Genomic DNA, 57671 nt, shown 5'->3' with positions numbered 1-57671 from the left:
AAGATGCATCGCGTCGAGTGCGCAGCCCTCAATGCCCTCGGCGAGACCGCTTTCGCGTCGGGGGACCTCGACCACGCGGAAAAGGTATTCGTGCGGGCCCGAGAACTGGCGGTGCAGTTCTCCTACATCTGGCACGAGGCCAGGGCTGTGGAGGGCTTCGCGCACGTCGCCCGCGCCCGAGGTCACGTCGCCGAGGCGGAACGGCTCTGGCGCGAAGCCGTAGCCCTGCACCCCGCCGAGTGGATCGAGTCCACCTACGCCCAACGCCACCTCGCCGCGCTCGCGGACCCGCGGACAACCTGCTTCCGTTGCGAGACGCGGGAAAGCCCGCCTGACCAGCGGAGTCGCTGAGTCAGGCGGGCCTGGGAGCAGCGCTAAACCGAGCGAGGCTCAGTCGCCGTGCGGGTTCTGGATCGAGACGTGCACGTGGTCGTAGTGACCACCGGTCACACCGGAGCCGGCGGTGTAGTTGCGCCAGCCCTCGGAAGCGCGGGCGACGCTCCAGATCTTGCCCTGCCAGATCACGTAGCGGACGTCGAGCTTGGCCGCGTGCTTCTGCAGCCAGCGGGCCAGCTTCCAGCCCTGCTCCTTCTGCGCCGCGGACGGGTACTGGCCGATCGCGTTCGAGATGGTGCAGTCGAGAGCGTTACCGGTGTTGTGGTTGCTCGTCGAGGACTCGTAGCTGCGGTAGTCGCCCACCCAGCAGTGCGTCTCACCGGTCAGGCGGCGGATCTCGTCGTCCACGAACTGCGTGCGCTTCGTCGCCTGCGGCGCGCGGGCCGTGGCCGACGGGTGCGGGTTGGTGTTCGGGGTGCCGTAGGAGCCACCGGACGGCGGCGGGCTGCCGGCGTCAGCGAGGCGGTGCGAGGCGTTCTCGTTCTTCAGGTCCGAGTTCAGGTTGACCTTGACGTCCTTGCCGATGGTCTGGCGAGGACCGGCGTAGCCGCTGTTGAAGTACACCGTGACGGAGCCGCTGGTGCGGTTCCAGACGGAGGCGGCCTCGTTCTTCACGCACAGGCCCTTGCCGTTGCCGGCGCCCTTGAAGTCGTAGCAGCTCGGCTGCTCGTCACCGTAGTCGGAAACCGACGAGTTGAAGTCGGAAACCGAACCGGCGTTGTCGCTGTTGTAGTACAGGCAGAATTCGCCGGACTCACAGACACCGTTGCGGGCCGTGGCCGCGTTGGCCGTGGCCGCGCCGAAGGAAACGCTGATCAGCGCACCCATCATCGCCACAAGCGTGATTCTCTTGAACACGATCAAACCCTCTCGTATTAACGGATCCGGCCCCCTGGAATTCACCGGAGCCGCTTTCTTGCAGGGAAGCTTTTGTTTTGCTGGGACGAGCATCTCGTCGCGCGCTGACATCTCGCTGACACGGGCAGTCACCGATCAGTCAGGGCACGCTGGAGGCATGAGCGACAAGTGGAAGTCCCTGCCCGACCGGCCGAAGCCCGAGGACTGGGTCACGGAGAAGGACACGAATCCGCTGCCGGGAGCGCTCGCCGAGGCCGAGGCCGGCCGCGAGTCGCAGGAGGCGCGGACCGTGTTCGAACGCGGCATGGGGGCCTGGCCGAAGAGCCAAAACGGGTGGCGCGGGTCGCGATGATTGATCCTGATGTCCATCCAACTGGCGTTTGGGGTTACAGCCGGACCTGGGGTGAGCTGCTGGCTGCCCCCGTCGGGCGGTTCTCCCGTGCCCGCGGACGAGCACGCGCACCCGCCGGGTTCCCCGGTCGCCGTCGGCCCGTCCGGCGCAGACCCGGAGGCGGCGACCAGGCAGCTCGCCTTGCTGGTGCGCCACGGGGTCGAGGCAGCCGGCGCCGGTGTCGACCTCGGTGGCGGCTTCACCTCGGCACGCCTGGCCGGCGCGCACGATGACCGGCGTGATGCCGTTCTCGCCGCACTTCGGGTCCTGGGCGCTGAGAACGCCCACCGCCTGGGCGACCGGACCGCGGTTCTGGTGGCGCTGTTCGGCCCCGCGGTCACCAAACGGGTCGGCGCGGCCGCACAGACCGCCGTCGCCGAAGAGCGTTGGGAGGCTTTGCTCCTGGCCTCGGCGGCGTCGGACCTCCTCGGCCCCGAGCAGCTGGAACAGGTGCTCGCCCTGCGCGCTCCGGACGGGATCTACCCGTTCCCGCGCGGCACGGCCTCCACGCTGGCCGACCACCTGTCCCGCGTGCTGGCGGGGTACCAACGACCGCGCCGGCTCACGTTGATCATCAGCCTGTGGGACCGCGTGTGCGAGCAGCTGATCGAGCAGCGACTCCGGGTGCGCCGAGCGAAGACGCAGACCCGCCTCGACCGCATCGACAAGCTCCGCGAGCGCCACCAGGTCCACCTCGACGAACCGCTCCTGGGTCGGCTGGGCCGGGAGTTCGCGGGAGGCGCGACACTCGCCGCCGCGGCGCGCTGGACACCACCGCCGACGTGGACCGCGCTGGAGGCCCGCTGGCTGCTGCACGACGCCATCGCGGCGACCGCGTTGCTGCGGTTCGCCGCGATGATGTCCGACGAGGACCTGGCGACCGCGGTGGAAGTGCACCTCGACGAACTGGTCGCGGCCGACGCCTGTCTGTCCGAAGAGGACCGCGCCAAGGCCGCCCGCCGCCCGGAAGGCGCCTACAGCCACCCGGCCCGACCGGGCAACTACGTCCACCAGCTCGTCCAGACGCTGAGCCAGGACCGGCCGATCACCCAGAAGACCGAGACGTACGTGCAGATCCGCGTCGCCATGGCCCGCAACTACGGCGTGGTCGTGTTCGACGCCGCGCAGGAGCTGCTCCGCGGCGTGTACGACGAGCCGCTGCGCAACTGCTGGGACACCTGCCAGCCGTGGCAGGTGCCCAACCTGCGGACCTGGCGCGACGCAATGGGTTTCTACCGCCCGCCGAGCACGTGGGAACAGCCACCGGTGCGGGACGCGAACTCCGGCGCCCCGACCAGGACGCTGGCCGAGCGGCTCGCCGCCGAGCCCACCGCGGACCCTGCCTCCGTCGAGACCCCGCACGACCTGCTGTGGTTCGCCGACCTGGCCGACGCGCTCGCGTGGTTCCACGGCCGCAACAACGCCAAGGTGCGGCACGAACTCCCGGTGCCGTCACTGGAGTACGACGCACCGCCACCGGCTGCCGCGGTGTCGGTGCCGCTCGCGGCCGCCGGCGTCGCGCAGCTCGTCATGTTCGGGGCCACCCCGCCACCGCGCTGCTCCAGCTGGCGAGAGCTGGCGAACGGCGTCAAGGCGGACGTCCTGATCTCCGAGGCCGGCACCGGTGTGTTCCCGATCCCGCCGGAACTGTCCGATGTGGACCAGATGACCGTGGCCGGCCTCACCGTGGAGCTGGGCCTGGAGCCCAGGCAGCTGGCCGGGTGGTCCGGCTACATGGGCAACTGCATCGGCGAGTCCTGGTACGCCGCCAAGGCGCGCAAGGGCAACTGCGTGCTGATGGCGTTGCGCGAAGGACCCGACGGCCGGATCGTCGCCAACCTCGACATCCGCCGCCACCTCGGCGGCTGGCAGATCTACGAGCTGCGCGGCAGGTTCAACGACGATCTCGAACCCGAGCTGGAAAAGCAGATCAAGCAGTGGGTGCACAGCCTCCCGGCGCCCATGCCTCCTGCGCCCGAACCCCTGCTGCCGGTACCTCCGGTGCGAGCACGGGGCGGCTCGGGGCGCCGTTCTGCCGCAGGACGTATACCCGCCGAGCTCACCGCCGAGCTCATCGTTGCGGTGGAACAGGAACTGGCCAGTGCTCCAGCCGTGTCCGCACGACGTGTGCACGCTCGCCTGGCGCGCGGCCTCGGGCGCCCTGGGCAACCGGCCGACTTCGAACCGGATGCCGCCGTCATCGCGTTGAAACGCCTGGATCCAGCCGACCACACCGAGCTGCTTCGCACGGCCCTCGATGCCGGGCTCAGCGCCAAAACCCTGTGGCAGGCAACGCGTGTTCGACCGCTCGCCGCCGCGGTGGGCCGGCTGGATCCGGAACTGCGCTCATACGACCGTCTCGACACCCTCACCGAGGGCTCACCCCTGCCGCGCACGCTGCGCGCCCTCGTCCGCCGTCCGGAGATCGCCCCGGCCCACGCCATGGACGTGGTGGCCAGGGCGGTCCGCACGGCCATCGGCGACCTGCTCGGCGATCTCGCTCTGGCGCGTTCGGTCGCACACCACCCCTCGACCGACCTGGTGTGCGCCCTGGCGATCGCGACCACCTGCTCGACGTCCACAAAGGACGGCTCGGTGCAGGTGACCGCGCCTCGTGCGACGACGGTCCCCGGCTTTCCGGCCAGTGACCTGTCGGACGAGAACGGCCCCTGGCAACGCGCCCTGCCCGCCACGGCCGAGCTGGGCGTACCGGTGGACCAGTTCTGGCACCGCATCGCCGAGCACGGCCTCCTCGTCCCGGAAGCGTTGCTGGACAAGGGCGGCTGGCCGGCCCTCTGGCGTCGCGCTCACCGATCGGCTACCTGATCGGGAAGTCGAAGTAGGTGTCCGGGAAGGGCTCGTCCTTCAGCGTGTAGTGCCACCACTCGCTGTCGTACCGGCTGAACCCGCAGGACTCCATGACGGAACAGAGGTGCTGCCGGTTCCTCTCCTCGGCCGGCGTGATCCCGGCTGCCCCGTGGTGGGAGATCGAGTCCATCAGGTCGTGGTCACCGCCCATGGCGGCGAGCTCACCGGTGGCCAGGTGGTACAGCGTCAGGTCGACGGTGCTGCCCCGGCTGTGCCCCGACCTGGCGGCCACATATCCCTGCTCGAACATGTCGGGCCGGTCGATGTTCGGGTAGTGACGCTGCTTGGTCCGGCCGTCCTCCGGCTGCTCCGACCACCGCAGGAAGCTGTCCACCGCCCGTTGTGGGCGATAGCCGTCCCACAGCACCAGGCCGAACCCGAGGGACGCGGCCTTCTGCTGCGCGTCCTCCAGCGCCGCACACAGATCCCGGGTGCCGACGATCCGGTTCGCCAGGTACCCGTCGACCGGCTTGCCGGTGAAGTTGTCCCACGTGGCGTACTTCGCGTCCCAGCGCATCCCGGGAACGAACTCGTCGACGTAGACGAAGCCGGTGTTCATCGAACCGGCCCCCTCACCGCCAGCGCCACGATCCGGTCGATCACCTCGCCGAGCGGCAGTCCGGCCGCCGCCATCATCCGCGGGTAGCGGCTGTAGGAGGTGAGCCCTGGCAACGTGTTGACCTCGTTGAGGACGACCGTGCCGTCGTCTTTGAGGAACAGGTCCACCCGCGCGAGCCCGCGGCATCCCAGGGCGCGGTAGATGACCTTCGCGGTGTCCTGCACCAACCGCCGCGACTCCGCCGGGATGTCGGCGGGGACGATGAACGTCGAGTTCTCCGAGCCGCTCTCCGGTTCGTCCTCCTGGTGGATCCGGAAGAAGCCGTGTGACAGCGCGACCCGGTCCACCTCACCGGTGACCAGGTCCGGCCCGTTCGCCAGGACGGCACAGCCGATCTCCTCGCCGGCCACGGCCTGCTCGATCAGCACCTTCGAGTCGTACTGGGCCGCCGCCCGCACCGCCCGCGGCAGGTCTTCCTCACGCTCCACCTCGCTGACGCCGAAGGACGACCCCGAACGGGCCGGCTTCACGAAGACGGGATACGTGAACCGGCCGGGATCGACGTCATCCGCCGTGACCGTCCAGAAGTTCGGCGTGGCGACCCCCGCGTCCCTGGCGACCGCGTACGTGAGCGACTTGTCCATGCACAGCGCGGAACTCTGGACGTCGCAGCCCGCGTAGGGAATCCCGGAGAGCTCCAGCAGGCCCTGGATCGCCCCGTCCTCACCGAGCTTGCCGTGCAGCACCGGCAACACGACGTCGAGGCTGACCGTCTCGTACTTGCCCTCGTCCAGCACCAGCAGGCCACGGGTGCCGCGGTCCGGTGACAACACCGCCGGGCTGCCGTCCTCGTCCCAGCCCTCGGCGGGGCCGTCGCAGAGCCTCCAGGAACCGCTTTCGGTGATGCCGAGGTAATGCGGTTCGTACTTCTCCAGGTCGAGGTGCTTCGCGACCTCGCGCGCCGATTTGACGGAAACAGGGTGCTCCTCGGAACAGCCCCCGAACAAGATCCCGATCTTCAGCCTGTCCACTGCTTCCCACTTTCGAATTTCAGGCAGTTGATGATGGAGTTTTCAACGGTGTCGCTCAGCGCGTGGTCCGTGTAGTACGCGGTGTGCGGAGTGATGAGCACATTCGAAAGTTCTTGCAACCGCAGCAACAAGTCGCTCTCGATGCGCTTGTTCCGGCAGTCGGCGTAGAAGATCCCCTCTTCCCCTTCGAGGACGTCCAACGCCGCCCCGCCCAACCGCCCGCTTTCCAGTGCGCGGGCCAGCGATTCCGTGTCGATGAGCGAGCCGCGTCCGGTGTTCACGATGAAAGCACCGTGTTTCATCTGCTCGATGCGCCGGCGATCAATGAGGTGATGTGTGTCCGCGTTGAGCGGCGTGTGCAGCGTGACGACGTCGCTCTGCTTCAGCAGCTCGTCGAGCGGAACGTGGTCCACGTCGACCTGCCGCCTGCGGTCGTGGGCGACCGTCCGGCAACCGAACCCCCGCAACCTGTCCACCACCGCGGACCCGATACGCCCTGTTCCCACCACGCCGACGGTGAGATCCCGCAGCTCCTTGCCCCGCACGTCGCTCAACCGGTAGTCGTGCACGTCCGCCCGCCGAATGACGGCCTTGGCGTTCCTGATGGCCATCAACATCAGCATCAGCGTGTAGTCGGCCACGCTGTCAGGCGAATAGGCGACAGTCCCCACTTCGATTCCGACGCTCTTCGCGTACTCCAGGTCGATGTGGTTGCACCCGACGCTCCTGGTCGAGATGTACTCCACCCCGGCCCGGCCGAGCGCACGAAGAACAGAATTGTCGATCCGGTTCTTGTGCCCCACACTGACACACCGGTCCCCCACCGCCAGCTCGGCGTTGAACTCGGACACCGGCGCGTTGACAATGGTCAGCTTCACCCCGAACCGCGGCGCCATGACCCGGAACAGAGCGGCCTCATCCCGCCCACATCCGTAGATCGTGATCCCCGTAGCCGGAACAACCGATTCCCCGTCGGACATGCCCCACATTCAAGGCGTCACGACGTTGCCGACCCGTATGCGAATCTCGATACTAAGACGATATGTACCGTTCGACGATCACGGCCGCGCGATTGTACAGAAATTCCCGCAACGACTGCGGCGCCAAAACCTCCGCATCCACCCCGAGCTGCCACAGCGCCCACCCGGCGTGCCGCGAGTCCTGAAAAGCCACCTCCAGCCGCAGCCACCCGTCCGCGTCAGGCTGCTCAGCCCGCACGGCCACCACAGCACCCAGCAACTCTTCCCGTCGCTCCGGACGCACCCTGACGAGCACCACGATGTGCCCGTCAGCCAAGAACCGCGCACACCGCTCCCGCCACACCCGCTCCAGGTCGACCTTCCCCGGCCGCTGCGCAGGCTCAGCCAGTTCCTGAGCGGCCAGCACCCGCGACAACCGGTAGGTCCGATCCGCCCCGCCGCGCGTGGCCAGCAGGTACCCCCGATCCCGCACGGTCACCAGCCCGATCGGATCCACCGTGCGCCACAACGGTTCCTGCCCCGTGGCCGCGTAGTGGATCCGCAACTTCCGCCCACCGAGCACCGCCCGCCGAACCTCGGCCACAGCCGCGCCGGACACCTCCTCGACCACCGCCCGCCGGGACAGCAGATCCGTCTCCGGCTCGACCAGAAACCGTTGCGCCGCATCACCAGCCGCAACCCGATGCCCCTCGGGCAACGCATCGACCACCTTGCGCAGCGCCGACGCGAGCTCACCCTTCCCGGCCCCCGCCACCAGCACGGCGATCGCCTCGTCCTGGTTCAGCCCGGTGAGCTCGGTCCGAAACCCAGGCAACAACGCAAACCCGCCATGCCGCCCACGTTCGGCATAAACCGGCACCCCAGCCGCAGACAACGCCTCGATGTCCCGCAGCACCGTCCGCGTGGACACTCCCAACTCACGCGCCAGTGCGGTCGCAGTCAGCTGCCCGCGCTGGCGCAACAACAACACCAGCGACACCAACCGGTCAGCGCGCATGCGAGAACTCTGCCAGAAAACATGACCAAGGATGTCGTGATTAACCGGCAGGCTCACCCCATGGAACGAACACCGATCAACCCGTGGCCGTGGTCGCTGAACCTGGGCTACAACCAGGGCGAACTGGTATCCGGCCAGGCCCGGACCCTCTACCTCTCCGGCCAGGCCGCGATGAGCGCAGACGGCGAACCCCAGCACGCCAACGACATGCCCGCCCAGCTGACCCTGAGCCTCGACAACATGGAAGCCGTCCTGGCCGAGGCCGGCATGACCCTGGCCAACCTGGTGCGCCTCAACGTCTACACAACCGACGTCGACCTGCTTTTCCAGCACTACGGCGTCCTGGCCGCCCGCCTGGGCGGCACCCCGACCACCACCATGCTCGGCGTGGCCCGCCTAGCGCTCCCCGACCTGCTGGTCGAACTGGAAGGAACAGCCGTAGCGTGACCCGTCCGAGCAGCAGGCAGGAGGTCCGATGCGCGAAATGGTGACAGTCGGCGTCTACGGCTTCACCGCCGAGTCGTTCGTGCAACGCCTGCACCAAGCAAACGTCCGCCTGCTGCTCGACGTACGCCAACGCCGAGGCGTCCGCGGCCCCGCGTACGCCTGGGCGAACTCTCTCCGTCTACAAGAGATCCTCGCCCAGGCCCAGATCGCCTACGAACACCACCCCGAGCTGGCCCCGACCACCGAACTGCGCCATCTCCAGTACGCGGAGGACGACCGCCAGGGCGTGGGCAAACGCTCACGCCACGAGCTGGCCCCGGCGTACATCCGCCGCTACACCACCGAGATCCTCGACCACGCCGACCTCGACCAGATCCTGCGCGGCACCGGAACCGCGGCCCTGCTGTGCGTCGAACGCGACCCCGAAGCCTGCCACCGCTCGCTGATCGCCGAACGCCTGACCTCGCAACACGGCACGAACCCGCAGAATGGGCAAGGCTTCTGTGGTGAAGAAGCAGCAGGATCGGTCCAGACCCTGTGCAGACACGACGAAGGCCGCACCGGATCCCGGTGCGGCCTTCGTCGTTCTCCCTGATCAGACCAGCCCGTGCGACTGCGCGTAGAGCGCAGCCTGGGTGCGGTCGCGCAGCCCGAGCCTGCCGAGGATGCGGGAGATGTGGTTCTTCACCGTGCCCTCCGACAGGTACAGCCGCTCGGCGATCTCCCGGTTGGTGGCACCGCCGGCAACCAACCGCAACACCTCGACCTCCCGCACGGTCAACGGTTCACGGTGGCCGTCCGACCGGTCCAGCACCGCCGCGAGCCGTGCCGCAGCAGCCGGGTCGAACTGGGCCACACCGGCCGCGGCGAGCTTCACCGCCGCCGCCAACTCCTGCGACGGCAAGTCCTTGAGCAGATACCCGGTCGCGCCCGCACGCAACGAGCGCACGACGTAATCCTCGTCGTCGAACGTCGTCAGCATGACCACCTTGCAGGCAGGCGCGCGCCGACGCAGCAACGCCACCGCCTCGACCCCGTCGATCCCCGGCATCCGCACGTCCATCAGCACCACGTCCGGCGCCAGCGTCACCGCCTGCTCCACGGCCTCGTGCCCGTCCGCAGCCGTACCGACAACCTCGATGCCGGGCTGCAGCCCCAACAACGACGCGATGCCCTCACGGATCAACCGCTGGTCGTCAACGACCAGCACGCGCGTCACAGCGCCCTCACCGCGGGAATCGTCACGGTCAGCTTCGTACCAGCCGGCGAACTCGCGAGCTCGACCCGCCCACCGGCCAGCGCGACCCGTTCCCGCATCCCGAGCAACCCGAACCCCTCCGTCGCCGCACCCATCCCACGGCCATCATCAGCCACGGTGAGCCGGGCCTGTTCAGCATCAAGCTCAACCGCAACGTCAATCGACGTGGCAGCAGCATGCCTCCGCGAGTTCGTGATGCCCTCCTGCGCGGCCCGGTACAGCGCGTGCAGGGCACCGGTGCCGTGCCCGTTGGGCGAACCGCTGACCGTGAGCGTCACATCTCCTTGCCCCGCAACAAGTTCGTCGAGCGCGGCCAACAGGTGGAACGAGCGCAACGACCGCACCGACTCCCGCACCTCCCCCAACGCCCGCCGCGCCGACCTCTCGGCATCGAGCACCGCAGCCTTCGCCGTGGCCGGTTCCCGATCATGAAACGCCGCAGCCTTCTCCAGCAACACCACGATCGCCGTCAGATGGTGCCCGAGGTCGTCGTGCAGATCCCGAGCCACCCTCGCCCGCTCAGCCGCCGCCGACAACTCCGCAACCGTCCGATGCGACTCCTGCAACCGAATCCGCCCGTCGCGCTCCCGCACCGCCACCGCCGCCATCGCAACGGCGAGCACCAGCCCAACGGTGAACATCACCAGATCCGAAACCCGCTCCACGTCGGCGTACCACCCCGGCGTGCTGACCACCGCGACCGCCAAACACACCGCAGCCAACCAGACCGCAGCGTTCCGCCCGAACGCGAAGTAAGCAGTGAACGGCAACAACACCAACAACAACCGCGCCAGCCCAGACCCGTCCACGTAAGCCACCGCCACGTACAAACCGGCCCGCAACACCAACAACCCAGCCGCCACCGACTTGGGCGTGCGCACCGGATAACGCCGGTACTCGACCAAGTCCACGACCACCAACACCACCAGCCCACCCACCAACAGCGGCAACCTGGTGACCCCAAGCCCGAAGACCGCGGCGCACACCCCCGCGACCAGCACCGCGGCACACATCAACGGCGAAACCCAAGGCGCCGGTCGCGAGGTGGACATGCCGCTCAGGCTAGTGCCGAACGAGCCGGCCACACCGCCACCGACAACCAGCCCAACACCACTGCGGCGGCAACGTGCATCAACGCCGACCACACCGTGTCCGGCAACGCCGCGAACACTGCCAGCAACGCAAAGCTGATCCCATATCCCCAAGCCGGCACAGCGGGAAACACCTTGGCCCGCACCATCGACACCCCGAACAACACCGAGCCGACCACGAACACCAACGAGGCCACCTTCAACACCACGTTCGTGAGCACCGGGGTCTGCTCCTGAAAGAAGATCACCAGGTTCAACGCGAACGCCACCCCGGTGAACAACCCGACCCCGAGCAGGTTCAACGCGAACGCGAACGCCCCGAACCGCCCCGACCGGTGCGCCTGATGGCCGTGAAACGCCACCACCGCAGGCGCCCCGAACGCCGCCCCCAGCCCGATCACCAGACTGGTCACCGCCGTCTCCCCGGTGAACGCCTCAACCGCTCCAGGCACCCCGATGGACAAGGCGAGCACAACCCCGCACACCGCACCGAACCTCGGCAAGAAAACCCTGTCATCCGTCACACCATCGACGCTATGAGCGCGGCACCGTGCGCCGAAGTCCCCACCGGCCACTTCGAACGCCGAAGGTCATGCGGCGAAGGGTGCCGATCGGCACGTGCCCAACGGCGAACAGCGCACCAACCTGCGCCACCCGAACAGCGTCAGCCCTCGTCGTGACGCCGAGCTCGGCCACGAGCTTGTACAGGGTAGTTGCGCACGGTCCCCGGAGCCAGGTGAGCCTCGCGCGGCAAGAACCGGATCCACGTACCTCACCCCTTTGCGGACACGGCGGATCAGCTCGGCAAGGGCGCTGCGGTCCACTTCTTTTGCACGAACGCCCTTGCACCACTCTCCAACGCCTTCTTGAGATGTCCGGGGCGGGCGAGCCGCGTTGATGACGCACCGCGCAGCAACGTTGGTAAGCGCTTTCCGGAATCCGGTCATCCGGCCTGTTCAGCACCGTCGCGCACGACCTGCTGCTCGTGCCGACCGACGCCGACAACTGGATGTGGGACGGCGGCTCGAACACCAACAACTTCACCAAGCGGGTGGACGGCCGGGCGGAGGCGCGACCGGGCTTCACGGTGTGCCAGTCGGGCTCCACGAGCGGCGCGGTGTGCAACATCCGCAACAGGACGGAGACCGCGCACGAGGTCTGCGGCATCGACGTGTACGGCAACCGGAAGTGCTACAACGACCTGTTCGTCGCGGAGCACGTCGACCCGAACACGATCGCGTGTCGCGGCGGGGACAGCGGAGGCCCCGTCTTCACGCTGGTGGGCAGCAACGCGGTGACTGCGGGGGCACGGTCACCGCCTGCGGCGGGAGGTTCATGGCCTACCAGGACTTCACGACCGCGGTACGGGACTTCGGCATCACGCCGATCACCTGACCACTCCTCCACCAGGGGCTCCGGAGAAATCCGGTGCCCCGACCCAACCGAACGCGCGTCCAGCGGGGTAGATCCAGTATGAAGACCGTGTCCGACCGCGAGGAGTTCGCCGGGTGGGTCTCGCCGCATCTCGCGGCGATGGCTCGGCTGGCCGCGCGGCTGGCACCCGACGCGGACCGCGACGACGTCGTCCAGGAAGCACTGGTCCGGGCCTGGCTGAAGCGCCACCAGTTCGACCCGCAGCGAGGCACACCCTCCGCACGGCTGCTGGCGATCACCGCCGACCAGGCCGGCAAGGCCAGGTCGCGAGCAAGCCGCCGCCTGGCCCCGGTCCCGAACGAGCCGGCTTCCGCGAACCACGACGACGACCTGCACCTGCGGCAAGCGCTGGACCGGTTGACCGACCGCCAACGCCTGGCCGTGGACTGCGTCCACTACGTCGGCCTGACGGTGACCGAAACCGCCGCCGTCATGCGCTGCGCCGAGGGCACGGTGAAATCCACGCTGGCTGACGCTCGCGCCGAGCTGCGTGTCCTGCTGGAGGTGGCCGAATGACCGATCCCGTGGACGAACTCCTCCGTGAAGCCGGCGCCCGCTGGCAAGCCGCGCAACCACCACACCCCCGCCCAGACACAACCCGCTGGCGAACTCGTCGTTGGCCACCCACAGCCGTGGCGGCGAGCGTGGTTCTCGTAGCCGCAGGTGGCGTCTACGCGCTGCCCCCCCGCTGAACCCGCACCGTTCGGCGTCGCGACCGCGTCGTCGCTCGTGGTGCGCGACGGCACCGAGGTCGAGGCGACCGGCCGCGTCGCCGACACCCCGATGCGTTTCTGCGCCCCGGCCCTCACCACCCCGATGTACGCAGACACGTGCCACATCAACGTGCCGATCACCGGCCTCTCCACCGCGCCCGAAGGCATCGTGCGCTTGCGCGGCATCTGGAAGGCCGGCGTGCTGGAGGTCCGCGAACGCCTGGACCCGCTACCGGATCCCGCGAGGAGCTGGGCCACCCCGTGCGCACCACCGGAGGGCGGCTGGCGCACAGGACAGGCCGACGGCGAGGAACTGCACCACTACGTCCTCGACGAGCACCCCGAACAGTTCCGCAGGCCGTGGGCGTCGTTCCCGGACGGTCAGGCCGGCGTCGACGTGCTCGTGGTGGAGGTGGTCGCCGGCGACGTACAAGCAGCCGGCCACGAACTGAAGTCCCGCTACAACGGCAACCTCTGCGTCGTGGACGCAACCGGCAAGCCAAGCCTCAAGGACCAGAAAGGCATCCGTGACGCGGTGATCGAGCCGTTGCGCGCCATCATGCGGGACGAGGCGAACGGCGTCTACGGACTCGGCGGCACGGACACCGTCCAAGTCGACCTGCTGATGCTCACACCCGCGCTGGCCGACCGATTCGCACAGATCAGCCCAGCGCTGGAGCTGCGCCCGTGGCTACGCCCCGTGAGCTGACGCGCCGATCACGAGCCGCTCGTCGACCGAGGACCGCCCGAGTCACTTGGTCTTGCCGGAGCTTCTGAGGTCCTCGAGGATCTGGTACGCCGCGTCTTTCACGTCGTCGTTGATCGTCACCTCGTAGACCGCAACGCGCGCCACCCATCGCCCAGCCACGCCACGCACGATGAACCTTCCGCCACCAGGAGAAGTGACCGAACACGACTTGTCCGACGCGTCCCACTCACGGCTGTGGCACTCGACGGCAGCCTGCTGGTCCGCGATGTCCTGGCTGGGATAACCGATGAGACCGATGTCGAGCACCACACGACCGTCCCGCACAGAGACCGTGCAACTCTCCGCGCGTTCAGAGACGACTTCGGAGACCTCAAGCCCCTGAGCGATGACCGCCACAGGCTCCGGCTTCACAAGATCAGGACAACCCGACTTGACCTTGTCCGCAAGCCCTGCGGGTACCTCGACACCGCACGCAGCGACAGTGGTGAGCACGAGCGCCACGAATCCGATTCCGCAGCATCTCCACGCGCGCAGGACACGACCCTGCGCCTCCCCAAGGCGTCTCAAAGCAAACTCCCCCACATCGACTCACGAACGATCGACAGCTAACGCAGCCCCCGCACGGTCACATCCTGCTCCACTGAGGCGCCACACCACCCCTCGATCAGTCGAAGCTTGTGCCAGTATCCGATTGAGCGAGTCTGGGGGAATGTCATGCGCGTGTTGCTGGCGACGACGGCCAACAACGGTCACTTCGGTCCGATGGTGCCGTTCGCCGATGCCTGTCTGCGGGCCGGGCACGATGTGCTCGTCGCGGCGCCGGAGTCGTTCGCGGGGGTTGTCGAGCGTGCCGGGCATCAGCTCTGGCCATGCCCCGACGTCGAGCCGGACGAGTGGGCCGCGCTCCACGCGAAGTTCCTGGCGGCGGAACCGGACAAGCGCAACGAGACCATGGTGACGCTGGGCGCGGAGCTCGCCGCCCGGTCGATCATGCCGGGAATGCTGGCCGCGCTGGACGAGTGGCGGCCGGACGTCGTCCTGCGGGAGATCGGTGAGCTGGGCTCGGCCATCGCCGCCGAGCTGCGCGGGGTGCCGCAGGTGCAGATGCTGATCGGGCTCGACAAGTTCGTCGACTTCACCCTCCCGTTGGCCGCGCGGGCGCTCGTGGCGTACCGCGAGTCGCTGGGGCTCCTGGGCGATCCGAACGGTGAAAACCTGCACCGCACATCGTCGTTCAGTCTGTTGCCGCCGTCGCTCGAGGTGCCGCGCGCACAGGCCGGCCCGGAGGTCCACCGTTTCCGCGTGCCCGCCGCCAGCAGCGCACCGCTGCCCGACTGGTGGGCAAACGACGACGCACCGCTCGTGTACGCCACGTTCGGCACGGTGGCTGCGGGCGTGCCCTTCGCAGCGGCCGCGTTCCGCACGGTCGTCGAGGCACTCGCCGAACTACCGGTGCGGGTGCTGGTCACGGTCGGCGACAGCGGCGACCCGTCGACCTGGCCCGCGCATGCGCCGAACGTGCACATCGAACGATGGGTGCCACAGCAGGACGTCCTCCTCCACGCGGCGGCGATGGTGTGCCACGGCGGCACCGGGACCGTGCTCGGCGGACTCGCGGCCGGGGTGCCGATGGTGGTGGTGCCGCAGTTCGCGGACCAGCCGGACAACGCGGAGCGGGTGGCGGCCGTCGGCGCCGGGATCAGTGTCGGCGGCGGGGAAACGGCGCCTGCCACGGCCGAGGAGGTGCGGGCCGCCGTGACCAGCGTGCTCACCGAACCGTCCTACCGGAAGGCGGCGGGTGCGACGGCCGAGGAGATCGCCGCCCTGCCTCCGGTCGACGAGGCGGTGAGCTTCCTGGCGAAGCTCACGGGTGCCGGCGGCTGACCGATCTCACACCCGCGAGTCAGCGAGCGAAGGCCCAACGGTGTAGCGTGATGCTGTCTGTCATGGTTCCGAAGTACTTGTCGCCCGTGATCACAGGTCACGGGCGTTTTGCTGTTCAGCGTCCTTCGGTCGTGGCGGACACCCGGCCCCGCACAGTGCGGGTGCCACATTCATGCTTGGAGTGCACCATGGCCACCGGAACCGTCAAGTGGTTCAACGCTGAAAAGGGCTTCGGCTTCATCGAGCAGGACGGTGGCGGCGCCGACGTCTTCGCCCACTACTCGAACATCGCCGCTCAGGGCTTCCGTGAGCTCCAGGAAGGCCAGAAGGTCTCCTTCGACATCACGCAGGGCCAGAAGGGCCCGCAGGCGGAGAACATCGTCCCCGCCTAGTTTTCTGTCGCCTGCCGCTGACCCACCAGCGGCACGCACGGACCACAGCAGAGCCCGGCCGGATGATCCATCCGGCCGGGCTTTGTCGCACACGGACGTCCCACAGCAGGCATCCGCTGGCCGTTACTCGCTGAGCACTGTCCGCGAATGTCGACACCGCTCGACTCGGCGGTGCACAGCGCGGGCTTCCTCGATCCCTGCCGCTCGGCCGTTGTCGAAGCACCTGGGGCTACCGACGGCCCCTGTCGATCGCCAAGATCCAGGACGCCTGGGCTGCGCTCCGCGATCAGGCGTCGCGGCGTCGAGGACCGTGGACGTCCGATGATCGGCGAGCGGTGGGCTCGAGGCGGTCGTAGGGTCGATGGCTACGCAAGCCCGGCCACCAGCGGCCGGGGTGCAGCGGGATCGGGAGGTTCACCATGTTTGTGCAGGTAGTGCAGGGCAAGGTGTCCGACGCCGAGCGATTGCACGCCCAGTTGGACAAGTGGATGCAGGACCTGGCCCCTGGAGCGACGGGGTGGCTGGGTTCGACCTGCGGCGTGACCGACGATGGCACCTGCGTGTGCTTTGTCCGGTTCGACACGCCTGAGCACGCCCGCGAGAACAGCGACAGGGCGGAGCAGGGTGCCTGGTGGGCGGAGACGTCCACGTTGTTCCCGCAAGGCGCGGAGTTCCTCGACAGCGAGCGGGTCACCGAGGACACGCCGGGCGACCCGACGAGAGCCCAGTTCGTGCAGATCATCGAAGGGCGCGCGACCGACGCGACCAGGGGCCTGGAGCTGACCATCGAGAACTCGGACAAGTGGGCCGAGTACCGGCCGGACATCCTCGGCAGCGTCGGCGTCAACTTCACCGATGGCCGGTACGCCATGGAGATGTTCTTCACCAACGAGGCCGACGCGCGCAAGGGTGAGCAGAAGGAGCCGCCCCCGGAGCTCAAGGCCCAGATGGACGAGATGCAGGCACTGGCGGCGGAACCCCCGAAGTTCTTCGACCTCAAGAACCCCTGGATGTACTCACCGCGCTGAAACCGCTCGGGGTGAGGCACAATCCGGCGCCTCACCCCAGAACCCTCTGCGGCACAGCCACAAGACCTGGCTCATCGCCGGCGGCGCACCCGAGATCGCCCAAGCACGACGCCTCGGACGCCATCTCCCGAATCGCGTCACCGAGGTCTACTCCCACGTCGCACCCGAAGTGGAACTCCGACTCCTCAACGATCTCCAACGCCGCTGGCACGAAGCCGACCTGAACGTCCGAACGCACCGGAGCCTGCAGCACGCCACGTCTCCGGACCACTTGCCGCACAACCAAATCCACCGCCTCTCACACCGTTGGCGGGAGGGGCGCGATGATCAGCCAGTCCAGCGGTCGGTGCGACGATCAAGCTGGAGAGTTCTGCTCCTTCAACGGTCGCCTGCGCGACGAGTGCCTCAACATCCACCTGCTCTGGTCCTGACCCACGCCAAGGTCACCATCGGCGACTGGAAGGAGAAGTACAACCACGACCGGCCGCACTCGTCGCTGGGCTACCAACCCGGTCCGGACCAAGTCCTGGTCGTCGGCCACGGCAACACGGATGCTCATCCCAACGCCTCCACCGGCAGCACGGCCTCGACCACCCAGCCACCCTCGGGCCCCGGCCCCGCGGAGAGCGATCCGCCGAGGAGCTGCGCGCGTTCGGCCATGCCCCGCAGCCCGAACCCGAGCTCCGGGGCCGGCCCCGGCTCGGTCTGTCCATCGTCGCTGACACGCAGCCAGACGGTGTCGCCCTCCCGGCGTACGTCGATCCCGACGCGCGTCGCGCTCCGGGCGTGCCGTACGGCGTTGGTCAGCGACTCCTGCGCGAGCCGATGGAGCGCGGTGTCCACGGGTCGTGCCAGCCGAGTCGACGAACCGACCAGCGAGACCTCGACGGTGGGCGTCGCGTCGGCGCGCGCCAGAGCAGGCAGGTCCGCCACACCCAGCTGCGGTGAGCAGGCGACGGCTTCCTCCTCCCGCGAGGGCGACGAACAACAGCAAGAGGACGCTCCCGCCGAAAACGTCGACCAAGCCCGCAGAGGAGGCGTACATCCCCAGCGCGACGACGACTGTCACGAACGCCGTCCCCAAGACCATCTCCCCGTCCCGAGCCCCACCGCACCAGCGAGTAGAGCAGGATCAGGACGGACATCGTGGAGTAGAGGCCGAGGTCCCCGGCGTGCGCAGTCAGCTGGAGGACCGAGAGCAGCCCGGCGACGCCCCACCCGACCAGGGCGGCCGTCAGGGGGCGGCCCTGCCGCCAGAGCAGGGCAGGCACCAGCGCCAGGGCGAGCACCATCACAAGGGGTGGCCAGGCGAAGCCCGGCCGAGCGATGCCCTCGACCAAGGCGGCCGCCGCGACCACGCCCACCAGCAGCCAGTCGAGCCGACCAATGGGCGTCAGCAGGCCGCGGCTCACGCCAGACGGAGCGCCGGACAGTGACCGCGGCCCCAGCGTAGGGATCGGCGCACCTCGGCGTACCCGCCGAAAGAACGAGAGAGAGACCGTGCCATCGGCCAGGCGAACCCCAGCCTCCGGGCGGAGGCGCCCGCCGCCGGGCTCGGCGATCGTGGATCTACCGATCCTCACCACGACAACGGAGCCCATGATGAGAACACGTCAACCCACCACCACACTGGAAGACCAGCGGATCCCGGTGAGAGCCAAGCTCGCCGCAACGTGGACGAGCTTCATGTTCCTGTACGCCTACGTGGACATTCTCAACTTCTTCACGCCCGGCGTCATCAAAGACATCCTCGAGGGCAAGGTCTTCGAGTTCGACCTCTCCCAGACCTTTTCGACCACGGCGCTGACCCTCGTGGCCATCCCGATCTTCATGGTCGTGCTGTCGATGACGCTGCCCGCCCAGGCGAACCGCATCACCAACCTCACCGTCGCCTCGCTCTACGTCCCCGTCACGGCATTCAACGCGGTGGGCGAGTCCTGGCTGTACTTCTACGGCCTTGGCATCGCACTGGAATTGACCCTTCTCGCCCTCATCGTGCGGTATGCCTGGACCTGGTCCCGCACCGCACCGTCGGCGACCGTTGCGACTAGCCCGGACCGTGAAACCGTTCGCGCCCAACAGCAAGCGTGAACCCAAGAGCAGTCCCCGTCCTGTTCGGGGCCATCTGCCTCGGTGCCGCGGTGTGGGCCTCCTGGCGGTGGGACACCAACTACCACTGGGACGTCGCGTAGGGGTCTTCCAAGGCCCCTACCGGCAGCAACGGCAATCTGCGCAACCACATCGTGCCCCCGGGACAGCACCTCACCGACCGAACTGTCCACTCTCGACATCACGGGGTGGATCAAGGAGCTCGGCACCGAGTACGCACCCATCACCGTCTCCAGCATCGTGAAGCTCATGTCGATGATGCTCGAAGACGCCGTAGACGAGCGCATCATCCCCGCCAACCCAGTCCGTCGCCGGCGGGCGACGTGGACGCCGCGCCGCGAAACGGCAACCCGAGAAGATCTGGGCAACTACGTCCCGCCTCCGACGGCAACCTCGACCTCGCGACCACCCAGCCCTGCACGTCACGGAAACGAAGCCGCATGACGAATCTGGCCGCCCTTCACAGCACTGGCGGGATGGTCACACCGCAGAACCGAACGCTCGCAATGGAAAAGTCCTGGTCGGCGGCGGCAGCAGACGACGTCCAGAGTGATCTTCCTGGGGGACCGTCCTCCCGATCTCCTCCATGTCGAGCAAATCGCGAGCATCGGCAATGATCACTCGTGATCGACCAGCGAACACGAAGAAGAATGGAGCTGAGGGGACTCGAACCCCTGATCCTCACACCGCCAGTTTGGTCCACAAAGGACTTCTACCTGCACAACCGCCAGAATCCCAACAACTCCAACGCAACTAGCGGCCGTTCAGCGTCGTTTGCCATCAAGGCTGCTGGGGACACACGGGTTCATCCCGTTAGGGCGACGGCTGGGTTGGACGTGGCGAAGAGGCTGTCGAACACCCGGACACGGTCGAAGGACAGGGCGTGCTCGCGTGCTCGGTCCGCCATGAGTTGCCGTTCCTCGGCTGGCATGTCGAGCACCACCCGGTCGATCGCAGCGGCGATGTGGGTGGCGTTCCCGGCCTCGACGAGGATGGCCGTCCCGCCCACCGCTTCGCCGACGCCTCCGGTGTTCGTCGTGATCACTGGCCCGCCGCCTGCGAGCATCTTCTCGGTCAGCGCGATCCCGAAGGTCTCGACGAAGTCCGGTTCGGGCTTGGTCGGCAGCGCGTACACGGCGCAGCCGTTCATCAGCATCGGCTTTTCCTCGTCCTCCACGTCGGTGAGGAAGAGGATCCGGTCGTTGTGCTGAGTGATCGCCTGGACGTGCTCGAGTTCGGGGCCGTTACCGGCGACCACGAGCTTCAGCCGTGACTGCGCCTGGCACTGGGCGAACGCGTCCACCAGGTCGTAGATGCCTTTGGCCCGTGTCACCCGGGACAGGAACAACACGTACCCGTCGCGTTCCAGGCCGCGTCGCTTCAGGGCGGTGTCCACGAGCGCCGGATCGAGGTCGAGGTATGCCGAGGTGTCGATCGGCGGGTAGCTGACCGATATCCGGCGCACGCACTGGCGGGCGAACCGGGTGCCGCAGTGCGTGTCGACGGCCTCTGCGCAGGCAATGATCTCCTGCCTGGTGTACTCCGACACGGCGATCACTTGGTCGTTGGCGAGGAACCGGGTGAACAGGACCACGGCTGCCCCGAATCGCCTCTCGTACAGGCACGAGCGAATCACGTTGGTGACGTCCGAGCCGACCGCCTTCGCGATGGTGTGGACGTCAGGTGCGTAGCCGGCCGCGCGTGCCGCGTCGACGGCGTCGCGCACCACGGCGTCGTGGGGAGCGAGGTACATCGACACGCATGTGGTCGGGACCGGCTCGGCGAGCAGTTCGACCAGGCGTCCCGTCAGCCCGGCCAGGTATCGGCCATCGGGTACTCGGTAGTCGCCGACCGGCTCGGGCCGCTCCACGGTGATGCCTTCGCTGTAGGGCATGATCCGATCCAGCGGCTTGAGCGGCAGACCTGCCGCCTGTAGCACGGGTATCGGCCAGGTCAGCAGCCGGACGTCGTCGAAGCCGCGGGTGAGCGCGACCTCGGCCAGGTTGCGGGCTTCTCCGGAGTGACCGCAGATGACTGGGTCGGCCCGGACCACGATGACGAGACGGCGGCTTGGCCTGCTCATGTGCGAGCCCCCTTTCCGAGCGGGTCGGATACCGATGGCGGCAGGATCTTGCGTCCCCACTCCGAGGGGTGCGGGCCGAGTTCGAGCAGCAGCCGGCCGCCGGCGTGGACGTCGGATGCGCGCAGATGCGCCGCATCCAGTGGTTTGCCGTCCAGCCGGGCGGACTGCACGTACTGCGGCGGCGGGTCCGCGTCCAACCCGTCGGAACTGATGGACGTCTCGCGGTGTCCACGCGTCTCGATGACGAAATCGCGGTCCCCGAGGTGCAGAGTGGCGTGGCTGAAGGTAGGCGCGTTGACGAGGAACAGGTTCTGCCCGGCGACCGGAAACAGGCCGAGCGAGGCCCACACGTACCAGGAACTCAGCCCGCCCGAGTCGTCGTTGCCCGGCAGGCCGCCGGGACCGGTGCCGAACTGCCAGGTCAGCGCCGCGTGCACGATCTCGGCTGTGCGGTCCGGCCGAGCCGCGTAATGGTAGGACCACGGCGCTTCCATGTCCGGCTCGTTGTTCAGCCCCTCGAACCGATTCAGCAGGTAGCCGGCCGCCATCTCCGCCGAGTCGGGCCGCTGACCGGGCTGCACCACACGCGGGGCGCCGTAGCCGAAGAACGCGTCGAGCATGCTCACGAAAGCTTCGTGCCCACCGACCATCGCGATTCTCGCGGCCATGTCGTGCAGCAGCCGGAACGAGTAGTTCCACTTGCCGCCTTCGTAGAACGACGAGTCGAGAAGCAGGCCGGTGTCCGGGTCGAACGCGTTGGACCACAGGCGGCTTCGCGCGTCGAGGTCGTCGGCGAGCTGGACGTCGTTCAGGCTCCGGGCGACGCCGGCGGTGCAGTGGCAGGCGTAGGCGAGGTCGAGCGTGTGCGAGATCGGGTGCACGACGCCGTGCTCGTAGAAGTCTTCGCCGTACATCCGGCGCAGGTCGTCGTACATGTGCACCAGCGCCCAGGTCCAATCCAGGTCGCCGAGGCCGAGGGCGTGCACGTCGGCCAGCGCGGTGTGGACCAACGCGCTCGCTTGCCGGAAGAACCTGTCCGCGCCGCGAGCCATCCGATATCCGATGGGGAAGTTGCCTTCCTCCTCACAGACCCGGATCAGTGACTCCAGGAGATCGACCGCCCGGTCCGGGCAGATGGCCATGAGCAACGGCAGCTGGGTCTTGTAGATGTCCCACATCGTGCAGATGTCGAACACGAAGGGCCCGGAGGACGGCCAGAACGGACTCTCGTCGTCAGCGAAGCACGGCTTGATCAGAGAGTGGTACAGGGCCGTCGCGAACACCTGCCGCCTGGCGGGTGACCCGCCCTCGACCTCCACCCGGCCCACGTGGTCACGCCACCGAGCCTTGGTCTGCGCCCGGACGACGTCGAACGCCCGCGCCCCGTCACCGCATTCGCGATGCAAGTTCTCCCGGGCCTGTTCACAGCCGCGCAGAGAGAATCCGATCTGGATCTCGACGCTCTGCCCGGCGGTGGTGGGGCCCATGTAGAGCATCCCGAACGGGCGCAGCGTGGTCTGCCTGATGCGGTCGAAGTCGAGCCGCGTGCCACCCTCGATCAGCCGACGGTCGTGCCAGAGCATCTGCCGCCAGCCCGGACTGTCGACCCTGATGTACACCGACAGCGGCACGCCTTCGACGACCACCGTTCCCTGGGCGCGGCCGTTGCCAAGGCTTTCCACATGCGCCCGCAGCGGCACTGTGCGGCCGAGGTCGATGGCCAGCCCGCCGCAGGACAGGTCGACGACGACCCGTGCGCTGCGATGCTCAGGAAAGGCGTACCGGTGGACGGCGACCTTGGCGCCGACAGTGACCTCACATCGAATGCCGGTGTCGAGAGTAGCCGCGTAGTACCCGGCTTCAGCGGTCTCGTCGTGCAGCGGCCAGGCCTGGCCGAGGACGTCCAGCTGCTGCACCATCGGCGTCACCCGCACGTAGTTGTAGTACTTGCGTATCGCACCGGTACCGGACTGTTGAAAGTGGGTGAAACCGGACGCCTGCAGCCGGTCGAACAGCTCCTCCGGCTGACCCTCGGTGTTCTTCATGTAGAGGCCGTATCCGGTCGGATAGGCACCGGAGTAGGCGCAGGCAGACACCATGCCGAGCGGGGACGTCGCGCCGGGGTGGGTGTTGCCGACCTGCGCTTTCGGCCACCACCAAGTAGCCGCCAGCCCTTGCGCCGCAGGCAATGAGGTGGCAGCCGTTCCGATGAAAGGATCAATCTCGTCGAGGATGACGAGACAATAAGTCTGCGCGGGTCCACGTTGGTTTCAGCGATATGAACATTTGGCCAGGTACGCGGAGGTGGTCGCGTCGTGTCTCCCACCAGCTCGCGCCATGGCCGAAGGGTGCGCCCCCTCACCTCTACCTCGAGCACCTCGGCAGCGCCCGCTTCCGGCTCACCAACCCCGAACAGGCACGCGCAGACGAACGTCCGGCCGTGCCGAGATGAGAGTGTTGTGCCCGTTTCCGGGAAGCTGTCTAGTCGGTGGACCAGGTGCCCAGTGCGGAGATGGCGGCTTCGATGAGTGCGGAGTCGATGGGAGCGCGCTCGATGGTGCTGCGGTAGTACGTCGGTCCGATGGTCATGGCGGCGGCGTCTCGGCTGGTGAGCGCGAGGGTGATCTCGCCGCGTTCCTGGTCGACGAGGCCGAAACCCCGCGCTACACCCACGCCCACCCGAGGATCACCCGGTGAACGCCACCATCCCCGACCTGACCGGCAAGATCGCCGTCGTCACGGGCGCTACCGGCGGCATGGGCCAGTTCATCGCCGCCGACCTCGTCCGCGCGGGCGCGCACATGGTCACCGTCGCCCGCGACCCCGCTCGCGCGGACGCTCTGCGCGCACGCATCGGCTCACCGGCAGCGAGCCGCCTCGACGTCATCGCCGGAGACCTGTCCCGGCGCGCGGACATCGTGGCCGCGGCGAAGACCATTGTGGACCGTTACGACCAGATCCACATTCTGATCAACAACGCCGGCGCGCACTTCTCCGAACACCGCGTCTCGGCCGACGGCATCGAGATGCACATCGCCCTCGACTACCTGGCCGCCTACGGCCTCACCACCCTGCTGGACGTGCCACTGCGACGCGGCCACGCCCGCGTGGTGAACGTCGCCAGCGACACCCTCAACGACACCCGGCAGATCAAGCTCGCAGGCAAGCCCCGACCGGCGACCCTCGACCTGTCCGGTATCGGCGATCTCGCGGACCTCAATCCCGCCGCCGGGTTCGCGCCGTTCGAGGCCTACGCCCGCGCCAAGCTCATGACCGTCACCGCCGGCTACGCCCTCGCCCGCGACCTCGCCGCGGACGGGGTGACCATCAACGCCCTACATCCGGGGATTGTCGCCACCGACATCATCGACGACCTCGTGCCCCCGCTGCTACGCCCCGTGGGCACCCTGATCCGCCGCGGCATGCTCACCCCCGCCGAAGGAGCGACAAGCGCAACACGGCTCGCGACCGACCCCGAGATCGCCGCCCTCACCGGCCGATACTTCAACCGCGACAAGGAATCAACCACCCCACCGGTATCCCACGACCTCACCACCCAGCAAAGACTCCTCATACTGAGCAAAGCCCACTTCGCCTGCTGACGACCTGGCAATCTGTTAGCTGATCCAGGCTTTGTCCATCACCCGGCCAACGCAGATCAACAGTTCGCCGCAGTCCCACCTCCGGAGCGCACTCCCATGCCGCGAGGCGCACGGCTCGAGTCTGGGCCGGACCCGGTCCTGCCGCTCAGTCTCAAGTAGCCGGCGAGCGCGTTGCTCGAGCACGCACATGCCGAGGAACGGGCGTTGACGGCGCTCTTGCGACTTCGCGTGCACGCCCGCGCCCGGACGCAGAGCGGACAGCCCATCTGCCCGAAGCCTGCGGCGACCTGCTCCACGCCGACGAACGAGGCGCCGCCGCTCGGCTGTCGCAATCCGACATCGGGACGCGATATCGTCGTCCGGCATCGACGGAACGTGATCGGGCGCGTTCAGGGGGTGACTCCCGATGAATCAGACGGTCGGGCTGTTGAAGGCCGACGGACCTCCGGCGGCGATCCTGGTGCGGCTTGCAGTGGGGGCAGTGTTCCTGTCCGAAGGCATCGGCAAGTTCCTGTATCCGGACGAGCAGGCAGCCGGGCGGTTCGCCAGGATCGGGATCCCGGCGCCGGAGTTCTTCGGCGGGCTGTCGGCCGTGGCCGAGACGGTCTGCGGAGCTTTGTTGCTGGCAGGCCTGCTCACTCGTCTGGCTGCGCTGCCGATGCTGGTCAACATGGTGCTGGCACTGGCGTTGACGAAGGTCCCGATTCTGTGGGGTGGCTCGGCCGACAAGCCAAAGGCGGATGGTTTGTGGGACATGGCACACGAGTCGCGCACAGACTGGGCGATGCTTCTAGGCCTGCTGTTCCTGCTGGTCGCCGGGCCTGGCCGCTGGTCGCTGGACGCCCTGCTGGCGCGGCGGCTGGCTGCGGCGGCTCACGCGAGCACCTGACCCAGGTGGCTGGGTCAGGTCTATTCCACGTGGGTTCTCTTGGTGGGATTCCCCTTGTCACGCCACGCTTGTCGAAGTTCGCCACGCCACCGTGCCGATCAGGAACACGTAACACAACCGGTGCGACACCTGACAGACGTCCTGTCATGCCGCGAGTCGGGCGTTACGAAGCTTGGCTCCCAATACCGATCTTCGGGTCAGCTTGCGCTCAAGAAGCTCAAGGCGCACAACTGGGACCTCCGTCCCGCCGCACCCTGGAGGTCGTCATGGCCTGAAGGCAGGCCGACTAGAGCAGACAGTCTGCCTACTCGCCGAACAGGTTGACCGGTACGACTTCCACGCATCGGCCGTCGTCGTCCAGCAGCCTGCCCATGTGCTTGGTCGTGCGGACCACGACCGACCGGTCGCGGGGCACACCAGCTCGAGAGCAGCGCCAGAGCCTGCTCGGAAGGCGAATGTGGTTCGACGGTGTGCGTCCCGAAGATGAGATCAGGATCGCCCACCGGCGTCATGGCCTCGTATCCGAGTTCCAGCTCACCGACGAGGGGGTGGTGGTAGCGCTTGCTTCCGTAGTCGCGCCGATACACGTCGTGCTCGGCCCACCAGCGGCGGAAGTCGTGATCACGCACGGCCAGGTCGCCGATGAGGTCGGCGAGTTTTGGATCGTGCGGGTGGGTGCCGGCGTACCGTCGCAGTTCGGCGACCACCGTGCGCGCGGTCGCCGCCCAGTCGTCGTACAGTTCGCGGGCTGCATCGACGGTGAACAGGTAGCGGACGATGTTCCGTCGCCCCGCGGGCAGGAGATCGAGTCCGACGTAGAACGCTGCCCCGAGGTCGTTGATGGCGATGAGGTCGTAGTGTGGTCCTAGGACCAGCGCCGGGACGTCGGTGACCGTGTCCAGAGCACGGCGCAGCCCAGGGCGCAGGCGCACCGGAACCGAGTGCGCCCGCGGGGAGCTGTGAGAGCCGGCGAGGACGTGGAGATGTTCCCGTTCAGCAGCGTTGAGCGGCAGTACCCGGGCGATGGCGTCGAGCACCGACGCTGACGCGGTCTTCCTACGGCCCCGTTCCAGCCGCTCGTAGTACTCGGCACTGACACCGGCGAGCAGGGCTACTTCTTCGCGTCGCAGTCCTGGTACTCGACGGATACCCACCGACGGTGGCAGCCCTGCATCCTGCGGCGTGATGCGCGCGCGGCGGCTGCACAGGAATGCCCCCAAGCCGTCAGCAGGACGTTCGTTCATGTATTCCAGGCTAACGATCCTGGTGGATATCTGAGGGGGGTCTGTTTGTCCCCCTCAGGCCGTGGCCGGTCACAGCGGCGTCAACCTGATCGACACCGCAGACGTCTACCGCAAAGGCGACTCGGAGCGGGTCATAGGCCTGGCCATCGCAGGGACGGCGCGACGAGGTCGTCCTGGCTTCCTCGCAGCTAAGGTCATGGGTCCTGCCCGGCTGATGATCTCCCAGCAGTTCGCGCATCTCACGGAGCTGTTCGCACTGCTTCAGCCGCGGGAGCGACCGCACGCACCGTCGATCCTCCGCTCACCATCGGCACGGTGATCGACGATCCTGATGCTGGGGCCCCAGCGTCCCGCAGGCGATGACGGTGGTGAGGTTTCGCGACGAGGAGCATCTCGTCGCACAGATCATCGACACCGTGCTGCAGACGCCGGCCCGGCGGAGTTCAACGCCATCAAGCGGCAAATGAACCAGGATGCTGCACAGGTACAGATCAAGTTGCGTCTCAACTCACCAAAGCGCACACCAGACATGTCAACCACCCGATCCGACGTGGAGATCGACATGGCCTGGACAGAACAGACCAGCAAGCATGCCTGGCGGGTCCGCTACCCCCACCAGTGACGGACACATCGCATCCATCTCCGGCTTCACCAACCAGAAGACGGCCGACGACTACGCCACCGACGTCGAAACCGACCAGCGACGCCAAGTCTGGATCGACCTGACACCCGGCCGAGTCAGCGTCGAAGACTGGGCAACGCGCTGGCTCCCCACACTCGACGTCGACCTACATACACACGGCAACTACTACGGCAATCTGCGCAACCACATCGTGCCCCGCCAGGGAAACTCGGCCTTCGCCGCGGCGATGGAGGACGTGCTCGCGGTCTACGCCCGCGGCCACGACCCGGCCAGGCCGGTGGTGTGCATGGACGAGAAGCCCTACCAGCTGATGGCGCACACCCGCGACCCGATCCCCGCCGCGCCGGGGCAGGATCTCCAGCAGGACAGCGAGTACGTCCGCCACGGCACCTGCTCGATCTTCTGCTGGGTCGAGCCCCTGGGCGGGTGGCGGCGGGTCGACGCACAACCTCAGCGGACCAAGATCGACTGGGTCGGGCAGGTCGAGCGACTCCTGACCGTCGACTACCCCGACGCCGAGAAGGTCGTCCTGGTGACGGACAACCTCAACACCCACAGCGTCGCCTCCCTCTACGAGGCCTTCGACCCAGCCAAGGCGTTCGCCCTAGCCCAGCGCCTGGAGATCCACCACACCCCCAAGCACGGGTCCTGGCTCAACATCGCCGAGATCGAACTGTCCCGCCAGTGTCTAGATCGCCGCATCGCCGACCTCGACGCGCTCAACACCGAACTCGCCACCTGGCAAGCCGCCACCAACGCCGGCCAGCGCCAGGTCGACCGGCACTTCACCACCGACGACGCCCGCACCCGACTCCGCCACCTCTACCCCCAAACGTTAGAGGCGACGGCCTACTAGTGGGCGGAGCCGGATTAGGTTGGGGCGACTGGTGCACGACTGACTGCGGCTGTGCTGTGGAGGGCGCTTGATGGCCTGCAAGTCGTGGCTGGCCGAGGCCGAGCTGTTTCGCGCCGTGCAGGACGGGCCTGCTGGTCCTGCTTGACGCCTGAGATGCGGGTGGTGCGGAGCAGCCATCGGTTGACGACGACGGGGTTCTGCCGGGTCATCGCGTCGAGCAGCCACAGGTCTGAGGCGACGGACTCGAGCACGGCGCGCAGCTACTCATCGCTCACGCCTCCGGAAACCACTGTCCGTCGCCATCGTCGATCCGGGTTGTCGTGACGCCGTTTCCGGCGCGGAAGTACCAAATCGGAATCGGTGAGATCAGAAACGTGGAATCGTCAGGACAATCGACCATTTGGACATGGCTCGTACCGAGCGGGGCACGCGGGCCCGCCGGTCGGGTACTGATACTTGTCAGGACCGTTGCCTTGTTATTCGCTTTCGGTGGACTCGCGGTCCTGCGCTGATTCGATGACCAGCGGTGCCGAAGTCTCGGCGGCGGCGATCTGGTTGAACTGGACGATCGTGCGGTCCAGCTGCTTTGCCAGGCCGGGGATCGTGTTGGGCGGGAAGTAGACGTCGGCACCGGCGTCCAGGAGGCGGCGGACCGGACCCTCGTAGACGACCCCGAGCTCCCTGTCCTCGACCTCCGCGATGACCACCCGCGCCTTCGGGAACATCTGCCGGAGGCCTCCGATCAGCTGCGGGCTGAGCGGCGGGATCAGCAGCACTTCGGCGCTCGCGGGGGCCGAGTGCATGTCCAGCACGATGTAGTTGGAGCCGAGCTGCGCCGACAGCGTCGACCTCGCGGACGACGACAGTGTCATGGCGGTGGCCACGACGGTCACGTCGTCGTAGGTCTCCGCCGGGTTTTCGTCGGAATTCGGAGTTTCGACGCGGAATGTTCCGCTCGCCTCGGAAATCTTCGCGATCGGCACACCGTCCTTGACGATGAAGAGATCCTCACCCGGAGGAAGGGCCTCGATCGCCGCTATAACGGCTTCCGGAAACCGGGTGGAATCGATCCACCGCGGAGTTTGTTCTCCCCACATGACGCCCGATTCTTGCAGTACCGGCGCACTGATCGCCGTGCGGCCTCCTTCCGGGCAGGAGAGGACGTCCGTTCCGCGGGAGAATGGGAGGTCACCGGTCACGGGCGGTTCAGCTGGGCTCCGTCCCGCAGGTACGTGAGGGTGGCGAGCACCCGGCGGTTGCGGTCGTCGCCGGGGGCCGAGATTTCGATCAAGTCGACGCTCTGGTCGACATCAAGAGGAAGCGCCCCGCCTCGCTGTACAGCAGGGGGCCTCGACTACTCGCCTCTCTGGGGCAGTTCGACGAGCTGCCCATAGCGAACTGCGAGCGAATATTGCGCCGACCGGGCAGCGCGCTGCCACCCCAGCCGGACACCCGCCAGCGGCCTGACGCGGTGACAGGGGCCCTGAGCTGCTCCTGCCTATCCGGTGCGGGCGCAGGTCGCCCCGATCACCGCAGCGGCGCAGCAGAAGTCCTCGATCAGATTCACCCAGACGGGATCCCGATCCTGGAGCAAAACCGTGACCCTATTTCGCGGATCTCGGACCCCTGCTCCAGTTCGGTGCGTCACTGTCCAAAGTGGACGGCAAAACAAGATCGCCCGCCGAGCCTGTTTATGCAGGTCAGCGGGCGATTTGCATGCCGTTCATTCAAGTGGAGCTGAGGGGACTCGAACCCCTGACCCTCACACTGCCAGTTTGGTCCACAAAGGACTCCTACCAGCACAAACACTAGAACCCCAACAACTCCAACGCAACTAGCCGCCGTTCAGCGCCGTTGAGTACCGTTGGATGACGTTCAACTACCGGCACTGCTCCAGTTCCGCTCCAGCACGATCAGTGTGAAGGGCTCGCTGGCGGAGGATCGAGTTGCCTCCGAAGTCGTCATCCTCGACCAAACGCCAGCTCTTCCCGTGGCTCACCGAACGCGAGCGCCCCCCGTTCGATGCCGCGCTCACACAGTAGTTGAGCGGCATGCGACGTCAGTGCTCCTCGGCCTCAAACTGCAGCGCTCGTTCGGCGCTGTCAACCAGCTCCGGGGTCTGTCAAACGAACGGCTCTGGCTTGTAGTCGGTGGTGACGTCGAGTAACCGTTCGCGATCATGATCTTGTGATGGCTGTCGATTCCCTTGTGGGGACGGTGTTCTCCGGACTGTCAGCGTTGGTTATCGAGGACGTGACGGAGGGCAGCGGCATGGTGGTGGTCACGGCTCGCACTCGGGATGTGGCCATACCCTGCCCAGACTGCGGGACCGTGACGGCGAAGGTGCACGGGTATCACCAGCGGACGGTGAAGGATGTGCCGATCGATGGCCGCCAGGTCGTCGTCCGCCTACGCGTACGGCGGCTGGTCTGTCCGGCTCTGGGTTGTCGACGACAGACTTTCCGGGAGCAGATTCCCGGTCTGCTGGACCGCCATCAGCGCCGCACGGCGCGGCTGGTCCGGCAGATATCCCATGTGGCGCAAGAGTTACGTGGTCGGGCGACGGCACGCCTGGCCGGCCTGCTCGCTGTGCCGGTGTCCCGCAGCACCGCATTGCGCCGTCTGCGGCGCCTGCCGCTGCCCCGACTGGAGATTCCGCGGGTGATAGGCGTGGACGACTTCGCTTTGCGTCGCCGCCAGCGCTACGCCACGATCATCATCGATGCCGAGACCGGCCGACGTGTCGCGGTCCTGCCCGGTCGCGACGCGGCCACCCTGGAGTCGTGGCTGCGCGAGCACCCTGGTGTCGAGGTCGTGTGCCGGGACGGCTCGGCCACCTACGCCGAAGCCGTCCGCCGAGCCCTGCCCGACGCGGTGCAGGTCAGTGACCGATGGCACCTGTGGCGCAATCTCTGCAACAAGGTTCTGCTCGAGGTCCGCGCGCACGCCGGATGCTGGGCCACCGTCAACCCGCCTGCGAACCTGCGCCCGAAGGACACGACCCTGCTGGAGAAGATCGCCGCGGCCTGCCCGGAGATGACCGCACTCGCCAGTCTGGTATGCGGCTTCGCCGCACTGCTCACGCCGGCCGCGGGTAACGACGTGAAGCTCACCGAGTGGATCGCGCAGGCTCGCGCCGTCAATCTGCCACATCTACGCAGTCTCACCAACGGTCTCGAGATCGACTGGTCCGCCGTGGACGGTGCCGTCACCTTGCCGTACCACAACGGCCGCACCGAAGGCGTCAACACCCGCACCAAGAGGATCATGAGACAGATGCACGGACGCGCCGGATTCGACCTTCTCCGCCACCGCATCCTTCTGCCCTGACTGCCACTCCACGTCACCACCGACTACGAGCCAGAGCCGCTCGTGTTTGACAGTCCCTGGATTTGCCTTTCCGCGGCTGGTTGCGGGCTGCGTGCGCGCTGAAGTGGTGTCATCTAGCCGTAAGCCTGTTCACGTGGTCACGTCGGTTGGTCGGTGCCCGTCGTCGAGGTACTGGTTCCTGTGGCGGCAGAGCAGACCGTCGTGGACGGGCGTGGTGCGAAGGTCGCTATTCCAGGAGTAGTGCACTCGGTAGCGGTTGCACAGCGCAGCACCCGGCGACAGCGCGAGGGCGATGGCAGGAGGTGGGTGATCGCGATGATCAGGAGTTGTTCGACGGTGGCGAGGTACGCGGGAGTTCGGTTGTGCGGGGTCGGGGTGGCAGGCAGGCGGCTTTGGGACCACGAGTTCGATGGGCGGGACGAGGCATGTCCATTCGGCGCGGGACGCGATGGTGGTGTCAGCGACTGGCACCGCCTGTGTATCGATAGGTCGTGCGCGGAGCGGATGAGATCGAGTCAGCTATGTGGTGTGCAATCGGGTCGGCACAGGCTCATGAGAGTGAGGTCATGGCCTGGTGTCGATCAGGTCAGCCATGTGGTCTGCACACCGGGCAGGTGTCCACGCCGGCGAGAGGTCGCTGGACCGGGGTATGCATCTCACGGACCTGCCGTTGCGGTGTTGCCCACGCGGTCATCATCGGCGGCGGCCGTGGGGTCGCCGAGTAGCCGGGCGAGTTCGCGGTAGATCGGCGGCGGGTCTTTGTGCAGGGTGCCGGTGACGCCCGCGAGGTTGTCCGCTGGTGGACTGACTGCGACTGTGACGGGGGTGCGGTTGCGGTTGCGTGTCATCCTGACCTGCCCAGGGGGTGTTCCTGTGTGGACATTCATGGTGATTGCGGCGGCTCGGCGGGTCAATGCCTCCGTTAGGCTGAACGGGTGTCGTGGCGAGCAGGGGATCTGTGACACTGCGCCGATGGTGTGTCTTCTGTGGACAAACAGCTGCCCGCGACGGACGCTGGTATCGGGTGCCTGGCAGAACGGGACGCGATTGTCACGAATCAGTCTCTCATGCGGATCTGCCAGGCACCCGTGCATACGCTGGAGTGTAAGGAGATCCCGCCCGTCGCCCGACTGAACCGCGCCGACGCGGGTGTCGGCAGGGGCGTTGACCTGGTTGCCGGTAACCCGCCGGGAGCGAACGGGCCACTTATTCTGCCCGTTGTGCCCCTGCAATCCGCTGCCTAAAACTGGTGAGATGAGACTGGTGTTGTCGCCGGTTCGATGCTCGTCCCGCCCGTCGCGGTGGGTCCGCCGAGCCGGCACGGCACTGGTTCGCATGCCGCTGCGCGCGTGTGCCCGCCAGGACACGGTAGCGGCGCCTCGGTGGTGGGTGGTCTAGGCGGAACACTCACCACCGAGGGTCTCTCCCGCGAACATCCACGAATGCACCTGGGCGGCGCCAGTCGTGGCACCGTCCAGGCGCATTCGCTCACCCCTGTCCGGAAACCGGGGCCAACTCCGTACCTTCGCGATTCGTATCCTGGCCGCGGGTACGACTTGAGCGGATGCGATTCGCGAGTCACGTCCGCGGACGTTTCCATGTCGGCAACTCTGCGTGGGTAGTGATGCAATCACGCACGTCATGTGCGCCAGGAGTTGTCGCGGGCGTCGTGTCGATCCTGCGTCCTGGCACGAAACCTGGCCCCGGTGTAGCGAGTTCGCTTGCGGGCAACTGAGTCTGCATCCGTGGCGCACAGTGTGTATCGCTTCCCGATCGGGTCGTGATCGTGAAGTTCGTCAGCGACGCGCACAACCGGCCGCTCAGCCTGGCGTCAGCGAGGTACCCGTGGCTGCACGGCGAGCGACACACCACTATCCGGTGATCAACTCAGGACAGCCGGTGTCGACCAGTCAAGCTCTGCCGGAAGGCGTTTCGCATTGACGGGTGAGTGTGGTGTCGAGAGTGGATGGAACCGGCGAGAATGCCGTGACGGCGTCAGGCCGTGATCCGGCGCAGTGCGGCTTGCACCGCTATGTGCAACTGGTCGCGGCCGCGCTCGGCGCCGACCTGAACGGAAGCCGGTACGGGTGGAGCTCTGAAGCCACCGCGTATCTGCCGCTGCCCCAGCGCATGCCCGGCAACGACGATCACAGGCTCGCGCTGGTGTGGGACGAGAAGTCCGGCTGGTCGGTAGGTGTGGAGATCGACGACGATTTCCTGGTGCTGGCGTCCTACAGCGAGGACATCGTGCCGGCGCCGCGCGTGGTCGCCGCGTTCGTGCACAACGTGGTCGTCGATGGTCACGTGCCTGCTGTCCTGTCGGGCGATTACCGGCGTAGCGAGGTACTGCTGCGCCTGGCGGCCTACGCTCCCACCGGACCGGACGCGCAGACGGCGATGCTGCCGCCCCACAGCCACTGAACACGCACCGCCGACCTTGCCGCACGCCTGCCTGCGGGCGTCACCGTGCGTGTGCTGACGGGTGAACCTGGTCAAGTTCGGTATCTGCCTGGTCGATATCTGCGGTCTGGAAGAGACGTGGCTGGTGACAGGGTGAAACTCACCAGTGCGTCGGGGGCAAGGGGTGTTCGGTGTGCTGCCGCTTGCTACGGGCGGCAGCACACCGAACCAGCAGACCGGGGCCGCCCGTGACATCGGTTGTTCATGGAGGTTGTGCAGATGCGTGCCGATGCTGGTGACCGGCTGTGGATTCACAGTTCCCGTCAGGGCATGCCCGCCCGCGGCGGGCGGATCCTCGCAGTCCATGGCGGCGAGGGTCGGCCGCCCTACCGGGTGCGGTTCGACGATGGCCACGAAACCCTCTACGTACCCGGCCCCGACTGCCTGATCCTGCCCCGGAAGCAGGATCGCTCCAGCGGCCGCGGCTGACGTCTATCGTGACCGTTTTTGTGTCAGCGGCACACCGCTCGAGTACGAGGACGGTGACCATGGCCTGGCAGGGTAGACCGCCGGCCGCTCGGCGAGGTCGTCGTTGTCACCGCAACGGCGTCAGCGTGCACGTAGCTGGTAAGGCCGCGCACACACGCGTGTACTCCACTCGTGTACGGCACATCCGAACGCCGGGGTGGCGCGTCCTCTGCTGTGCGGAATTTCGCCCGGTGTGAACTAGCATCGCGGACTGTGACAGCAGATGCGGCGGAGCGTGACTATCACGTTCTTCTTGTGCTTGCCACCGCCGTGGACGACGCACTCACCCGTCTTGTTGCCGCTACGAGCGACAGCTCTCGCGGCGGGCCCGGTCAGAATCCCGGCGATGGTGATGCTGTCGAGGAACGGGTCACCGAGACACTACTGGCGTATCTCGCTGCGACGACCCCGATCCAGGCTGATCTGGCGATGCTGCGCACGGCTCCCACAACGGCTCCGGATGGATCATTCATGCGGGTCATGGCACACCTGCAGGCGGCGTTCACGCACTTGGGCGTAGACGACGGGATCGACATCGCGATCACCGAACTTCGGGCCGCGCAGCACCTGCTGACGGTCTTCACGGACACCCCGGACGATCAAGTGGCAGGGTGACCGAGCGCGTCGTATGGCCCTCCCATCGCAGCGTGGAACAGTGTGATCGGCTGGCAGACCTGCGCCGCCACCCCGACGTGCGAGTCCGCGCGCTGTCATTGCTCACCCGGTGGGCCAGACCCGGCACCGGCCGTGACGAGTTGGCGATCATGATGACCAATGCGGTCGAAATCACCGCTCTGCGCGCGCTGCTCGACCAGACCCGATAACAGTCCGGTCGTGGCATCGGATGCCGCCAGCTTCTGGTGCAACCGGCGCGCTGCTTCACACAGCCATCAGCGAAGCTCGTGTTCGGTCGCGCCGATAATCGGGGTCGAAGGCGACAGCACGAGATCTGACCGCAGCGCCGCGCGGCCGGCCGATGCATACTGTCTCGACTTCACATGGCCGTCGAGGCATCTCCCAGTGCCAGCCACGAACACCGGCCGCGTGATTCCTGCTACGTGAGAGGATCTCAGGTGGCGAACTCGCACATCCGCCGCAAAGGCTTGGCTCCGGTCGTGCAGGCGCGGGTGGCGCTGTGGGCGTTCGTCGTCATGAACGTGGCGATCATCGAGTACCTGTTCCTGACCGCGGGCGCGGGCAAGAACGAGGTCCTCACCGTCGCCAAGTTCTTCGGCCTGCACGCCGCGTTGATCATGATGTTCCAGTTGCTGCTGGTGGCCCGGCTGCCGTGGCTGGACCGGCGCATCGGCATGGATCGCCTGACGGTGTGGCACCGATGGGTCGGCTTCACGCTGCTGTGGACGGTCCTCACGCACGCCACGATCGTCGTGCTCGGATACGCCACCCTCGACAACGCGCCGATGGCGAAGACATTCCTCGCTCTCGCCGGCGTTCCCGCTTCACTGCTGGGGATGCTCGCCGCCACCATCATCGCGGTGATCGGGATCGTCTCGACGCGGGCCATCCGACGGCGATTGCAGTACGAGACCTGGCACGGCCTGCACCTGCTGCTGTACGTGGCGCTGGGGCTCGCGTTCGTGCACCAGTTGCTGGAGACGACGACGTTCAAGTCCTCGGTGTTCGCGATGGTCTACTGGTGGGCGCTGTGGCTGTTCGCCTTCGGCTCGCTGATCGCCGGACGGATCGTGACACCGCTGATCCTCAACTCCCGCCACCAGTTCCGGGTCGCGGCCGTGGTGCCGGAGTCACCGAACACGGTGTCGGTGTACGTGACCGGACAAGGCCTCGACCGGCTGGCCGCCAAGTCCGGCCAGTTCTGCATCTGGCGGTTCCCCGGCCATCGCCACTGGTGGCTCGCGAACCCGTTCTCGCTGTCCGCCGAGCCCGATGGACGCTCACTGCGGCTGACCGCCAAGGCCGTCGGCAAGGGCAGCGCCGGTCTGCGCAACCTGAAGGTCGGGACGCGGGTGTTCGTGGAAGGCCCGTACGGGGCGTTCACCTCACTGCACCGCAGCCGGCCGGGCGTGCTGCTGATCGCGGGCGGCGTCGGGATCACGCCCATCCGGGCTCTGCTGCAGGAGCACGTCCCCGGCGACTTCGTCGTGCTCTACCGCGTGCGCGACGAGCGCGAAGCCGTGCTGCTCAACGAACTGCGCCAACTCGTCGCGGCCCGCCGCGGCCGCCTGCACCTGCTCACCGGCCACACCGGACAGGGAGCCCGGCCGTTCGAACCGGGTGCCCTGCAGCAGTTGGTGCCCGACGTCGTGGCCCGCGACGTGTACGTCTGCGGCCCGCCCGCGATGACCGCAGCTGTGCTGAGCGGACTGCGCCGGCTCAACGTGCCGAACGGTCAGGTGCACGCCGAGAAGTTCGGCCTGGCCTGACGATTCCGCATCGTCGGGCGATGGTGAGCGAGTCGGCATGACCACGATGGCCCGCTGGGGCAGCAGGAACCCGCTGATCCGGTCCGCGGATCAGTTTTCACGCGCTGGCCACAGCAGGTTCCCCCGCACCTGCTTTCAGTCCGGAAACCGCCATGCAAACTCACCTCAACACGCGCTCTCTGCCGCCACCGCCGGCACGGAGCGCGGACACGACCCCCCGTCTGCTGTTGCAGACGAGCGGGCCGATCAGATCGGCCCGCTCGTCTAAGCTCAGTGCTCAACTATGAGAACTGGGCAGGAAGCGTGATAGAGAGCTGTTCTGGTGATCAGGGCGTCGCGCTGGTGTCCGCGTTCGAGCACCACGAGGTCGCTGTGTAGCGCCGCGAGTGATTCGTGAGGCTGACGGCGGTCGAGGGTGAAGTCGGCACTGAGATCGGGTGCGGTGTCGCGCAGGTACGCGGCGGCGCTGCTCACCACGCCGTCGTCGACTAGGTTCCCGTGTCCCGGTAGCAGAGGGCGCAGATGCAGCACACGCGGCTGTGCGCCTCGGACTCGGCAGAGTGTGATCGCGCTGTCCAGAACGGCCACATCGTTGCCCCGCCCGACCACCGCCGTGATCCATCCGTATTCGCCGCGGATGGCCTCCGGACGGCCCTGAACCAGCACCGTTGCACAGCACGGCCTCGTAATGGCAGGCAATATCAGTCTCCCGGGACCGGTCGAGGCGCGGGTGTGCCCGTTGCCCGCGAGCACGAGGATGTCCTGCTCCGCTGCCGCGGAGGTCACGGCCCGAACCGGGTCAGCGCCGCCTGGTCGGAAGTGCGCGATGAGCGTCGGCAGACGCCGCAGCACCCGGCGCAGAGTCTCGTCGCCCGCCAGCAGGCCCGCCTGTGCGGCCACGTCGAAAACCTGCAGGTCCGTGCACATCGCCACGGCGTGACGCGCCGCCCACTCGAAGGCGCGGTAGCCAGCGGACGAGCCGTCGACCCCCACCATGACAGAACCCCGCAACCGCGACGCCTCGACCTTCGCGGCGGAACGCTCTCGCACTGGTACCTGGATCACCGGTGTCTTGATCGTAGATCTCGCCACACGACCACCTCGCTCCGCCACCACGTCTCAACTGGCGCAGTCTGCTCCATCCGGCGCACGATCGCCATGCCGCCGATACGCGGTGTGCCGTGCCGACGACACGTATCCCTCACACGGTGGAACGACTGGCGCCATCTCATAGGTCAGCAGCGCTGAGCCGGTGGCGACACCGATCGCGCTGACGGTTGACACCCTCACAATTCCGCCCCTGCGTGCACAGTTCGACAACGCGAAGGGTCACTACGCCGTCGCAGCTGAACCTGACCGGTGCACCACACGTGTATCTGTGCACAGGAAACCACGAACAGCACGCCGTCGCCCGGTAAGGGAGGAGTCTGCGGTGGATCAACTCACGGCCGTAGTCCCGCAGTCTCTGCTTCACCGCGTGGCGGACTGGCTGCACATCCCGGTCTGGCATGAAGCCAAAGCACTGGCGCAACGCACGGAGATCAAGACCCATCCACTGTGGACCGCGCCACCCCTCGACGCGCGCCAGCAGTCGCTTCTGCTGATCGGCGGGCTGTGCAGCACCGCGCAACTACTGGCACCTCTGCACGACCTGATGCTCAGGTTGAACTTCCGCTGCCAGCTCGCTCCTACCCGCCTTGGACTTGACTGCGGTGAAGCGATCGTGGCGCGCAGCGAAGACGCGCTCGAGCGCCTGGTGAACACCACCGGGCAGCCCGCGATCATCATCGGGCACAGCCGAGGCGGACAGATCGCACGGGTACTCGCCACCCGCCGACCCGATCTGACACGGGGACTGATCACCCTGGGCAGTCCGCTGACCCGGCAGCTCAGCGTCAACCCATGGCTGTTCGCACAGCTGTCCGTGATCGCGATGGCCGGCTCACTCGGCGTGCCAGGCCTGATGCGCACCTCCTGCGCATGGGGTTCCTGCTGTGAACGCCTCCGCACCGACCTCACAGGACGCTTCCCCGGCCAGGTCCCGTTCACCAGCATCTACTCCCGCAGCGACAGAATCGTCGACTGGCGCAGCTGCCTCGACCCCGCCGCGCGCCACCACGAGGTCAACGCGGCACACGGCGGGTTGACCTGGTCCCCGGAAAGCCTCACAGCACTCGTCGACGAGCTGACAGGAATGCTGCACCAGCCCCACGAACAGGAGCTCACCGCCAGTTGATCAGGCCGACGGATCTAGTCGAGAGGGATTTCTGAACAGCGCATTCGATTCGTTAGTGAATCCTGATCTGGTCATCTTCAAGGGGTGTCCACGATTTTCAAACTCTGACCTTGATTGGGTTCTCCGGATTCTAGATCTTGTCGCCGCACTCTTTGGGCATCTATGTGTGTTGGCGGAGTCGCGGCCGCGAGCGCAGTGATCCTTCTTCATCCTGGGCTCGATGCGTTGGCCGGCAAGGCTTCTTGCGGGTAACAGGCTGATGGGCACTGGCACGTCGGCACCTGGATGTGACGAAGCCCCTGGTAACAGAGCTTTGTATCGAGATCGTTCTGTAGATGCCCAGGGGCTTCACGTGCTGTTCTATCGTGCCGCTGCCGTTGTCATATCAGACCCTGACCTTCGTGCCTGGCCTGGTTCGCGCCCACCGCAAGCAGCTCGGATCGGTGTGGCGCAAGCTCAACCCAAGACAACAAGCGCTGCTGGTGCTGGTGTACCTGCGCAAAGGTGCGATCTTCGGCGAGGTGGGCGCTGGGTTCGCGGTCTCGGCCACGACGTGCTGGCGCTAGGTGAACGAGATTGTCAAACTGCTGGCCCAGCGGTTCCCGAAGCTGCGAAGCGCGTTGTGGAAGGCGAAATGCCAGGGTTTCGCCTACGTGGGGATCGACGGCACGCTCATGCCGACCGACCGGATCGCCGCCGACCGCTCGTTCTGCTCTGGCAAACTCAGGATGCGGGGGTGAATCTGCAGGTGATCGAGTCTCCGGACGGCACGATCCTGTGGGTGTCCGGCGACCTGCCTGGCAGCATCCACGACGCCGCCGCGGCCCGAATCTGGAACATCCTCGCCACTCTGCGCCAGGCCGGGCTGATCGCCTTGGGAGACAAGGGCTATCACGGTTACGACCCGACCGGACGACACGTGATCACCCCGCGCAAGGGCCGCAACAAGCCCGAGTCGTAGAAGCACGCCCACCGCGCCCACGCCCGCTCGCGCGGCCCCGGCGAACTCGCAGCTCAAGACCTGGCTCGTCCTGCGCAAACTCTGCTGCTGCCCGCCGCCGCGTCGGCCGACTGGCCCAAGCCATCCAGTCCTACAGAACTACGAGGCCACTGCAATATGAAAGGCTCGGTGTGGAGATCGAATCGGCAGAGGTGTGCAGTCGCCTGGATATCGGTTGAGGAGCCCTGGTGTGCTTCGCGCGCCGTGATGTACGCCAGGAACTTCGGGTGCTGCGAGCCTACCGCCGGTATTCTGCTCTGCCGTTCACCTGCTGCTGTGCCGATTTCCAATCATGGCGGGGCAAGAACGGTCCAATAGTGCACGGCTCTGAGGTAGATAGGGCGGTATGTGTCCGTATTGCATCCGTGGCGTTGATCGTTTTCGTGTAACCGAAGTATTCCTAATGAAAGGATCTTCGGTTGATCGGCAGCGTTGTGAAGAGATGGGTGACCGCAGCCGCCACTGTCGCAGTGGTGCTGACATCGGCGCAAGCGGCCCATGCAAGTGACTACCGGCCTCAGGTCGACGTCGGCAAAGCGACGGCCAGACTCATACGTGAGCAGGTAGCACAGACCAAAACCTATGTACGGGTTGCGACTGCGCACTACGAGGCCTTGATTCTCGAGAGCAGGCGCGTGGCACAGGCCGAAGCGGAGCGTCAGGCCGCCGAGCAGGCGCGTCAGGCCGCCGCCGCGGCCGAGGAGGCCAGAAGGCCGAAGTACGTGCGTCCCGCCGACGGCGTGTTCACCTCAGGTTTCGGCGCCAGGTGGGGCACAACCCACCTCGGGATCGACATCGCGAACGCGATCGGCACGCCGATCAGATCCGCCGCCGACGGTGTAGTCGCGGAAGCAGGCCCGGCCAGCGGGTTCGGCCTATGGGTGCGGGTCAGGCACACAGACGGCACGATCACCGTCTACGGACACGTCGACCGAATCCTGGCCCCGGCCGGGCGTGCAGTGAAGGCAGGCGAGCAGATCGCGACGATGGGCAATCGCGGCCATTCAACCGGTCCGCATCTGCACTTCGAGGTGTGGCGGGGAGGATCCCGGAAGATCGACCCGCTTGGTTGGCTGAACGCCAACGGCGTCCGAGTCTGACAAGACACACGTGCGGCCAGCTCCAAGTCCGCAACCGGTTGACAGAACAGAGCTTTCGGTGACACGGCCTGTGGCGTCCCCAAGCCGCTTCGTCTTGTCAATGGTCACTGCAGGGTCCGCAACGGTGCGACGATTGGTGACGCAGCGGTGGCATGTCCATCGCGAGCTAGAGGGCGCTTGATCTTCGGCGCTGACCGCCGCGTTTGAGGTTCACCCCAGGCAGTGGACACCGAGTTAGCAGGACCGAGGGTTCTGCTGAAAGGATGTCCGCNACGATTGGTGACGCAGCGGTGGCATGTCCATCGCGAGCTAGAGGGCGCTTGATCTTCGGCGCTGACCGCCGCGTTTGAGGTTCACCCCAGGCAGTGGACACCGAGTTAGCAGGACCGAGGGTTCTGCTGAAAGGATGTCCGCATGCCTCCTCGTAAGCGCCGGTCGTACACGGCTGAGTACAAGGTCGAGGCTGCGCATCGTGTGATCGATTCCGGTCGCACGATCAGCGAGGTTGCCCGCGAGTTGGGGATCGACGCGGGGATGTTGAGTGTCTGGGTCAAAGACGAGCGGCGCCGGATCGCCGCGTCCGAGGTCCAGGGAGAGAATCCGCTGGAGGCGGCGGAGCGGGCCGAGTTGCTGCGGTTGCGCAGGCAGGTCGCGGAGTTGGAGAAGGACAACGCGTTCCTGGTAAAAGCTTCGGCGTACGTGTGTCCTGAACACTTGAGGAGTGCCACGTAGTGGCGGTCTGAAAGTGGTGCTGTGCAAGAGATGGAGGTAGGTCCTCCGCAGCCAGCCGTGCAGGCGGGGGCTGCAAACCACCGCGAGCTGCGTCGGTTAAGTGCCGGGGTGGTGAGCGTCGCGGAAAAGACGAGCCGGAGAGCGCGTCAGGTGTGGGCCGCGAAGGCGAGTGAAACCGAACCCTTGTGGAAGCGTCGAAATGCTTAAGACGACATCAGAACCGGGGTGTGTATGCGGCCCTGGGATGAGTCAGGGAGACAGCCTGTCGACTGCCCTGGCGGTGTCCGGCGTGAAGAGGGCGCGAGCGCGGTTCAGGCTCTTGCATGGAACAGGAGACCCTGTCGTCCTGGAATCCTCGCCTGAGGTTGGGCGGGGTGGAGGGAGTTCCTCAAGCGGCGGAAACCGTGAGAGGCAGAGTACCGGTCCAGGTCACGGGGGCGGACCGTCTCGTAGTAGTGATGAAGCCCTGGTAATCGGGGTGGAGCGAAGGGGACGGGCCATCTGGTCTCGGTCGCGGGTCAACCACGGTAGTGGGAGGAGCCGGTGAGTGAGACGAGGTCGAAACCGTTTGATATTCCCAAGAAGTTGGTGTGGGAGGCGTATCAGAAGGTCGCGGCGAACAAGGGTGCGGCGGGAGTTGACGGTGAGTCGATCCAGCAGTTCGAGGCGGATCTGAAAGGCAACCTCTTCAAGCTGTGGAACCGGTTGTCGTCAGGCAGTTACTTCCCGCCGCCGGTGCGCGCGGTGGAGATCCCTAAGCCTGGCAAGCGAAACGAGGTCAGGACGCTCGGGGTGCCCACCGTGGCCGACCGGATCGCGCAGACTGTGGTGCGCATGGTGCTGGAACCTGGGGTGGAGCCGATGTTCCATCCGGATTCCTACGGGTATCGGCCGGGCCGGTCGGCGCATGACGCGCTGGCGGTGACCCGGAAACGGTGCTGGGAGAACGATTGGGTGGTCGATATGGACATCCGGGCGTTCTTCGACACTATCGATCATTGTCTGCTGATGCGCGCGGTCGAGCGTCACACCAGCCTTCCCTGGGTGTTGTTGTATGTGCGCCGCTGGCTGGTGGCGCCGATGCAACACCCGGACGGAACGCTGGTGAGCCTGGATCGGGGCAGCCCGCAGGGCTCGTCGATCTCGCCCTTGCTGGCCAACCTCTTCATGCATTACGCGTTCGACATGTGGATGGCCCGGAACTATCCGGGAGTCCCGTTCGAACGGTACTGCGATGACGTGGTGGTGCACTGCCGCAGCAAGGCCCAGGCGGAGCTGGTCCGGGACAGGATCTCCTCCCGGCTGGCCGAGTGCGGGCTGGAGCTGCACCCGACCAAGACCCGGCTGGTGTACTGCAAGGACGTCAAACGCGTGGGTTCGCATGAGCACGAGCAGTTCACGTTCCTGGGACACACTTTCCGGCCCCGGCTGGCCAAGAGCAGGCACGGCGACTTCTTCGTCAGCTTCGCACCCGCGGTCAGCCGGGACAACCTGACCCGGATCCGGCGTGTGATCCGGGGATGGCGTCTGCATCGGCGCAGTGACATGACCTTCCAAGAGATCATCGCCCACATCAACCGGCATGTGGCCGGATGGATCGCCTTCTACGGGCGGTTCCGGAAGTCCGAGCTGTATGCGGCCCTCCGTGGAATCAACACCTTTCTCATGCGGTGGGCCGTGCGGAAATACAAGTCGCTCAAACGTCGGCCGAAGCGGGCGTGGGCATGGCTGAGGGACGTCGCTGGTCGTGTCCCTTGGCTGTTCGCGCACTGGAAGCTCGGCGTTGTGCCGGGACGGTGACGGCTGGATGGTGGGAGCCGTGTAAATCGAGAGGTTTACGCACGGTTCTGAGAGAGCCGGGCGGTGAGATTCCGCCCGGCCACTCGCCTTTGCCGCGATGCAGAAGAACCGCAACGGTTCGCTCTGATGGCCAAGTACGCCGGCTCCGATGACATGGCCGGCGTCGCCGACACCACCGAGCCCGAGGGCGAACGCTTCGCGGTCCGGCGCATGGCGCGACTGCTGAAGGTGTCCGCCTCCGGTTACTACGCACACGTGAAGCGTTGTGCGGCAACGGTGTTGACGCCGCGTCGGCAGCGCCGCACGGACCTGGAGGTGAAGATCACCCAGGCGCACAAGGACTCTGGCGGAACCTATGGGTCGCCGCGGATCACCGCGGAGTTGCGGGATCAGGGCGAGGTGGTCAGCGCGAAAACCGTCGCCAAGGTCATGGCCGGTATCGGGATCGAGGGCGTCAGCCCCCGCACGTTCAAGGTGAGAACGACCGTGGTCGATCCGTCCGCGTCGTTCCCGCCGGATCTCGTCGAGCGCGAGTTCGACCAGGGCCGTCTGAACGCCGTGTGGCTGACCGACATCACGTATCTGTCCTGTGGTGAGGGCGAAATGTTCCTGTGCGCGATCCGCGACGGGCACTCCCGCACAGTGCTCGGCTACAGCGTCGCCGACCACATCGGCGCCGGCATGGTGACCACCGCCATCGAGGACGCCGTGGCCGCCCGCGGCGGTAAATGTCGTGGCACAGTCCTGCATTCCGACCGCGGCGGCGAGTACACGGCGAATCTGACCGCGCAGGCGTGTTGCGGCACGGGCTGCGCCGGTCGATGGGCGCGACCGGGATCTGCTGGGACAACAGCCCCGCGGAGTCGTTCTGGTCGACGTTCAAACACGAGGAGTTCTACCGGCACGTCTACGCCACGAAGGCCGAACTCGTTGCCGCGATTGACAAGTGGGTCACGTTCTACAACAGTGTGCGGCGGCACTCCGCGCTCGGGATGCGCAGTCCCAGCGACTATGAGAAGTCACTCCGAGCAGCTGCCTGAATCTCTTAAGCCCCTGTCCACCGTTCAGGGTGAACCTCAGTTTGCCATACGTACGGGTCTGGTTCCGCTTGTCGAGTGCGGGAGGTAGCCATGGCTCGTCGTCCGGGCTTGTTTGTCCGCGGGTTACCGATGGAAGAGGGACGCAAGCTCCAGCGGATCACCAGGACCGCGAAGCTGAGGCGGGCGATCGTGGTGCTGATGTCGGGTCAGGGCCGGGCGCTCCGCGACATCACCTCGTTGATGCAGGTAGCGAGGACTACGTGCGGGACGCGATCCATGCCTTCAATGAACGATCCGGCAGGGTTGATACCGGCCATGCAGGAACACCGGGACCGTGCACCGCGTCCTGTCCAGCACCTCCCTGGCCAGAGGGCCGTCACAGGAAACGCATCGGCCCTCCCGGACAGGCACCCCGGCGCGCTAAGGACCACGTCCCCGGACGTGCCAGTAAGCGGTGGGGCGGCGGAGCGGCCGAGGGGATCACCGTGGACCCCACGGTGTTGCCGTTGGCAGCGAATACCTCGACGCGTAACGAGACGAGCACGGCAGGAGCATCACATCGAACGCCGTGACGGTCACTGTTGTGCGTTGAGCCGAGTGGCGATCTCTCTCATCTCGGCCTGCGGCATCACGTTGATGAATCCCGCGTGATCTGTCGCTGGATGGCGCAGCTCGCTGGGGAAGGCGTCGATCGCGAACGAGCGACCGCGCGGGATCTTGTAGCCGACAGCCACGATGAGACGCGGAATCGCAAACGTCCGAACAGGACAGACCCCGTTCCCGAGCGGAAACACCATGTGCGAACGGTGTGAGGCACTGTCGACATTGGCCCCGTCCCAGCAACTGGGGAACTCGTAGACGCGCAGTGTCCGGTCGCCGTCATCGCAGAGTGGGTACTTGGTCGTGAAACGCCCGGCGGTGTTCGAGCATCCCCATCTCACTCGAGTGTCAGCCCCGAAGCCGTTGGTGACCGCCTTCGCGTCTCCCGTCGTCATCCGCAGGAACCGCGGCATGGGAACCACCTGGCCGGCAGGGCTTCCATCGTAGCGAACCTCAACACTGTCTGGCGGCAGAACCTCGCCGAGATTGCCATCAGCACCCCCAGCCCTCCGCGTGCACGTCGTGACCCGCGCCGTCTGTCAGCCTCAGCACCGGCCAGGAATAGCTGGACAGATCACCTTTCTCACACGTGCTGATGGAGGCGCTCAACGTAGCGTCGGTCGACATCGCGTCCGTCGATGTGTTGCCGACGTACTCGTGCATGTGATGCGCGGCGGCCCGAACACCCGGCGCGGTGACCGGGTTGTCCGGGTTGAGGTGACGTCGTTCATTGGCTCCGCAGCGCACCACGACGCTCGATACATCCATGACTTGCCCGGTCGGCTCGAGCTTCGCAACCGGCACGAAGTAACCATCATCCCGTGCGTCGACCAGCATCGTGCCGAACGTGCCCGTGATGACCGCGGCAAGCACCGCGACCAGCACGGTCGTCGAGAAGCGGACGCGTGAACCCACGCCTCAGCATCGGTAGCAGGGCAATCAGTTGACTGTCGGCTGCCTGAAAAGTACCGGTCCAGTGCGCGTTCGGTCCCCGACGTCGAGCCCTCGCCGCTCAGGCGTTCGGGGTTGTCGCCGACGGTGACGAGGAACGGCTCGGCGATGCCATCGCCGAGACGAGCAGCGAGATCAGGGCGGCGCTGTTGTGACGACCTGCCGGCCATGCGATCACGGTTCGTCACAGACGCAGCCTGAGTGGACAGTCCGTCGTGGACAAGACGATCGTCCTCCAGTGCCACGGCCCCACGTCGCGAATGTCTCAGCGGCAACCAGAACGCCGCTCTGACAGTCGCAGTCCTTTGGCTGGGGCTGTTCCGGGCAGCCGCCACGGCGCGCAGCCGTCCGACGGCAGACTGTCGACGCCACAAGGGCAGAGCGGCGTGTCGCCGTCACCGAGTTGCCCCTTCGCTGCGAAAGCTTCGCGCAGACTGAGTCGGGGCACGGGATGGGGATTGACGGTGGTGTGGGCTGAAGAGTTGTTGCGGGAAAGACGGCAGGAGTTGATCAGATCAGGTGCTCTGGACGAAGCGGATCGCCTGCTCGAGGTCCTCTCGCTCACGGTTTTGGCAGCGGAGCTGACTGCCGCTCTCGACCGGGGTGACATGCTGGCTGCGTCTTTTCATACCGGGAATCTCAGCAGACAGGTTCTGCGGATACGCCCGCTCTGGCTCCACACGGACTCGGATGGCGGCAGAGACACTTCCTGACGGTGCTCAGGCGTGATCGGCGGGCCGCGGCACGGCCGGAACCCGCCGTGCTGCATGCGTCGGCATGTTCACCGGGGCCTTTCGGGCACTCTGATTTCTGTGCACGAATCAAGGCCCTGGCGTGTTCAGTCCAAGCCCATGAACGCTCCGCTTAGGGGTACGTTCATGCGAACCGCCGGCCAGCTGTGTCTTCGTGATTCGGTGGTTGCGCCCAGAGCTCGTGACTCGAGTTCCCAGGCAGTCGGCACGGACCTCATCACTTCAGCGCAAGCGCCGGGTTTCGGTTTCGAGAGTTTGCGGCTGCCGAAGCTGTTCGGCAGCATCGCTGGAGCAGTTGGCGCCTTGGAGCACTGTGGGCACTCGCACTCCGCGCCCGGTGAACGAGGGCCTGCCCGCGCCGCCCGGCTGGAGGTGATCGAGCTGCACCGGCAGACGGGACTCGCCACGGTAGGCCTGACGGACGCCGGGGCGGCTTGACAGACTCGACTAGGTATCCGCCTGCTTCTGTCCACCTCCCCAGGTGCGCGGGCGCGAGTGTTCTACCGTTCGCGCAGACCGAACAGCCGAGTCTGGCGGTGACGCAACAAAGTTCACACGAGCAGACCTTGCTCGACTGCTATAGCGGCGCGCAGTTTCGACAGTGCGCGGTGCTGGGCCACGCGCACTGCGCCAGAAGTGGATCCGATGGCCTCGGCCGTTTCCTTGCCTGACAGGCCCACGACGATGCGCAGGATGAGAATCTCTCGCTGCCACTCGGACAGTTCGCCCAGCAGCGTGCCCATCCGCGCCGACAGTTCGGAGCGCAGAGCGTGCTGCTCGGGACCGACACCGTCCCAGGCCATGTCCGGCACGTCGTTGACCGGGTCTGTGCGGTTGCGTGCGAGGCGGCGTCTGGCGTCGGCGACCTTGTGCGCGGCGATACCGTAGGCGAAGGCGAGGAAGGACGAACCCGTCACGCGGTACTTCGGAAGGGCTTGCAGCACGCTCATCAATGACTCTTGAACAACGTCGTCGGCCATGTCGCGCAGATGCATCCCGATCCGGGCGCGGCAGTAGCGCGTGATCAACGGATACAGATGAGCGAAGAGCCTGGCGCGTGCCCGATGATCGCCCGCGGCCGCCGCCGACACGTCATCGTCGATCTTATCCCGCAGGACAGTGTCCCGGTGCGCTGTGCCGATCGTGTTCTCCCAGAACGACTCCCAGGCCGTCCGGACCCGAGCTGCGGACTACTTCCTCACGGCTCTCCTGTCTAGTACACGAGTCCACGTGTGAACAGCATTCCACGAGAAGAATACCCAAAGGACCGTCGGTGTTGCACGAACGGGCATTCCCGCCATATGGCCAGACAATGCGCTCACTGCGGCCAGTTGTCCGCGACGCCACATCGCCGCTTCCTGAGGCCGCGAGATCGCCAATCCCTCGGAAACGCGTCAGCACGCCGACCGCCCCGGCTTGGACGATCCGCGGCGAGCGGCAATCCCACGCTGCGGTGAAAACCACACACGAACGTGAGCTGTTGTGTGCGTTCGACGCGCACAACACCAGTTCACCGCCCGCACGGTGACATCGCAGATCCGGACGTGTCTGTCTACGGACTCCCAGCGTTCGTTCAGCGCTGACGCGGTGTTCGCGTTCGCTGGGCCGGCCAACGGCCCCGCTGCCACCGACGACGTGGTTACGCTTAAAGCAGAGCGCGAGGAACTGAACCAGGTATACGGCGGCACTGCGATCACGCCAGTGACTCAAACCCCTCGCAGGAAGCGGAGCCAGACGGGATCCCGCTGCGCGCCGACTTCCTTGAGTCTCCCGTCGCAGAGGCCCGTTCTCTGACCTCGCCCCGTAGCGCAGACACCGCAACAGCAAGGCGCGTCCGACACCTGTTCGCATGGTGGGCGGCGTGCAAGCGGAACGTGCGCCGTCGCCTCGCGTCCCGACGCGGTTTCTGGGCATGCTCACGGCAATGACACCATGGGCCACACTGTCTCGCGCAGCGAAGCAGGCGGGGCCGGGTGCTCACGGACAGAAACCGCGGTCCTCCAGGCCCTCTGCAATGTGGACTCCGCCATGCGGCGCGGGTTTGTGGTTGCGTGCAACGAGATGAGCGTGAGGAAGCGACATAGCCCAGGCAGGACGTGACGAGACAGCACGCATGTACCACCCACTCCTCGGTCAGAGAGTGGACTGACCGAGGAATAGGTGATCATGCCTGTGTGCTGCGACCTGGTCGCCACTGTCGCGCCCTGCGGTGCCGTGGTGGACCTGTGCACGTCACTGAGGACGGCCGGCCAGTCGACTCCGTCGTTCTGCGTACCAGGTTCAGCTTCCTCGTGGATCATGCCGGTAGCACAGACGGACCACGTTCCCTGCCAGCCAGAGCAATGGCCCGGGATCATTTCAGTGAGGCCGCCCGCGGCGCTGTCGTTGCCGCACTCCAGGACGAGGGACGGCGACGTGCGCTGGTTGTGGCGTTCTGTGCGCCGGCGCCGTACTCGCCCCAGTCTGCTTTGGCCTCGTGGCTGTCAACGCCTCGTCCGGCGCTGACAGCGGTCCCTCTCGCGGCGGGTCGGCGAACCAGGGAATCCTCGTGCCGACCCTCGTCCAGGCGACCACGTCCACGGAACCGCTCACCACCTCGGCTCCCCCGAGCAGCGAACCGCGGCGCGTCACCACCCCCTCGACGACCCGCGGGACGGTGACACCGGCTCCCCCAACGCCGCCGGTTCCCACCAGCACCTCGCCCAGCGTCGTCACCTCGGCTCCGACGACCACGACTACCGGGTCGTCGCTGCCCAGCGTCAACCCGTCACCGAGCAGTTCCACGCCACCGGCCGGGAACAGCACGGTCAGCTGAGCAGAAACCGGCAGAACGTTCGACGCCACTGTGCCGCGGGCGCGGCACAGTGGCGATCTTCGGGAACTGGTTCGTCCGTGGCGGTTTTCCCGTTTCCCGTCTGGACCAACGGCGCAAGGCTAGGCACCTGAGGGCAGCCTCTGCCGTGCGAAGGTGCGACAATGCGTGTCAGCACTGGAAAAATCGCCTCTGTGTCTCGCTAATGAAGCTGTGATCTGCTGGGACCGTTGCGACGACGAGCTCATCGGAATCTTCGACAACTACGAGATTTCGGTGCTGCGCAGCCATGGGGAGGCACTTCTGGCCCTGCTCGACCATCGCGAGCGCTCCTACGAGAACATGCCGCTCGACGACAATCGAACGGCACTTCTGCCGAACGCGACCACTGATGACACACGGCTAATCGCAATCCTGCGTGATCAACTCGGTCAGGACGAGCCCGACTGGTTGTTGACACTGCACGAGGTGGCCTCCTTCGACGAGCTGCGCGTCGCGCTCGGGACCTTTCTCGCGACGTTGCCCTCCGACTCCGGTGCGGTGCGGCTGCGTTCTCGCGTGGAGGCCGAAGCCTGGGCGAGGAGCATCCAGGTGTTCGCCGCCGCACTGGCCGCGGTGACCGACGAGACCGGGCGTGCCTTCGAGCAGGACGCGGGACCGACCTCGGCCTGGCTCGCCCGTATCTCCGGCGGCCTGAGCGAAGCCTTGGATGGCGGCTCGAGTCCGGACGCCACCCACGTCTACGACACCGAGCGTTGACAACGAGCGTTGACAACGAGCTCTCCGCACTTATCTGTGCGCTAAGCCAAGGTCAACGTTTCCTCAACGAGCGACAGCGCGGGCCACGTAACCTGTTCCAGTAGGCACTCACATGCAACTTCCCTTAATTTGCAGGCATTCTCTGGGTTGTAATGGTACGGCGACCCTTTCGCGGGAGGGCCGCACGTGACCACTGTTACCTCGCTGGATCCAATCCTGCGTCAGGACACTGGCCCGCGACGGGCACCAGATCCGATTCGACTACGCGGGCGCGTTCGGACCCGCATGTGCGTCGATTGCGCTCACCTGGGCCACTAGCGGGCAGCGCCTGTGCGGCTTCCCAGAACGCTTCGATCTGATCATCGGCGCCAAGCGGCACCACATCACGGCGACGACCACCCGTTGCGACTGCTGAAACACCGGATGAAACAGTTCGAAGCGGCACTGCGGCACGAAGCCGATCTCGCGCGGCTCGCTTGTCTCCGCGGGACAAGTCGGGGACGCCGACGGGTGGTGGATCGACCCGGCCGTGTGCCCGCGGCTGACCACCAAGTGACCCTGGGCCTCCCAGTTCTTCAGCGTGGTGGTGGGAGAAACCATTCCGTGCGGTGTGCAGCGTTGGCCTGAGCGACGTTTCCCGGCACATCGGCCGAAGTCGTTCCGGTCGCGAGGGTGTCACGTTGCTCAGCCGACCGGACTTTGAACCACCCGGAGCAGCCGTTGACGCACGGATGATTCATCTCGACCAGCCTGAACGCCCCATCCTCACTACGGTGCGGCTGCTGCCAGGTCATCGTGCCCGTTCCCGCGCACAGATCGCACTCTCCCAGGACGTCCACATCTGCGTCGGGAGGACTGCCGGCGTTCATCGGGACGGCGATTGTGGACCAGCAGGGCTTGCCACGGTGCCATGTGGACTGTGTCGGCTGCGGTCGACGCCGAGTCGTGCGGCGATCTGGTCGTGAATCGGGGTGCCGATAGCATGGGGCGGCGGATGCGATGCGCCGACCGCACTTTGGGTTTCGTCCAGCGGAAGCTGACCGAGTTGCAAAGCTGCCTCCTCCGCCTCGTGTCGGATTCACCGATGGTTCCCACCGAGAATTTAGACGGTTGTGAGCGGCGCCGGATACTCGCCGAGCGGTGATTCACTCGTCCAGACATCGTTATGCCCCAATGTGGGACGATGATCAACCGCGTGTGGATCTCGCCGGGACCGCGTTCGAGCCCCAGGTGCATCCCCCCGTGCGGACACTGCCATTGACGTTCCGGAACGCGGTCACGTGGCGTTCACTGCGGTCGGACGCGAGCGTTCCCGCCGATCCGAGCTGTTGCCGATGAACGTCCCCGGCTCAGTCAACCGGATCGGATGGTCACGCAGGCATTTCCCGCACCAGCTGGACGTCCTCACTGGTCTACATGCGGAAATGGTCAGCGGACACCGTGCTGAAGCAGGATCGGCTGTCGCTACGATCCAAGGGCTCGCGCCTTTGGTATCCAGTGTCTTTCGAGCCTGTTTGATCAGCGTCCACCCCCGTCGGGCAGGAGCGTGACCTCACTCGCCCATGGATCACACCGTCGTGCAAGCAGAGACACCGCAGACCGCATCACGGCCGGGCTTCTCACATGGCTTGTCACCCGATCGCCGCAGCGACGCATCGTCCCGAGTTGTTGATCTCTACTGACTGTGGGTCAATACAACTGGACGTACCTGGCGGCGAGGGGTGGGAGCCGTGGACGGACGAGCCGCCCGCTGGGCGGGACAGCGCGCGACGCGCCGCGCTGAAGTCATCGCGGCGGCGCTAAGCGTCATCGCGGAGCATGGACCACAGGTGTCGACCGAGCAGATCGCCGAACACGCCCGCATCGCCCGTCCCACCCTCTACCGGCACTTCGACGGCGCGGACGATCTGTACGACTCGGTCGCACAACGGATCGGTGAACTACTGGTTGCGGAACTGGCACCGGTCATCCTCCATCCCCACGGCAGCGCGCGAGAGCTCATCACCCGCGTGGTCCGCACTTACGTGGTGTGGTTCTCCGAGAACGTGCGGCTCTACGAGTACCTGGTCTCCTGGTCCATGAGGCTCCAGGCGGGCGAACAACAACAGGCAACCGCTGTCCGCCATCAGATCGGCGAGCTGCTGCGTGCGTTGATCGCGGAGTACGTCGCATTGTTCAGCGGCGATCCGCAGGTTGCCGATCCGCTGGCGTTCGGCCTCGTCGGGATGGTGGAAACAGCGGCGGCGCGGTGGGTCACGACGCCGCACGCCTCGCTCGACCGCGACGACCTGATATTCCACCTGACAGGTTGGGCCTGGGGTGCATTCGATGTCGCATTGCGCGAGATAGGCATCCAGCTCGATCCGGACATTCCACTCCCGGAACTACCCGGCCGCAGTACCTGAAATCGCAGGTCAGACACCTGCAACTACTCAAAGTGTACTGATTGGCGAGTTCGCATAGTTACTGCTACGTTCATGTAGCGCTTACCCCGAGATTGATCCGTGCAGCCCAGCGGATCACCTGAGTGATGGAAACCATGAGCGACCCAAACGAGCAGCATGCGTGGCTGGACAACGCGGCGCAGCAAGCCAAAGAACGTATCTCGTCCCTCTACCGCGAAGGTCTGGAGTCTCTCGACAGAGAGTCGCAGGACAACTCTGCCGAGGCCGCATCGTCAGTGACGGAACAAAGCCCGGCAACCTCGGACGTGGACCAGCTCGGCGGTTCTTTGTGACATCCCTACCCCCCATGGCCGCCGCCTTCCGGGTCTTAGCCGCCGACGCGACTCCTGTGTTCCGGGAGGGCCTGCGCACTGTCGTGCAGCGCACGATCGGCCTGGAATGGGTGGGTGGCACCGACCATCCCGACGTCGTCCGGGACGGGGTACGCACCACGCGGCCTCACATCGTCGTGCTCGACAGCGCGATCGACCCGCGCGCGAATCTGGCCGAAGACCTCATCACGGCCAATCCGAGGTTGACCGTCGCCGTCGTGTTCCGTGAGCGCGACCACACTCCGGCATGCGTGCGTGCTGCTCAGGCGGCCGGAGCGCGATGCCTGCTCAGCAGAGACACCGACGCTTCCACCATGGCACGAGCCATTCTGCACGCGCATCCAGCCCACCGGTACGTCGACTCGCGCCTGGCCCTCTCCCCCGGTATGCGTGGGTTGGGCGACTCTCGACACGAGGTACTCACGTCCCGGCAACGTCAGGTCCTCGCGCTGGTCGCCGAAGGAACGACCGAACGCGACATCGCTCAGAACCTCGACATCACCGTCAACACCGTGCGCACCCACATGACGGTGATCCGCCGCCGCCTTGGCGCCCGCGACCGCGCACACGCGGTAGCGACGGCCTACCGCACAGGGTCTCTCCCGCTGCCGCACGAGGCTCCAGCCGCGACATGAGCACCCGCTCACACTGGTCCCTCACCAGAGCAGCGGATCGATCCGACGCTGAGCTGATCATGTTGATGCGCACCGAAGCGGCGGCCGCGTTCGAAGCGCTGTACCTGCGCCACGTCGATGCCGCTCGCACCCGAGCCCGGTACCTGGCGCGCAATCCCATCGATGCGGACGACCTCGTCTCGGAAGGGTTCGCCCAAGTTCTCGCAGTCCTGCAGAGCGGCAAGGGTGGCCCGACCCGCTCGTTCCGCGGCTACCTGCTCACCACGATCACCCATGCCGCACTCGCCCTGCATCGCCGTGACTCACGGCTGGTGCTGACCAGCGATCCCGGCACGACCGCAGACGACGCACGCCATGCGGAGCAACGGTCTCATCAGGAGTCGGCCGTCGAGAACGCACTCGACCGCCTGCTCGCGGCGCGCGCTTTCCGATCGTTGCCGAGCAGGACCCAACAACTGCTCTGGTACACCGAGGTCGTCGGCGCCAGCCCCGCCGCACTAGCGAGAGCGCTGCGCACCTCACCGAACGCGGTGTCCGCCCGTGCGCACAGGGCACGGGAATCCCTGCGCACCGCCTACCTCGATGCCCACGTGGCGGGTGCCTGCGGCGCGGATGCCTGTACGCCGTTCGTGCGCGATCTCGCCGCCTTTATCCGCAATGCACTGGGACCACGACGCCGGCACAGCGTCCAAGACCACCTGACCCGTTGCCCGCTTTGCCGCGACCTGTCCGAGACCCTCACATCCATCAACACCACGCCGAGGCAGATTCACACGCTTGGCGATGCCACGAACGCCTCTGCCGCAACAACTTCTGGGCCACACGAGTGACGACCCGCCACTTCCGCAACGCCGTGTAGGCACTCTTCGACCCCAGAACCAGGCCCCGTTTGACGGGCGACAATCACGCAGCGGCACAACGGGTCGCGGCCACCGTGGGCGTCGGCGAGGTACACGCGCGGTTTCTGCCCCAGGACAAGGTTCAAGCGGCGCGGGAGAGCTACGGCATGCGTGGGTGTCGCCAAGTGAACTGTCGATCACTCAGTCGAACAGCGTCCATCCGTTGCGGTGTTGGTCGACAAGTCCAGCGGTGGTGTGCTCGGGCGGCGCAACGTAGAAGCATGGTAGCGGCGCTGTCAGATCGACGAAGACAACAGCATGGACGCCTTCGACATTCTGTTCAGTCGCTCGACGCAGCGGCCGTTCCGTGCGGAACCGGCGCGCGAACACTCTGGCCTTCTTGCCGTTGACGGTCAGCAGCCATCGCCGGTTGTCGGCTTCCAAGTTGACGGCGTGGTGCGTACGGCGCACCGCTTCCGAAGCCGCCAGATATGCACCGGCTTCGTTGAGCCGGTCGTTACTGAGGTCCTCGTAATCCATGCCTGCATCATCAGCGCTCGGACAGACAAGTGGGTAACGGGACACGGACACAGCTGGCACTGCTGCGTACACACCCACATACCGATGAGCGGTCGCGCCCGTCACGTCTCGTGCAGATCGGAACGGATGTGTCCATACAGGCCGGAGGGGCGTTCCAAGCTACTTCCGGCCCTTCTTTTTGCCTCGCGAGCGACGTGTTGATGGCGCTAGCCGATTGTCCCCAGAGGCGATAGATCAACTTCCCCAGGTGATTGTTGGATGTTAGCCCGGATCTTTCGTGCGGGTGACGGCCCGGCTTGAGAGCGGGTCCGGTGGCTGTTAGGCGTCCTCCTTTCGGTGTTCGGGGTCGTCACAGTGGCCCGTTGTCGGCTGGGTGCCGTCGGGTTCCACGGCCCGATGGAGGTGGGTGCTTGTTCGCAGGGACAGGTTGTTGCTGGTCAGGCCAGTTGTGGCAGGTTGTGCAGGCGTCGGCAGGCGGTCTGGATCAGTTCGGCCCAGGGTGCGTGGCTGGCCAGTCGGAGGTGGACTTGCCGGGCGTGGCGAGCGATGCGTCCGGCGACGGAGAACAGGCGTAGCCGCAGGCGTTTGGGTTCCCAGCGGCGGGCTTCGTGGCCGTTCAAGGCGAGCATCTGAGTCCAGGCGGTCAGATCAAGGGCGAGGGCGACGATGGCGACCCAGATCTGGTTGTGGGCGTAGCCGTGCAGGGGCAGGTTGGTCAGCCCGGTGGCCTTGGCGGCGCGGATGCGGTCCTCGGCGCGGGCCCGGCGGCGGTGGCGTAGTTCCAGATCGGCGAGCTGCACGCGGGGCGTGTTGGTGGCGAACGCGGTCAGGCGCAGCCCGTCGGCGTCGGTGAATCGCAACTGCGCGCCAGGATGCGGGCGTTCCTTGCGCACGATCACCCGCATGCCTGTGGGCCACCCGGACATCTCCAGCACGCCGGTGGCCTCGGCGACCCACGCCCCGTCACGCGGGATGCGTTCGTCGTCATAGGCCGGGGTCCACGCCTGCGCGGGGATGCGGGCCAGGCGTTCGACAGCGTCATCGGGCAGATTGAACCCGAGCGAGTAGCCCAGTTTCCTTGCGTGCAGCCATTCCACGAACTCATGAGTGCCGCCGGCGGCGTCGGTGCGGACGAGTACCTTGCGGCCGGCCCGTCCGCCGTTGGCGGTGAACGGCAACTGCCGCAACGCGTTGCGGGTCACCGCGATGTGATCGGCGGCGGTGTTCGACCCGGCGTTACCCGGCCGCAGCATGATGGACAGGGGTTCGCCGGTGCCCTGCGCGCCGTGGTCGGCGAACGAGCACAACGGATGGAAACCGAAGCCACGCTTGAACGTCGGCGCCGCGTTCTGCTTCTCGGAGTGCGCGGTGATCAGGGTGGCGTCCAGATCGATGATCAACGGTTTGTCCGCGTCGATGGCATGGTCCGGGGAGCGTTCGCCGGCCAGTGCCCATGCCGCAGCCCGTGCTCGCGCGCGGGCTGCGTTCAGAACGGCCACTGCCTTGTCCGCGTCCTTGGCCAGGATGTCGATTAGCCGTGACACCGTCGGATCTGAGGCGACGAGCCCGAACAAGCCCGGTTCGGACCTCACGGTCGTGATATCGGCCAGGCAGTCACCGCCCAGAGCGACCGCGATCGCGAGGTCGCACAGGATCTTTCCTGGGTCGTGGATCGCGGTCGGCGCCCGCCAGCGCCCCGACGCTGACGATAACGCCTGGTCCAGCCCGACTTTCCCCGCTGTCGTGACCAGCAACGCCGCACCCGCCTGCGACACCACTCCTGTTCCCGCGGTGTCGACGGTCAACGACGGATAGAACCCGGTAGGCTTGCTCACCAGAAAGGTGCTCCCGAACTCGCACGGACAAGACCCTAGACAAGCCATATCCTTGCAGCTCAGAGCACCTTTCTCCATGAAACAGCCACCCTCACGGGGACTGTAAAAAGAGCGGTGTAACTCCCGATCATGGAAGTGC

The 57671-nt window shown here is 66.6% G+C and carries 56 protein-coding genes, 1 tRNA gene and 3 pseudogenes (1 of these 60 running past the window's edge); 35 read left to right on the top strand and 25 right to left on the bottom strand.

What is annotated here, in order from left to right; translation table 11 throughout:
* Positions 1-351: the 3' end of a BTAD domain-containing putative transcriptional regulator gene (locus LFM09_RS45140; RefSeq protein ID WP_414102793.1), read on the top strand. Its footprint begins 2976 nt before the window's first position; 351 of the gene's 3327 nt are visible here — the last part of the coding sequence; its start codon lies off the left edge, out of view; its stop codon occupies positions 349-351.
* Between the two features lie 39 nt (positions 352-390).
* On the opposite strand, the gene LFM09_RS45135 is transcribed toward LFM09_RS45140, so the two are convergent.
* Complete coding sequence (locus LFM09_RS45135) at positions 391-1254, bottom strand: peptidase inhibitor family I36 protein (RefSeq protein WP_414102792.1); 864 nt, start codon at positions 1252-1254, stop codon at positions 391-393.
* Between the two features lie 157 nt (positions 1255-1411).
* Here LFM09_RS45135 and LFM09_RS45130 point away from each other — a divergent pair, with 157 nt between their 5' ends.
* Together LFM09_RS45130 and LFM09_RS45125 are read left to right on the top strand one after the other, a co-directional pair.
* Complete coding sequence (locus tag LFM09_RS45130) at positions 1412-1606, top strand: hypothetical protein (protein WP_414102791.1); 195 nt, start codon at positions 1412-1414, stop codon at positions 1604-1606.
* 87 nt (positions 1607-1693) lie between these two features.
* The gene (locus LFM09_RS45125; RefSeq protein ID WP_414102790.1) at positions 1694-4471 is read left to right on the top strand and encodes a hypothetical protein; all 2778 of its coding nucleotides are present in this window, start codon (positions 1694-1696) and stop codon (positions 4469-4471) included.
* On the opposite strand, the gene vanX is transcribed toward LFM09_RS45125, so the two are convergent.
* Genes vanX through LFM09_RS45105 form a run of 4 tightly spaced genes read right to left on the bottom strand, consistent with a single transcriptional unit; the run spans position 4464 to position 8080 of the window.
* A complete protein-coding gene (gene vanX / locus LFM09_RS45120) occupies positions 4464-5072 on the bottom strand; it encodes a D-Ala-D-Ala dipeptidase VanX (RefSeq protein WP_414102789.1) in 609 nt (202 codons plus the stop codon). The two genes, LFM09_RS45125 and vanX, sit on opposite strands and share 8 nt — an antisense overlap.
* Positions 5069-6103: a D-alanine--(R)-lactate ligase gene (vanA, locus tag LFM09_RS45115; RefSeq protein ID WP_414102788.1), complete on the bottom strand. Its 1035-nt coding sequence runs from the start codon at positions 6101-6103 to the stop codon at positions 5069-5071. Before vanA ends, vanX begins: the two co-directional genes overlap by 4 nt.
* Positions 6091-7083, bottom strand: coding sequence for a D-lactate dehydrogenase VanH (gene vanH / locus LFM09_RS45110; RefSeq protein WP_414102787.1), 993 nt, complete (start codon positions 7081-7083; stop codon positions 6091-6093). Before vanH ends, vanA begins: the two co-directional genes overlap by 13 nt.
* A gap of 52 nt (positions 7084-7135) precedes the next feature.
* Entirely contained in the window at positions 7136-8080 is a 945-nt protein-coding gene (locus LFM09_RS45105) for a helix-turn-helix transcriptional regulator (RefSeq protein ID WP_414102786.1), read from the bottom strand.
* 60 nt (positions 8081-8140) lie between these two features.
* On the opposite strand from LFM09_RS45105, the gene LFM09_RS45100 reads away from it, so the two are divergent.
* Entirely contained in the window at positions 8141-8527 is a 387-nt protein-coding gene (locus LFM09_RS45100; protein ID WP_414102785.1) for a RidA family protein, read from the top strand.
* A gap of 28 nt (positions 8528-8555) precedes the next feature.
* Positions 8556-9122, top strand: coding sequence for a DUF488 family protein (locus LFM09_RS45095; RefSeq protein ID WP_414102784.1), 567 nt, complete (start codon positions 8556-8558; stop codon positions 9120-9122).
* Here the strand turns inward: LFM09_RS45095 and LFM09_RS45090 are convergent, their stop codons facing one another.
* From LFM09_RS45090 to LFM09_RS45080, 3 genes are read right to left on the bottom strand one after another with little or no spacing between them, the layout of a single operon-like run.
* On the bottom strand, positions 9123-9746 hold the full coding sequence (locus tag LFM09_RS45090; RefSeq protein ID WP_414102783.1) for a response regulator: 624 nt from the start codon (positions 9744-9746) through the stop codon (positions 9123-9125). It lies immediately after the preceding gene.
* Positions 9743-10837: a sensor histidine kinase gene (locus tag LFM09_RS45085; RefSeq protein ID WP_414102782.1), complete on the bottom strand. Its 1095-nt coding sequence runs from the start codon at positions 10835-10837 to the stop codon at positions 9743-9745. Before LFM09_RS45085 ends, LFM09_RS45090 begins: the two co-directional genes overlap by 4 nt.
* Positions 10838-10842: 5 nt before the next feature.
* Positions 10843-11400 carry a hypothetical protein gene (locus LFM09_RS45080; RefSeq protein WP_414102781.1) on the bottom strand — a complete coding sequence of 186 codons (558 nt, stop codon included), beginning with the start codon at positions 11398-11400 and terminating at the stop codon, positions 10843-10845.
* 461 nt (positions 11401-11861) lie between these two features.
* Between LFM09_RS45080 and LFM09_RS45075 the strand changes: the two genes are divergently transcribed.
* The 3 genes from LFM09_RS45075 to LFM09_RS45065 all read left to right on the top strand — a co-directional run bounded on the left by LFM09_RS45075 (position 11862) and on the right by LFM09_RS45065 (position 13732).
* Positions 11862-12353: a hypothetical protein gene (locus LFM09_RS45075; protein ID WP_414102780.1), complete on the top strand. Its 492-nt coding sequence runs from the start codon at positions 11862-11864 to the stop codon at positions 12351-12353.
* Complete coding sequence (locus LFM09_RS45070; protein WP_414102779.1) at positions 12350-12826, top strand: RNA polymerase sigma factor; 477 nt, start codon at positions 12350-12352, stop codon at positions 12824-12826. Before LFM09_RS45075 ends, LFM09_RS45070 begins: the two co-directional genes overlap by 4 nt.
* A gap of 147 nt (positions 12827-12973) precedes the next feature.
* A complete protein-coding gene (locus tag LFM09_RS45065) occupies positions 12974-13732 on the top strand; it encodes a hypothetical protein (RefSeq protein WP_414102778.1) in 759 nt (252 codons plus the stop codon).
* A 42-nt stretch (positions 13733-13774) separates the two neighbouring features.
* Here LFM09_RS45065 and LFM09_RS45060 read toward each other — a convergent pair whose 3' ends face one another.
* Positions 13775-14233, bottom strand: coding sequence for a hypothetical protein (locus tag LFM09_RS45060; RefSeq protein WP_414102777.1), 459 nt, complete (start codon positions 14231-14233; stop codon positions 13775-13777).
* 213 nt (positions 14234-14446) lie between these two features.
* On the opposite strand from LFM09_RS45060, the gene LFM09_RS45055 reads away from it, so the two are divergent.
* From LFM09_RS45055 to LFM09_RS45045, 3 genes are all read left to right on the top strand, one after another.
* Positions 14447-15616: a glycosyltransferase gene (locus tag LFM09_RS45055; RefSeq protein WP_414102776.1), complete on the top strand. Its 1170-nt coding sequence runs from the start codon at positions 14447-14449 to the stop codon at positions 15614-15616.
* A 188-nt stretch (positions 15617-15804) separates the two neighbouring features.
* Positions 15805-16008, top strand: a complete 204-nt coding sequence (locus LFM09_RS45050; protein ID WP_030475722.1) for a cold-shock protein — start codon at positions 15805-15807, stop codon at positions 16006-16008.
* A gap of 419 nt (positions 16009-16427) precedes the next feature.
* Positions 16428-17036 carry a hypothetical protein gene (locus tag LFM09_RS45045; protein ID WP_414102775.1) on the top strand — a complete coding sequence of 203 codons (609 nt, stop codon included), beginning with the start codon at positions 16428-16430 and terminating at the stop codon, positions 17034-17036.
* A gap of 31 nt (positions 17037-17067) precedes the next feature.
* On the opposite strand, the gene LFM09_RS45040 is transcribed toward LFM09_RS45045, so the two are convergent.
* Positions 17068-17289, bottom strand: coding sequence for a hypothetical protein (locus LFM09_RS45040; RefSeq protein WP_414102774.1), 222 nt, complete (start codon positions 17287-17289; stop codon positions 17068-17070).
* Between the two features lie 121 nt (positions 17290-17410).
* Here LFM09_RS45040 and LFM09_RS45035 point away from each other — a divergent pair.
* Positions 17411-17541, top strand: a pseudogene (locus LFM09_RS45035) (integrase core domain-containing protein); the annotation flags it as partial.
* A 50-nt stretch (positions 17542-17591) separates the two neighbouring features.
* Here the strand turns inward: LFM09_RS45035 and LFM09_RS45030 are convergent.
* Complete coding sequence (locus LFM09_RS45030; protein ID WP_414102773.1) at positions 17592-17969, bottom strand: sensor histidine kinase; 378 nt, start codon at positions 17967-17969, stop codon at positions 17592-17594.
* A 630-nt stretch (positions 17970-18599) separates the two neighbouring features.
* Between LFM09_RS45030 and LFM09_RS45025 the strand changes: the two genes are divergently transcribed.
* Entirely contained in the window at positions 18600-19127 is a 528-nt protein-coding gene (locus LFM09_RS45025; protein ID WP_414102772.1) for a DUF6326 family protein, read from the top strand.
* Between the two features lie 823 nt (positions 19128-19950).
* Here the strand turns inward: LFM09_RS45025 and LFM09_RS45020 are convergent.
* From LFM09_RS45020 to LFM09_RS45010, 3 genes are all read right to left on the bottom strand, one after another.
* Positions 19951-21228, bottom strand: a complete 1278-nt coding sequence (locus tag LFM09_RS45020; protein ID WP_414102771.1) for a glycosyltransferase — start codon at positions 21226-21228, stop codon at positions 19951-19953.
* The gene (locus LFM09_RS45015; protein WP_414102806.1) at positions 21225-23438 is read right to left on the bottom strand and encodes a glycoside hydrolase domain-containing protein; all 2214 of its coding nucleotides are present in this window, start codon (positions 23436-23438) and stop codon (positions 21225-21227) included. Before LFM09_RS45015 ends, LFM09_RS45020 begins: the two co-directional genes overlap by 4 nt.
* A gap of 271 nt (positions 23439-23709) precedes the next feature.
* Positions 23710-23901 (bottom strand): hypothetical protein, encoded by a 192-nt coding sequence (locus LFM09_RS45010; RefSeq protein ID WP_414102770.1) that lies wholly within the window; start codon positions 23899-23901, stop codon positions 23710-23712.
* Between the two features lie 20 nt (positions 23902-23921).
* Between LFM09_RS45010 and LFM09_RS45005 the strand changes: the two genes are divergently transcribed.
* Positions 23922-24830 (top strand): SDR family NAD(P)-dependent oxidoreductase, encoded by a 909-nt coding sequence (locus tag LFM09_RS45005; RefSeq protein ID WP_414102769.1) that lies wholly within the window; start codon positions 23922-23924, stop codon positions 24828-24830.
* A gap of 406 nt (positions 24831-25236) precedes the next feature.
* Positions 25237-25719 carry a DoxX family protein gene (locus LFM09_RS45000; protein WP_414102768.1) on the top strand — a complete coding sequence of 161 codons (483 nt, stop codon included), beginning with the start codon at positions 25237-25239 and terminating at the stop codon, positions 25717-25719.
* A 197-nt stretch (positions 25720-25916) separates the two neighbouring features.
* On the opposite strand, the gene LFM09_RS44995 is transcribed toward LFM09_RS45000, so the two are convergent.
* The gene (locus tag LFM09_RS44995; protein WP_414102767.1) at positions 25917-26963 is read right to left on the bottom strand and encodes a helix-turn-helix domain-containing protein; all 1047 of its coding nucleotides are present in this window, start codon (positions 26961-26963) and stop codon (positions 25917-25919) included.
* A gap of 61 nt (positions 26964-27024) precedes the next feature.
* Here LFM09_RS44995 and LFM09_RS44990 point away from each other — a divergent pair, with 61 nt between their 5' ends.
* The gene (locus tag LFM09_RS44990; protein ID WP_414102766.1) at positions 27025-27282 is read left to right on the top strand and encodes an aldo/keto reductase; all 258 of its coding nucleotides are present in this window, start codon (positions 27025-27027) and stop codon (positions 27280-27282) included.
* Between the two features lie 271 nt (positions 27283-27553).
* The gene (locus LFM09_RS44985) at positions 27554-28462 is read left to right on the top strand and encodes an IS630 family transposase (RefSeq protein ID WP_414102765.1); all 909 of its coding nucleotides are present in this window, start codon (positions 27554-27556) and stop codon (positions 28460-28462) included.
* 476 nt (positions 28463-28938) lie between these two features.
* Here the strand turns inward: LFM09_RS44985 and LFM09_RS44980 are convergent, their stop codons facing one another.
* Complete coding sequence (locus LFM09_RS44980) at positions 28939-29559, bottom strand: hypothetical protein (protein ID WP_414102764.1); 621 nt, start codon at positions 29557-29559, stop codon at positions 28939-28941.
* 635 nt (positions 29560-30194) lie between these two features.
* Positions 30195-30289, bottom strand: a tRNA-OTHER gene (locus LFM09_RS44975).
* Between the two features lie 363 nt (positions 30290-30652).
* Here LFM09_RS44975 and LFM09_RS44970 point away from each other — a divergent pair.
* Complete coding sequence (locus LFM09_RS44970) at positions 30653-31792, top strand: ISL3 family transposase (protein ID WP_414102763.1); 1140 nt, start codon at positions 30653-30655, stop codon at positions 31790-31792.
* 656 nt (positions 31793-32448) lie between these two features.
* On the opposite strand, the gene LFM09_RS44965 is transcribed toward LFM09_RS44970, so the two are convergent.
* The gene (locus LFM09_RS44965) at positions 32449-32640 is read right to left on the bottom strand and encodes a hypothetical protein (protein WP_414102762.1); all 192 of its coding nucleotides are present in this window, start codon (positions 32638-32640) and stop codon (positions 32449-32451) included.
* A gap of 1114 nt (positions 32641-33754) precedes the next feature.
* Between LFM09_RS44965 and LFM09_RS44960 the strand changes: the two genes are divergently transcribed.
* From LFM09_RS44960 to LFM09_RS44940, 5 genes are all read left to right on the top strand, one after another.
* Positions 33755-34213, top strand: coding sequence for a DUF6292 family protein (locus LFM09_RS44960; protein WP_414102761.1), 459 nt, complete (start codon positions 33755-33757; stop codon positions 34211-34213).
* A 243-nt stretch (positions 34214-34456) separates the two neighbouring features.
* Positions 34457-34681, top strand: a complete 225-nt coding sequence (locus LFM09_RS44955) for a DUF1918 domain-containing protein (protein ID WP_414102760.1) — start codon at positions 34457-34459, stop codon at positions 34679-34681.
* Positions 34682-34933: 252 nt separating this feature from the next.
* Complete coding sequence (locus LFM09_RS44950) at positions 34934-35335, top strand: hypothetical protein (RefSeq protein ID WP_414102759.1); 402 nt, start codon at positions 34934-34936, stop codon at positions 35333-35335.
* Positions 35332-35544, top strand: coding sequence for a hypothetical protein (locus LFM09_RS44945; RefSeq protein WP_414102758.1), 213 nt, complete (start codon positions 35332-35334; stop codon positions 35542-35544). The genes LFM09_RS44950 and LFM09_RS44945 overlap by 4 nt, the downstream gene beginning before the upstream one ends.
* A 249-nt stretch (positions 35545-35793) precedes the next feature.
* Positions 35794-37125, top strand: coding sequence for a ferric reductase-like transmembrane domain-containing protein (locus LFM09_RS44940; RefSeq protein WP_414102757.1), 1332 nt, complete (start codon positions 35794-35796; stop codon positions 37123-37125).
* Positions 37126-37395: 270 nt separating this feature from the next.
* Here LFM09_RS44940 and LFM09_RS44935 read toward each other — a convergent pair whose 3' ends face one another.
* On the bottom strand, positions 37396-38121 hold the full coding sequence (locus tag LFM09_RS44935; protein ID WP_414102756.1) for a hypothetical protein: 726 nt from the start codon (positions 38119-38121) through the stop codon (positions 37396-37398).
* 436 nt (positions 38122-38557) lie between these two features.
* Here LFM09_RS44935 and LFM09_RS44930 point away from each other — a divergent pair, with 436 nt between their 5' ends.
* From LFM09_RS44930 to LFM09_RS44900, 7 genes and pseudogenes are all read left to right on the top strand, one after another.
* Positions 38558-39361, top strand: a complete 804-nt coding sequence (locus LFM09_RS44930) for an alpha/beta fold hydrolase (protein ID WP_414102755.1) — start codon at positions 38558-38560, stop codon at positions 39359-39361.
* Between the two features lie 352 nt (positions 39362-39713).
* Positions 39714-40482, top strand: a pseudogene (locus LFM09_RS44925) (transposase family protein).
* Positions 40483-40807: 325 nt separating this feature from the next.
* Positions 40808-41461 carry a M23 family metallopeptidase gene (locus LFM09_RS44920; protein WP_414102754.1) on the top strand — a complete coding sequence of 218 codons (654 nt, stop codon included), beginning with the start codon at positions 40808-40810 and terminating at the stop codon, positions 41459-41461.
* A gap of 414 nt (positions 41462-41875) precedes the next feature.
* Positions 41876-42193: a transposase gene (locus LFM09_RS44915; RefSeq protein WP_414102753.1), complete on the top strand. Its 318-nt coding sequence runs from the start codon at positions 41876-41878 to the stop codon at positions 42191-42193.
* Positions 42194-42736: 543 nt separating this feature from the next.
* Positions 42737-43993, top strand: a complete 1257-nt coding sequence (ltrA, locus tag LFM09_RS44910; protein WP_414102752.1) for a group II intron reverse transcriptase/maturase — start codon at positions 42737-42739, stop codon at positions 43991-43993.
* Between the two features lie 126 nt (positions 43994-44119).
* A pseudogene (locus tag LFM09_RS44905) lies at positions 44120-44821 on the top strand (IS3 family transposase); the annotation flags it as partial.
* Positions 44722-45033 (top strand): transposase, encoded by a 312-nt coding sequence (locus LFM09_RS44900; RefSeq protein WP_414102805.1) that lies wholly within the window; start codon positions 44722-44724, stop codon positions 45031-45033. The pseudogene LFM09_RS44905 and the gene LFM09_RS44900, both read left to right, overlap by 100 nt.
* Positions 45034-45608: 575 nt before the next feature.
* On the opposite strand, the gene LFM09_RS44895 is transcribed toward LFM09_RS44900, so the two are convergent.
* The 4 genes from LFM09_RS44895 to LFM09_RS44880 form a co-directional block, all read right to left on the bottom strand.
* Positions 45609-46106 carry a DUF1996 domain-containing protein gene (locus LFM09_RS44895; protein ID WP_414102804.1) on the bottom strand — a complete coding sequence of 166 codons (498 nt, stop codon included), beginning with the start codon at positions 46104-46106 and terminating at the stop codon, positions 45609-45611.
* A 19-nt stretch (positions 46107-46125) separates the two neighbouring features.
* Positions 46126-46518: a hypothetical protein gene (locus tag LFM09_RS44890; RefSeq protein ID WP_414102751.1), complete on the bottom strand. Its 393-nt coding sequence runs from the start codon at positions 46516-46518 to the stop codon at positions 46126-46128.
* Between the two features lie 1369 nt (positions 46519-47887).
* A complete protein-coding gene (gene shbA / locus LFM09_RS44885; protein WP_414102803.1) occupies positions 47888-48451 on the bottom strand; it encodes an RNA polymerase sigma factor ShbA in 564 nt (187 codons plus the stop codon).
* A 1243-nt stretch (positions 48452-49694) separates the two neighbouring features.
* Positions 49695-50180, bottom strand: coding sequence for a hypothetical protein (locus LFM09_RS44880; RefSeq protein ID WP_414102750.1), 486 nt, complete (start codon positions 50178-50180; stop codon positions 49695-49697).
* A 136-nt stretch (positions 50181-50316) separates the two neighbouring features.
* Between LFM09_RS44880 and LFM09_RS44875 the strand changes: the two genes are divergently transcribed.
* The 5 genes from LFM09_RS44875 (at position 50317) to LFM09_RS44855 (ending at position 55148) form a co-directional block, all read left to right on the top strand.
* Positions 50317-50907: a hypothetical protein gene (locus tag LFM09_RS44875; RefSeq protein ID WP_414102749.1), complete on the top strand. Its 591-nt coding sequence runs from the start codon at positions 50317-50319 to the stop codon at positions 50905-50907.
* Between the two features lie 1730 nt (positions 50908-52637).
* Positions 52638-53312, top strand: coding sequence for a TetR/AcrR family transcriptional regulator (locus tag LFM09_RS44870; RefSeq protein WP_414102748.1), 675 nt, complete (start codon positions 52638-52640; stop codon positions 53310-53312).
* Between the two features lie 125 nt (positions 53313-53437).
* Complete coding sequence (locus LFM09_RS44865; RefSeq protein WP_414102747.1) at positions 53438-53644, top strand: hypothetical protein; 207 nt, start codon at positions 53438-53440, stop codon at positions 53642-53644.
* Between the two features lie 14 nt (positions 53645-53658).
* Positions 53659-54318: a LuxR C-terminal-related transcriptional regulator gene (locus tag LFM09_RS44860; protein WP_414102746.1), complete on the top strand. Its 660-nt coding sequence runs from the start codon at positions 53659-53661 to the stop codon at positions 54316-54318.
* Between the two features lie 65 nt (positions 54319-54383).
* Positions 54384-55148 carry a sigma-70 family RNA polymerase sigma factor gene (locus LFM09_RS44855; RefSeq protein WP_414102745.1) on the top strand — a complete coding sequence of 255 codons (765 nt, stop codon included), beginning with the start codon at positions 54384-54386 and terminating at the stop codon, positions 55146-55148.
* A 210-nt stretch (positions 55149-55358) separates the two neighbouring features.
* Here the strand turns inward: LFM09_RS44855 and LFM09_RS44850 are convergent, their stop codons facing one another.
* Together LFM09_RS44850 and LFM09_RS44845 are read right to left on the bottom strand one after the other, a co-directional pair.
* Positions 55359-55697: a hypothetical protein gene (locus LFM09_RS44850; RefSeq protein WP_414102744.1), complete on the bottom strand. Its 339-nt coding sequence runs from the start codon at positions 55695-55697 to the stop codon at positions 55359-55361.
* Positions 55698-56134: 437 nt separating this feature from the next.
* Positions 56135-57580, bottom strand: a complete 1446-nt coding sequence (locus tag LFM09_RS44845) for an IS1380 family transposase (RefSeq protein ID WP_414102802.1) — start codon at positions 57578-57580, stop codon at positions 56135-56137.
* Positions 57581-57671 lie beyond the last annotated feature (91 nt).

The organism is Lentzea alba, assembly GCF_047445655.1.
GTDB classification, from domain to species: Bacteria; Actinomycetota; Actinomycetes; order Mycobacteriales; family Pseudonocardiaceae; genus Lentzea; species Lentzea alba_A.
This window is presented reverse-complemented; position numbering and strand designations above follow the sequence as displayed.

What these genes read in the sequence shown, in the direction of transcription:
- LFM09_RS45130 (WP_414102791.1), top strand. Translation starts at nt 1,412, where the DNA reads ATGAGCGACAAGTGGAAGTCCCTGCCCGACCGGCCGAAGCCCGAGGAC.
- vanX (WP_414102789.1), bottom strand. Translation starts at nt 5,072, where the DNA reads ATGAACACCGGCTTCGTCTACGTCGACGAGTTCGTTCCCGGGATGCGC.
- vanH (WP_414102787.1), bottom strand. Translation starts at nt 7,083, where the DNA reads ATGTCCGACGGGGAATCGGTTGTTCCGGCTACGGGGATCACGATCTAC.
- LFM09_RS45105 (WP_414102786.1), bottom strand. Translation starts at nt 8,080, where the DNA reads ATGCGCGCTGACCGGTTGGTGTCGCTGGTGTTGTTGTTGCGCCAGCGC.
- LFM09_RS45100 (WP_414102785.1), top strand. Translation starts at nt 8,141, where the DNA reads ATGGAACGAACACCGATCAACCCGTGGCCGTGGTCGCTGAACCTGGGC.
- LFM09_RS45095 (WP_414102784.1), top strand. Translation starts at nt 8,556, where the DNA reads ATGCGCGAAATGGTGACAGTCGGCGTCTACGGCTTCACCGCCGAGTCG.
- LFM09_RS45085 (WP_414102782.1), bottom strand. Translation starts at nt 10,837, where the DNA reads ATGTCCACCTCGCGACCGGCGCCTTGGGTTTCGCCGTTGATGTGTGCC.
- LFM09_RS45070 (WP_414102779.1), top strand. Translation starts at nt 12,350, where the DNA reads ATGAAGACCGTGTCCGACCGCGAGGAGTTCGCCGGGTGGGTCTCGCCG.
- LFM09_RS45055 (WP_414102776.1), top strand. Translation starts at nt 14,447, where the DNA reads ATGCGCGTGTTGCTGGCGACGACGGCCAACAACGGTCACTTCGGTCCG.
- LFM09_RS45050 (WP_030475722.1), top strand. Translation starts at nt 15,805, where the DNA reads ATGGCCACCGGAACCGTCAAGTGGTTCAACGCTGAAAAGGGCTTCGGC.
- LFM09_RS45045 (WP_414102775.1), top strand. Translation starts at nt 16,428, where the DNA reads ATGTTTGTGCAGGTAGTGCAGGGCAAGGTGTCCGACGCCGAGCGATTG.
- LFM09_RS45020 (WP_414102771.1), bottom strand. Translation starts at nt 21,228, where the DNA reads ATGAGCAGGCCAAGCCGCCGTCTCGTCATCGTGGTCCGGGCCGACCCA.
- LFM09_RS45000 (WP_414102768.1), top strand. Translation starts at nt 25,237, where the DNA reads ATGAATCAGACGGTCGGGCTGTTGAAGGCCGACGGACCTCCGGCGGCG.
- LFM09_RS44995 (WP_414102767.1), bottom strand. Translation starts at nt 26,963, where the DNA reads ATGAACGAACGTCCTGCTGACGGCTTGGGGGCATTCCTGTGCAGCCGC.
- LFM09_RS44985 (WP_414102765.1), top strand. Translation starts at nt 27,554, where the DNA reads ATGCCTGGCGGGTCCGCTACCCCCACCAGTGACGGACACATCGCATCC.
- LFM09_RS44980 (WP_414102764.1), bottom strand. Translation starts at nt 29,559, where the DNA reads ATGTGGGGAGAACAAACTCCGCGGTGGATCGATTCCACCCGGTTTCCG.
- LFM09_RS44970 (WP_414102763.1), top strand. Translation starts at nt 30,653, where the DNA reads ATGGCTGTCGATTCCCTTGTGGGGACGGTGTTCTCCGGACTGTCAGCG.
- LFM09_RS44965 (WP_414102762.1), bottom strand. Translation starts at nt 32,640, where the DNA reads ATGACACGCAACCGCAACCGCACCCCCGTCACAGTCGCAGTCAGTCCA.
- LFM09_RS44955 (WP_414102760.1), top strand. Translation starts at nt 34,457, where the DNA reads ATGGAGGTTGTGCAGATGCGTGCCGATGCTGGTGACCGGCTGTGGATT.
- LFM09_RS44935 (WP_414102756.1), bottom strand. Translation starts at nt 38,121, where the DNA reads ATGGTGGGGGTCGACGGCTCGTCCGCTGGCTACCGCGCCTTCGAGTGG.
- LFM09_RS44915 (WP_414102753.1), top strand. Translation starts at nt 41,876, where the DNA reads ATGCCTCCTCGTAAGCGCCGGTCGTACACGGCTGAGTACAAGGTCGAG.
- LFM09_RS44900 (WP_414102805.1), top strand. Translation starts at nt 44,722, where the DNA reads ATGTCGTGGCACAGTCCTGCATTCCGACCGCGGCGGCGAGTACACGGC.
- LFM09_RS44865 (WP_414102747.1), top strand. Translation starts at nt 53,438, where the DNA reads ATGGAAACCATGAGCGACCCAAACGAGCAGCATGCGTGGCTGGACAAC.
- LFM09_RS44860 (WP_414102746.1), top strand. Translation starts at nt 53,659, where the DNA reads ATGGCCGCCGCCTTCCGGGTCTTAGCCGCCGACGCGACTCCTGTGTTC.
- LFM09_RS44855 (WP_414102745.1), top strand. Translation starts at nt 54,384, where the DNA reads ATGCGCACCGAAGCGGCGGCCGCGTTCGAAGCGCTGTACCTGCGCCAC.
- LFM09_RS44850 (WP_414102744.1), bottom strand. Translation starts at nt 55,697, where the DNA reads ATGGATTACGAGGACCTCAGTAACGACCGGCTCAACGAAGCCGGTGCA.
- LFM09_RS44845 (WP_414102802.1), bottom strand. Translation starts at nt 57,580, where the DNA reads ATGGCTTGTCTAGGGTCTTGTCCGTGCGAGTTCGGGAGCACCTTTCTG.